Annotated in this window: 52 protein-coding genes; 18 read left to right on the top strand and 34 right to left on the bottom strand. The window is 43.8% G+C overall.

Annotated features, from left to right (window positions below):
* Positions 1-118: 118 nt before the first annotated feature.
* The 7 genes from E1160_RS12925 to E1160_RS12895 all read left to right on the top strand — a co-directional run bounded on the left by E1160_RS12925 (position 119) and on the right by E1160_RS12895 (position 9132).
* Positions 119-1303 carry an ABC transporter substrate-binding protein gene (locus E1160_RS12925; protein WP_155155816.1) on the top strand — a complete coding sequence of 395 codons (1185 nt, stop codon included), beginning with the start codon at positions 119-121 and terminating at the stop codon, positions 1301-1303.
* Between the two features lie 79 nt (positions 1304-1382).
* Positions 1383-2318, top strand: a complete 936-nt coding sequence (gene gcvA / locus E1160_RS12920) for a transcriptional regulator GcvA (RefSeq protein ID WP_155155814.1) — start codon at positions 1383-1385, stop codon at positions 2316-2318.
* Between the two features lie 89 nt (positions 2319-2407).
* Positions 2408-3760, top strand: a complete 1353-nt coding sequence (locus E1160_RS12915; RefSeq protein ID WP_155155813.1) for an aspartate aminotransferase family protein — start codon at positions 2408-2410, stop codon at positions 3758-3760.
* Complete coding sequence (locus tag E1160_RS12910) at positions 3757-4575, top strand: BKACE family enzyme (protein ID WP_155155811.1); 819 nt, start codon at positions 3757-3759, stop codon at positions 4573-4575. Before E1160_RS12915 ends, E1160_RS12910 begins: the two co-directional genes overlap by 4 nt.
* A gap of 200 nt (positions 4576-4775) precedes the next feature.
* Positions 4776-5741: a TAXI family TRAP transporter solute-binding subunit gene (locus E1160_RS12905; RefSeq protein WP_155155809.1), complete on the top strand. Its 966-nt coding sequence runs from the start codon at positions 4776-4778 to the stop codon at positions 5739-5741.
* A 124-nt stretch (positions 5742-5865) separates the two neighbouring features.
* Positions 5866-8691 (top strand): TRAP transporter permease, encoded by a 2826-nt coding sequence (locus E1160_RS12900; protein WP_155155807.1) that lies wholly within the window; start codon positions 5866-5868, stop codon positions 8689-8691.
* Between the two features lie 12 nt (positions 8692-8703).
* Entirely contained in the window at positions 8704-9132 is a 429-nt protein-coding gene (locus tag E1160_RS12895) for a universal stress protein (protein WP_155155805.1), read from the top strand.
* Between the two features lie 51 nt (positions 9133-9183).
* Here E1160_RS12895 and E1160_RS12890 read toward each other — a convergent pair whose 3' ends face one another.
* Entirely contained in the window at positions 9184-9486 is a 303-nt protein-coding gene (locus tag E1160_RS12890; protein WP_155155803.1) for an AzlD family protein, read from the bottom strand.
* On the bottom strand, positions 9486-10205 hold the full coding sequence (locus E1160_RS12885) for an AzlC family ABC transporter permease (RefSeq protein ID WP_155155801.1): 720 nt from the start codon (positions 10203-10205) through the stop codon (positions 9486-9488). The genes E1160_RS12890 and E1160_RS12885 overlap by 1 nt, the downstream gene beginning before the upstream one ends.
* Positions 10206-10318: 113 nt before the next feature.
* Here E1160_RS12885 and E1160_RS12880 point away from each other — a divergent pair, with 113 nt between their 5' ends.
* Entirely contained in the window at positions 10319-10867 is a 549-nt protein-coding gene (locus E1160_RS12880; protein WP_155155800.1) for a helix-turn-helix domain-containing protein, read from the top strand.
* 3 nt (positions 10868-10870) lie between these two features.
* Here E1160_RS12880 and E1160_RS12875 read toward each other — a convergent pair whose 3' ends face one another.
* Together E1160_RS12875 and E1160_RS12870 are read right to left on the bottom strand one after the other, a co-directional pair.
* Positions 10871-12100 (bottom strand): Hsp70 family protein, encoded by a 1230-nt coding sequence (locus E1160_RS12875; RefSeq protein ID WP_155155798.1) that lies wholly within the window; start codon positions 12098-12100, stop codon positions 10871-10873.
* 105 nt (positions 12101-12205) lie between these two features.
* Positions 12206-13045, bottom strand: coding sequence for a lysophospholipid acyltransferase family protein (locus E1160_RS12870; protein WP_155155796.1), 840 nt, complete (start codon positions 13043-13045; stop codon positions 12206-12208).
* 143 nt (positions 13046-13188) lie between these two features.
* On the opposite strand from E1160_RS12870, the gene E1160_RS12865 reads away from it, so the two are divergent.
* Positions 13189-13737: a DUF924 family protein gene (locus tag E1160_RS12865; RefSeq protein ID WP_155155794.1), complete on the top strand. Its 549-nt coding sequence runs from the start codon at positions 13189-13191 to the stop codon at positions 13735-13737.
* Between the two features lie 11 nt (positions 13738-13748).
* On the opposite strand, the gene iadA is transcribed toward E1160_RS12865, so the two are convergent.
* The gene (gene iadA, locus E1160_RS12860) at positions 13749-14909 is read right to left on the bottom strand and encodes a beta-aspartyl-peptidase (RefSeq protein ID WP_155155822.1); all 1161 of its coding nucleotides are present in this window, start codon (positions 14907-14909) and stop codon (positions 13749-13751) included.
* Between the two features lie 163 nt (positions 14910-15072).
* On the opposite strand from iadA, the gene E1160_RS12855 reads away from it, so the two are divergent.
* The 9 genes from E1160_RS12855 (at position 15073) to E1160_RS12815 (ending at position 24866) form a co-directional block, all read left to right on the top strand.
* Positions 15073-15780 carry an ABC transporter permease gene (locus E1160_RS12855; protein ID WP_155155792.1) on the top strand — a complete coding sequence of 236 codons (708 nt, stop codon included), beginning with the start codon at positions 15073-15075 and terminating at the stop codon, positions 15778-15780.
* On the top strand, positions 15777-16568 hold the full coding sequence (locus tag E1160_RS12850; RefSeq protein ID WP_155155790.1) for an ATP-binding cassette domain-containing protein: 792 nt from the start codon (positions 15777-15779) through the stop codon (positions 16566-16568). The genes E1160_RS12855 and E1160_RS12850 overlap by 4 nt, the downstream gene beginning before the upstream one ends.
* A complete protein-coding gene (locus E1160_RS12845; protein WP_155155788.1) occupies positions 16565-17413 on the top strand; it encodes a substrate-binding domain-containing protein in 849 nt (282 codons plus the stop codon). Before E1160_RS12850 ends, E1160_RS12845 begins: the two co-directional genes overlap by 4 nt.
* A 145-nt stretch (positions 17414-17558) precedes the next feature.
* Positions 17559-19442, top strand: a complete 1884-nt coding sequence (locus E1160_RS12840; RefSeq protein ID WP_155155786.1) for a monovalent cation:proton antiporter-2 (CPA2) family protein — start codon at positions 17559-17561, stop codon at positions 19440-19442.
* Positions 19443-19657: 215 nt separating this feature from the next.
* The gene (locus E1160_RS12835) at positions 19658-20851 is read left to right on the top strand and encodes an ABC transporter substrate-binding protein (protein ID WP_155155784.1); all 1194 of its coding nucleotides are present in this window, start codon (positions 19658-19660) and stop codon (positions 20849-20851) included.
* A 163-nt stretch (positions 20852-21014) separates the two neighbouring features.
* The gene (locus E1160_RS12830) at positions 21015-21827 is read left to right on the top strand and encodes an ABC transporter ATP-binding protein (RefSeq protein WP_155155782.1); all 813 of its coding nucleotides are present in this window, start codon (positions 21015-21017) and stop codon (positions 21825-21827) included.
* The gene (locus E1160_RS12825) at positions 21824-22531 is read left to right on the top strand and encodes an ABC transporter ATP-binding protein (RefSeq protein ID WP_155155780.1); all 708 of its coding nucleotides are present in this window, start codon (positions 21824-21826) and stop codon (positions 22529-22531) included. The genes E1160_RS12830 and E1160_RS12825 overlap by 4 nt, the downstream gene beginning before the upstream one ends.
* A gap of 2 nt (positions 22532-22533) precedes the next feature.
* Positions 22534-23550, top strand: a complete 1017-nt coding sequence (locus tag E1160_RS12820; RefSeq protein ID WP_155155779.1) for a branched-chain amino acid ABC transporter permease — start codon at positions 22534-22536, stop codon at positions 23548-23550.
* A complete protein-coding gene (locus tag E1160_RS12815; RefSeq protein WP_155155777.1) occupies positions 23547-24866 on the top strand; it encodes a branched-chain amino acid ABC transporter permease in 1320 nt (439 codons plus the stop codon). The genes E1160_RS12820 and E1160_RS12815 overlap by 4 nt, the downstream gene beginning before the upstream one ends.
* A 55-nt stretch (positions 24867-24921) precedes the next feature.
* Here the strand turns inward: E1160_RS12815 and E1160_RS12810 are convergent, their stop codons facing one another.
* The 29 genes from E1160_RS12810 to rpsJ all read right to left on the bottom strand — a co-directional run bounded on the left by E1160_RS12810 (position 24922) and on the right by rpsJ (position 41131).
* Complete coding sequence (locus tag E1160_RS12810; protein WP_155155775.1) at positions 24922-25530, bottom strand: LysE family translocator; 609 nt, start codon at positions 25528-25530, stop codon at positions 24922-24924.
* A 49-nt stretch (positions 25531-25579) separates the two neighbouring features.
* Positions 25580-26389: an AraC family transcriptional regulator gene (locus tag E1160_RS12805; protein ID WP_155155774.1), complete on the bottom strand. Its 810-nt coding sequence runs from the start codon at positions 26387-26389 to the stop codon at positions 25580-25582.
* A 151-nt stretch (positions 26390-26540) separates the two neighbouring features.
* Positions 26541-26963, bottom strand: coding sequence for a 50S ribosomal protein L17 (gene rplQ, locus E1160_RS12800; RefSeq protein WP_155155772.1), 423 nt, complete (start codon positions 26961-26963; stop codon positions 26541-26543).
* Positions 26964-27114: 151 nt separating this feature from the next.
* On the bottom strand, positions 27115-28149 hold the full coding sequence (locus tag E1160_RS12795) for a DNA-directed RNA polymerase subunit alpha (RefSeq protein WP_155155820.1): 1035 nt from the start codon (positions 28147-28149) through the stop codon (positions 27115-27117).
* 298 nt (positions 28150-28447) lie between these two features.
* On the bottom strand, positions 28448-28834 hold the full coding sequence (rpsK, locus tag E1160_RS12790; protein WP_155155770.1) for a 30S ribosomal protein S11: 387 nt from the start codon (positions 28832-28834) through the stop codon (positions 28448-28450).
* A gap of 15 nt (positions 28835-28849) precedes the next feature.
* On the bottom strand, positions 28850-29218 hold the full coding sequence (rpsM, locus tag E1160_RS12785) for a 30S ribosomal protein S13 (RefSeq protein WP_328597155.1): 369 nt from the start codon (positions 29216-29218) through the stop codon (positions 28850-28852).
* Between the two features lie 251 nt (positions 29219-29469).
* Positions 29470-30117, bottom strand: a complete 648-nt coding sequence (locus tag E1160_RS12780; protein ID WP_155155769.1) for an adenylate kinase — start codon at positions 30115-30117, stop codon at positions 29470-29472.
* Between the two features lies 1 nt (position 30118).
* Complete coding sequence (gene secY / locus E1160_RS12775) at positions 30119-31465, bottom strand: preprotein translocase subunit SecY (protein ID WP_155155767.1); 1347 nt, start codon at positions 31463-31465, stop codon at positions 30119-30121.
* Between the two features lie 269 nt (positions 31466-31734).
* Positions 31735-32265, bottom strand: a complete 531-nt coding sequence (rplO, locus tag E1160_RS12770) for a 50S ribosomal protein L15 (protein WP_155155765.1) — start codon at positions 32263-32265, stop codon at positions 31735-31737.
* Positions 32266-32313: 48 nt separating this feature from the next.
* Positions 32314-32499, bottom strand: a complete 186-nt coding sequence (gene rpmD, locus E1160_RS12765; RefSeq protein WP_155155763.1) for a 50S ribosomal protein L30 — start codon at positions 32497-32499, stop codon at positions 32314-32316.
* Between the two features lie 23 nt (positions 32500-32522).
* On the bottom strand, positions 32523-33059 hold the full coding sequence (rpsE, locus tag E1160_RS12760) for a 30S ribosomal protein S5 (protein ID WP_155155761.1): 537 nt from the start codon (positions 33057-33059) through the stop codon (positions 32523-32525).
* Between the two features lie 12 nt (positions 33060-33071).
* Positions 33072-33434 carry a 50S ribosomal protein L18 gene (gene rplR, locus E1160_RS12755; protein ID WP_155155759.1) on the bottom strand — a complete coding sequence of 121 codons (363 nt, stop codon included), beginning with the start codon at positions 33432-33434 and terminating at the stop codon, positions 33072-33074.
* Between the two features lie 12 nt (positions 33435-33446).
* The gene (gene rplF, locus E1160_RS12750) at positions 33447-33989 is read right to left on the bottom strand and encodes a 50S ribosomal protein L6 (RefSeq protein WP_155155757.1); all 543 of its coding nucleotides are present in this window, start codon (positions 33987-33989) and stop codon (positions 33447-33449) included.
* A gap of 11 nt (positions 33990-34000) precedes the next feature.
* A complete protein-coding gene (gene rpsH / locus E1160_RS12745) occupies positions 34001-34399 on the bottom strand; it encodes a 30S ribosomal protein S8 (RefSeq protein WP_155155755.1) in 399 nt (132 codons plus the stop codon).
* A 12-nt stretch (positions 34400-34411) separates the two neighbouring features.
* Positions 34412-34717, bottom strand: coding sequence for a 30S ribosomal protein S14 (rpsN, locus tag E1160_RS12740; RefSeq protein ID WP_155155753.1), 306 nt, complete (start codon positions 34715-34717; stop codon positions 34412-34414).
* 15 nt (positions 34718-34732) lie between these two features.
* The gene (rplE, locus tag E1160_RS12735; RefSeq protein ID WP_155155751.1) at positions 34733-35293 is read right to left on the bottom strand and encodes a 50S ribosomal protein L5; all 561 of its coding nucleotides are present in this window, start codon (positions 35291-35293) and stop codon (positions 34733-34735) included.
* A 32-nt stretch (positions 35294-35325) separates the two neighbouring features.
* Positions 35326-35646, bottom strand: coding sequence for a 50S ribosomal protein L24 (gene rplX / locus E1160_RS12730; RefSeq protein WP_218048886.1), 321 nt, complete (start codon positions 35644-35646; stop codon positions 35326-35328).
* On the bottom strand, positions 35643-36011 hold the full coding sequence (rplN, locus tag E1160_RS12725) for a 50S ribosomal protein L14 (protein ID WP_155155747.1): 369 nt from the start codon (positions 36009-36011) through the stop codon (positions 35643-35645). Before rplN ends, rplX begins: the two co-directional genes overlap by 4 nt.
* Positions 36012-36044: 33 nt before the next feature.
* Positions 36045-36287, bottom strand: a complete 243-nt coding sequence (rpsQ, locus tag E1160_RS12720; RefSeq protein ID WP_155155745.1) for a 30S ribosomal protein S17 — start codon at positions 36285-36287, stop codon at positions 36045-36047.
* Between the two features lie 15 nt (positions 36288-36302).
* Positions 36303-36494 (bottom strand): 50S ribosomal protein L29, encoded by a 192-nt coding sequence (gene rpmC, locus E1160_RS12715; protein WP_155155744.1) that lies wholly within the window; start codon positions 36492-36494, stop codon positions 36303-36305.
* Between the two features lie 4 nt (positions 36495-36498).
* Complete coding sequence (gene rplP / locus E1160_RS12710) at positions 36499-36912, bottom strand: 50S ribosomal protein L16 (protein WP_155155742.1); 414 nt, start codon at positions 36910-36912, stop codon at positions 36499-36501.
* Between the two features lie 33 nt (positions 36913-36945).
* Positions 36946-37623 carry a 30S ribosomal protein S3 gene (rpsC, locus tag E1160_RS12705; protein ID WP_155155740.1) on the bottom strand — a complete coding sequence of 226 codons (678 nt, stop codon included), beginning with the start codon at positions 37621-37623 and terminating at the stop codon, positions 36946-36948.
* Positions 37623-38003: a 50S ribosomal protein L22 gene (gene rplV / locus E1160_RS12700; RefSeq protein ID WP_155155738.1), complete on the bottom strand. Its 381-nt coding sequence runs from the start codon at positions 38001-38003 to the stop codon at positions 37623-37625. The genes rpsC and rplV overlap by 1 nt, the downstream gene beginning before the upstream one ends.
* Before the next feature lie 2 nt (positions 38004-38005).
* The gene (rpsS, locus tag E1160_RS12695; RefSeq protein WP_155155736.1) at positions 38006-38284 is read right to left on the bottom strand and encodes a 30S ribosomal protein S19; all 279 of its coding nucleotides are present in this window, start codon (positions 38282-38284) and stop codon (positions 38006-38008) included.
* An 11-nt stretch (positions 38285-38295) separates the two neighbouring features.
* Positions 38296-39126 carry a 50S ribosomal protein L2 gene (rplB, locus tag E1160_RS12690; protein WP_155155734.1) on the bottom strand — a complete coding sequence of 277 codons (831 nt, stop codon included), beginning with the start codon at positions 39124-39126 and terminating at the stop codon, positions 38296-38298.
* A gap of 3 nt (positions 39127-39129) precedes the next feature.
* A complete protein-coding gene (locus tag E1160_RS12685) occupies positions 39130-39453 on the bottom strand; it encodes a 50S ribosomal protein L23 (protein ID WP_155155733.1) in 324 nt (107 codons plus the stop codon).
* Entirely contained in the window at positions 39450-40070 is a 621-nt protein-coding gene (rplD, locus tag E1160_RS12680) for a 50S ribosomal protein L4 (protein WP_155155731.1), read from the bottom strand. Before rplD ends, E1160_RS12685 begins: the two co-directional genes overlap by 4 nt.
* Before the next feature lie 14 nt (positions 40071-40084).
* A complete protein-coding gene (rplC, locus tag E1160_RS12675) occupies positions 40085-40810 on the bottom strand; it encodes a 50S ribosomal protein L3 (RefSeq protein ID WP_155155729.1) in 726 nt (241 codons plus the stop codon).
* 12 nt (positions 40811-40822) lie between these two features.
* Complete coding sequence (rpsJ, locus tag E1160_RS12670; RefSeq protein WP_155155727.1) at positions 40823-41131, bottom strand: 30S ribosomal protein S10; 309 nt, start codon at positions 41129-41131, stop codon at positions 40823-40825.
* Positions 41132-41304 lie beyond the last annotated feature (173 nt).

Raw genomic sequence — 41304 nt, 5'->3', positions numbered from 1 at the left:
CCCCCCCCAACATAGCACTTAGTGGGGAAAACTTAAATACAATCAAATGTATTTGTATTAAATTACAACTATACAATCCTAATCGAAACGCGCATAATCCGAAACACGGATTATATGAATGATGTTAATAATTAAAAATCAATTAGATAATTGGCATAAAAGAACATGGACAAAATTAGACACTCAAAAAGTCTCTATCTTTGTTTTTACTTTATCCCTCATATCTATTCTGTCCTATTCCCCTCTTCTAGCCGCCGAACGTAAAGATATTCTTTTTGTGAATCCTGGCTACGAAGATAAAGGGTTTTGGAAATCTGTGTCTCAAACCATGGAAGCGGCATCTGATGCCTTGGGGTTTAACTTGGAAATAGTCTCCGCCAATAGAGGTTGGCCCGTTATGCTATCAAAAGGCATAGCCGCGATTGATCGCAGTAAGCCGGATTATCTAATTATTGTTAATGAACAGCAACAAGCATCTAAGCTGCTGCAGTATGCGATTGATCATAAAATTCCAACCTTGATGCTATTAAATAGTCTAACACAGGAACAAGAAGAACATTTCGGTAAACCCAGAGAAAAATCGCCTTATTGGTTAGGTAGCATTGTGCCCGATAACGAAACGGCAGGCTACCAAATGCTAACTTCACTGTTTGAACATCATAATCAAATCTCTCCACCAATAACGGGAGAACGAGAAAAAATTATCCCACTTCTCACTCTCGCAGGGGACATTAATACACCCGCCTCAATAGATCGATTAAATGGGTTAGATCGTGGGTTAAAAGAACATCCTTCTTTCAAAGAATTAAGACGCATAACCGTTAATTGGTCAGGAGAAGAAGCTTATCTCCGCACCCAACAACTTTTACTTACAAAGTCAGTAAATGCCATATGGGCCGCCAATGACGCAATTGCCATCGGCGCTATTAGAGCTTTGCGTGAAATAGGCATGGAGCCTGGGCAAGATGCTTGTGTCGTTGGATTAAATTGGTCCACAGAAGCCATCGATTTAGTGGAACGAGGAGAAATGACACTAACCCATGGGGGACATTTCTTGGCCGGTGCTTGGAGCATTGTAATGCTATACGATTATGACCAAGGACATGACTTTTCCAAGATATCTACACATATCAAATTTCCGATGACAGCAATAAACCGTGAAAATGTTAAAGCTTATAAAAAAGTATTTGGAAAACAGGATTGGACAAAGATCAACTTTAAATCCTTCACTCTGCATGACAATCCTGAAAGAACGGAATATCCATTTACGTTAGATTACTTATTGAACACAGTTCCTCATTAAAGAAATCGCCCCTGCATTGCAGTAAGAGTTAAACAATGCTTTATTATCGCCTTTGTTAACTTAACTAACATATAAACTGATGAAACGTCGTATACCACCGCTAAAATCTGTGAGAGTTTTTGAAGCTGCCGCTCGACTATTAAGCTTTTCCAAAGCAGCAGATGAACTTCATGTCACTCATGGAGCTATCAGTCAGCAAATCAAAATTCTAGAGGAATTTTACGACACCCCCCTCTTCATCCGTAGCCATGCCCGCGTATCTTTAACAACTGAAGGGCAAAAGTTACTTCCTGTCACCACAGAGATACTAAATACCCTCTCAAATGTGAGTGATGAAATCCTTAAGAATAAAACACAGAAAACATTAACTATAAATCTAACATCTGCTTTTGCATCCCATTGGCTTATGCCGAGACTAAACAGTTTCCTACAACAATATCCTGACATTACCATACGTCTTGCGCCTTCTGCACGTTTTCGAGGCTTTGATACTGCTGAATTTGATATCGCTATTCGATGGGGAAAAAGCGATGATACATCTTTGATAACTAAAAAGATTTTCGATGTAGATGCATTTGCAGCTTGCGCACCTTGCTTCATAGAGGAAAACCCTGACCTAAACTCTCCGGAAAAGCTTAAAAGTTTACATCTGATCCATGACGATATGGGAGACGCATGGGCTGCATGGTATGAAAAAGCGAAACTGCCCGCACCAGATTTTGAGAAGGGGAGTTTTTATGCAGATTCATCCTTAGCACTACAAGCCGCTGTGACGGGACAAGGTATCATTACTGCGGGTAGCATTCTTGCACATGCTGATCTAGAAGCTGGTCGCCTCATCATTCCCTATGACCTCTTTTTGCCTAAAAGAAATGCCTATTATCTCTCTTATCCAAAACCTATGGATGACAAACTTTCTGTTAAAGTCTTTAAGGAATGGATTCTAGCAGAAGCTGAAACCTATCTAAAAGCCAAACCTTCTTTACATAAATTCCTATACTGTATGTTAGATTAACTAACAGCTTACATTAGAAAAAGTCGATTGATCCTACAATCTATTCCTGCTTAAGGTTTTCCAGTTTATTTTCATCTAGAAAGCCTATCATGTCGTCAAAGAAAACGCGCATTTTACATCGCCAACCATCCTCCAATCTTGCATATGCAGATAAAGGAGATGGCCCTTATATTATAGATCAGGATGGGAAATCCTATATTGATGCTTCAGGTGGCGCAGCTGTATCATGCTTAGGTCACAGCAATTCTCGCGTAACACAAGCTATCAAAGATCAAATCGACAATATTGCATTTGCGCATACGTCCTTCTTCACCACGGAACCTGCCGAAGAATTAGCTGAATTCTTAACGGATCGTGCGCCAGAGGGATTAGACTATGTCTATTTTGTTTCTGGTGGCTCCGAAGCAACAGAATCTGCATTAAAGCTTGCACGGCAATACTTTCTGGAAAAAGGCGAAAAAGAGCGTAAGTATTTTATCGCCCGACGCCAGAGCTATCATGGTAACACGCTTGGCGCCCTTTCAGTCGGGGGCAATATGTGGCGCCGCCAACAGTTTGAGCCAATTTTGATCGACGCAGATCACGTTGCACCTTGCTATCCTTATAGAGATAAATTGCCATCTGAAACGGATGAACAATATGGCCAACGCGTCGCGAACGAACTTGAACAACACATCAAGGAAATCGGCGCAGAGAATGTGATTGGCTTTATGGCCGAACCGGTTGTCGGTGCGACATCAGGCGCCCTTGTACCAGTGCCAGGTTATTTCAAACGTATCAGAGAAATCTGTGATCAATATGGTATCTTGCTTATCTTAGATGAGGTGATGTGTGGGATGGGACGCACAGGAACTCTGTTTGCATGTGAACAAGAAGGTATTAGCCCAGATATCCTAACGACGGCTAAAGGCTTAGGCGCAGGTTATCAGGCGATCGGCGCCATGCTGCTTAGTAATGAGATTTACGAAACGATTGTAAATGGGTCAGGTTTCTTCCAGCATGGACATACTTATCTTGCACATCCGACAGCCTGTGCAGCCGCATTAGCCGTTCAAAAAGAAATCGAAGAAAACAATCTGCTGGAAAATGTGAATGCTATGGGCAAAAAGCTTGAAGAAGCTTTGCTAGAACGCTTTGGCAATCATCCAAATATTGGCGATATACGTGGGCGCGGTCTTTTCTGGGGTCTCGAATTGGTTGCGGATAGAACAACGAAAGAACCACTCGACCCTGCCTTGAAAATTCATGCTGGTATTAAAAAACATGCTATGGATCTTGGGTTAATTTGTTATCCGGGTAATGGAACTATTGATGGCCAGAACGGTAATCACATCTTGCTGGCACCACCATTTATCATCGAAGATAAACATGTCGTTGAGATCGCCGATAAATTACAGAAGGCTGTCGAATCGGCCTTAACAGATGCAGGTATTGCTGCATGACAAATACAAAAACGATTCTCTGTGTTGCCCCAAACGGCGCTAGAAAAACAAAATCAGATCATCAAAGCTTGCCCATCACACCGGATGAACTGGCAAAAGAGGCTGCGGCTTGCCAAGCTGCTGGTGCGGCAATGATTCACCTTCATGTCCGTGATGAAGACGATAAACATACAATTTTACCTGAATATTATCGCCCCGCGATTGAGGCTGTGCGAAATCGAGTTGGTAATAAAATGGTTATCCAAATCACGACTGAAGCTGTAGGTGTATTCACCGTAGACCAGCAGATTTCTGCGGTAAAAGAACTCAAACCCGAAGCTGTTTCATTGGCTTTAAAAGAGCTATGCCCAGAAGGTGGGGAAGAAAAAGCCGCCTCATTTTTTAAATGGGTGCTTGATGAAAAGATCGCAGCACAATATATCCTTTATTCCGCAGAGGAAGTTAAACGCTTCATTATGCTACATAATCAAGGAATCATTCCCGATCCCAAACCTTCTATTCTTTTAGTTCTTGGACGCTATAGTGCAAATTTAACATCTAATCCCGGTGACCTTTTTCCGATGCTTGATGCCTTGGGGGAATTCAATTGTGTTTGGGCTGTTTGTGCATTTGGTCCACAAGAACAAGACTGCATGGCTGCAGCCGTTGAAAGAGGCGGACATTGTCGAATTGGGTTTGAAAATAATATGCATCAGGCAAATGGTGAATTGGCTGCGAATAATGCCGCGCTGATTCAGGATTTTGCGAATAGAATTAACAAAAATGGTGGTTCTGTTGCCTCAGCAGCAGAAACCAGAGCCATTTTTAAAATGTAGAATTTAAGGAGCGAATAAACACTATTCAACTCTGATAAATATGTTAAGCTTACATTAGAAAGCTAACATCTAGTTTTCATCGGCTGTAAAAATAAATGCAACTTAAGCAAAACAACTTAGATGAAAATCAAATAGATACTCTGCCTCTGTGCGGGGGGTCAAAACTATATAAACAAACTTATACATATAAGGAGACAGGTATGTTCTTGAGAAAACTAGCTTTATCCGCAGTTGCTTCTGCGGCGCTTATGACAACAGCAGTTGCTGCTGATACACAACATGTTGTAATCGGTACAGGCGGTCAAACTGGTGTTTATTATCAAGTAGGTGGTGCAATTTGCCGTTTGGTAAACAAAGGCACAGCTGATCATGGCATTAACTGTACACATAAAACAGGTGGTTCTGTAACAAACATTAACGGTATCCGTTCTGGTGACGTTGACATGGGTGTTGCACAGTCTGACTGGCAGTATCACGGTTACAATGGTACAGCACCAGACAAATTCCCGGACGGCGCATTTAAAGAACTTCGCGCTGTATTCTCTGTTCACCCAGAGCCATTCACAGTTGTTGCACGTGCTGATGCTGACATCAAAACTTTCGAAGACCTAAAAGGTAAGAAAGTAAACGTTGGTAACCCAGGTTCTGGTCAACGTGGTACAATGGAAGTTGTTATGGAGAAAATGGGTTGGACAATGGGCGATTTCGCTGTTGCCTCCGAACTTAAATCTTCTGAGCAAGCTGCAGCACTTTGCGATGGTAAAGTTGATGCGATCATCTTCACAGCTGGTCACCCGAACGGTTCCATCAAAGAAGCAACAACTTCTTGCGATGCGGTTCTAGTACCGGTTGATAATGATGTTGCGAAAAAATTGGCATCTGACAATGACTATTATGCAATGACAGAAATTCCAGCTGGCATGTATAAAGGTACAGATACACCAACAGCTACATTCGGTGTTGGCGCAACATTCGTAAGCTCCACAAAAGCTTCTGAAGAGACAGTATACCAAATGGTTAAAGCTGTATTTGAAAACTTCAAACGCTTTAAGAAAATGCACCCTGCATTTGGACATCTAAAAGAAGAAAACATGATCGTGAACAACTTGTCTGCTCCATTGCATGACGGTGCGGTTCGCTATTACAAAGAACGCGGCTGGATGTAATCAGCTTGTTTTTAACGAGAGTAACCCTGCGCAAGTGGGGTTACTCTCGTTTCTTTATTGAAGCACTTATATAAATTCCCAAACTGACACCAGAAGCAGTATAAATATACAAAGGGGTATGGGGATGAGTACGGACAAATCCACATCAACACAATTATCGGATGAGGAACTACAGGATCTTGTAGCTTCCACAGATACGGGTGGACGCAATCCATCCAATGAAATGATCATCAAACTTCTTGCGGCAGTGGCGCTCAGTTGGTCCATCTTCCAAGTTTGGATCGCCTCACCAATTCCATTCGTCCTCGGATGGGGTGTATTTTCAAGTGATGAAGCACGAAAAGTTCATTTAGCTTTTGCTGTTTTCTTAGCTTTTCTTGCATATCCAGCATTTAAACATTCACCTCGTCGCCACATCCCGTTAGGGGATTGGGGCATGGCAATTATTGGTTCGCTTTGTGCCTTTTATCCGTTTATTGCGGATTCCATGCTGGTTGATTCCATTTTTGGCACGCGTCTTTCGGATCGCCCAAGTAATCCAAACCAGTTTGATATTGTCGTATCAGTCATTGGTATGTTGTTGCTGCTTGAAGCAACACGTCGCGCCCTTGGCCCGCCATTGATGGTCGTTGCAATTGTCTTCCTGTGTTACACATTCTTTGGTCCATTCGCACCAGAACTCATTGCATGGAAAGGTTCTACCTTTGGCGGCACCATGGATCATCAATGGTTATTTGGTGAAGGTGTGTTTGGTATTGCATTAGGTGTTTCCACAGACCTCGTTTTCCTATTCGTACTTTTTGGTGCCTTGCTTGATCGCGCCGGTGCCGGAAACTACTTCATTAAAGTGGCCTTCTCTTTGATGGGGCATTTCCGTGGTGGTCCCGCGAAAGCAGCGGTTGTGGCTTCCGGTATGACCGGATTGATTTCTGGATCGTCCATCGCCAATGTTGTGACAACAGGTACCTTTACAATCCCAATGATGAAACGTGTTGGCTTTAATGCGGAAAAAGCAGGTGCTGTTGAAGTAGCCTCTTCAGTGAATGGTCAGATCATGCCACCTGTTATGGGTGCTGCAGCTTTCTTAATGGTGGAATATGTAAACATCCCCTATTTTGAAGTTGTAAAACACGCCTTCTTACCAGCTGTGATTTCCTATATTGCCCTAGTTTACATTGTGCATCTAGAAGCTATGAAACTAGACATGCAAGGTTTGAAGAAACCAGGTGAAAGCAAAGCACTGAAATATGTAGGCAGTAGCTGGGTTATGTCCCTGCTCCTCGTTCTTGCATTAGGTAGTGGCCTTTATTATGCGTCAGAGGTGTATCAATTACTTGAAACATCAACCGCACGTCTAGCAGGCATACTCACAATTATTGCTGTTCAATATGTAGTTGTTAAAGCGGTTAAATCTTCTGGCGGCAGTGAACTCACTCAGAAGGTTGTCTCAACTGGTGCCATGGTACTTGGCAATACAATTATTGGCGCCTTTGGCCTCTTCTTCCTGATTGATATTGTTCAAGCGACCTTTGGTGAAACTTACACACCTTGGGTAATGGCTGCCTTAATTCTGGTGACTTATGTTGTATTAGCACGTATTAGTTCTTCCTATCCTGATTTGGTGATGGATGATCCAAATGCACCTGTTCAGTCTTTGCCTGAAACAGGCCCGACGGTTAAAGCAGGCTTACACTTCTTATTGCCCGTGGTTGTTTTGATCTGGTGTTTGATGATTGAACGTCTATCTCCGGGTCTTTCTGCTTTCTATGCAACCATCCTGATGATTTTCATCTTGCTGACCCAACGTCATCTATTTGCCTTCTTCCGCAAAGAAGACACATCCAGCAAGCTCAAAGAAGGCTTTATGGAATTGGTGGATGGTATGATCGCCGGTGCCCGTAATATGATTGGTATCGGTATCGCGACTGCAGCCGCAGGTATCATTGTTGGTGCCGTATCTCAAACCGGTGTTGGATTAAAGCTCGCTGCATTGGTTGAGTTCTTATCGATGGGTCACATCATCCTAATCTTGGTATGGACTGCGATCCTGAGCTTGATTTTGGGTATGGGTTTACCAACAACCGCGAACTATATCGTAGTATCTTCATTACTTGCACCAGTGATCGTAAGTTTAGGACAACAAAATGGACTGATTGTACCTTTGATTGCTGTTCATATGTTCGTCTTCTATTTCGGTATTATGGCGGATGTTACACCACCTGTAGGGCTTGCCTCATTTGCTGCGGCAGCTGTATCTGGTGGTGACCCGATTAGAACTGGCTTTGTTGCTTTCTTCTATTCTTTGCGTACTGCATTGTTACCATTCCTCTTCATCTTCAACACAGATCTATTGTTGATGGATGTGTCCTTCGGCGGAGGCATTTTGATCTTTATCATCGCCACGGCGGCCATGCTCATATTTACCGCAGGTACCCAAGGGTATTTCTTTGCCCGTTCTAAAATCTGGGAATCCGCGGCATTAATTTTGATCGCCTTTACATTATTCCGTCCGGGTTTCTGGATGGATTATGTAATCCCGCCATATCAAGAACGCCAAGGAACAGAACTTGTGCAGGCAATGGGTGAAGTGCCGGCTGGTACTGAGATGCGTATCTTGGTTGATGGTCAAAATGATGTGGGTGACCCAGTTTCACTTACCATGTTGATGAAAGTCGGTGACGGTGAAGATGGTCAAACCAGAATTGAAGATTATGGTCTGGAACTTCTTCTTCAAGATGATGGAAATATCATGGTTGATGGTGTGGGTTTTGATAGCCCAGCTGAAAAGGCAGGCTTTGATTTTGACCAAATTATCGTTTCTGTTGGTGTGCCTGCAGAACGTCCTGCCAAACAGCTATTCTATATTCCAGCGGTGGTGTTGCTATTCTTGATCATTATGGTCCAACGCCGTCGTCGTAACGCTGTTTCCAGCACTCAACAAACTGCATAAGGAGGACATAAAATGTTCAACCATATTCTTTTAGCGGTAGACATGGAACATGATGAGAGCTGGAAAAAAGCTTTACCGGCCGCTATTCAAAATGCCAAGGCTTTTGGGGCTGCCCTTCATGTTATGACCGTCGTTCCTGACTTTGGTAGAAGTTTGGTAAGTTCCTTTTTCCCATCTGGTCATGAAGACCAGATGATGGAAAAGGCAAATGAAGCTCTCCATGACTTTGTAAAGGCACATATTCCCGATGATGTCGCCGTTCAACATATTGTTGGCTATGGCAATGCATATGAAGAAATCTTACGTGTTGCCGATGAAGTCAAAATTGACCTGATTATCATGGGGGCACATCGCCCTAAAATGGAAGATTATCTGATTGGGCCAAATGCAGCACGTGTGGTACGTCATGCGAAATGTTCCGTACTTGTTGTGAGAGACTAAAGTCCCACATATTCAATAATAAAAAAAAGCCGATCAAATGATCGGCTTTTTTTATACAAACATTTCAAAATGCCTTAAGGCCCATATGGACAAAATGCCTGCGACCATCGTCAACGGTAAGTTTCTTGTCGTTAAGGCTATCGTTAAAGAGAGCCCGGCTGCGATATACTCCTGTGTGCCACCAGCAACCAACATTACAGCTAGTAAAGACGCAATCAAACATCCTGGCAAAGCATTAAAACTTGCGGCCCAAAAGCCCGTTTCAGGTAATCTAGACCCAAGATAAAAGCCACCTATTCGAATCGCGAAAGTTGCGAGCGCAAGGCCAATAATAACAATATCCTGCTCACTCATTACCCACCTACGCTTTCAAGATCATAGTCACGCGACTTACCTGATAAAACACCAGCGCTTAAAGCGCCGACCACGCCACCGATAACCAGAGCCCAAGATGTTTCAATCGGCGCCAAACTGGCCAATAAGACGGCAGTAGAAATAGAAATAATCCATGGGAATAGGTCTTCCTTACCACGCCATAGACTGCATAAAATTGCAATAAAGGCTGCGGTGAAGGCAAAATCTACACCTATACTTTTTGGTTCAGGAACAAGAGACGCAAAACTCACTCCGGCAACAGTCGATATAATCCAGATCAACATGATGAATGCGCCACCACTAATAAAATACCAATAGCCGACATCAACACCTTTTGCGCGTTTAGCATGTAATAAAGCCCAGTTTTCATCCGTTGTATAATGTGCCCCCAACAGAATTTGCCATAATGGCCGACCTTTTAAATCGTCTCTCAAAGCAGCTGTCATAAGTAACATACGTAAATTAAGAGCCACACCTGCCGTAATTGCAGCTATAGCCCCAGCATCCGCCACCAAACGTTCCGTTGCAACGATTTGAGATCCCCCCGCAAATACGAATAATCCCATCATAGCTGTTTGCAAACTACTCATCTGCGCTTGTGCAGCGAGTAAACCGAATGCAACACCATAAACAGCGACGCCCATCGCAAGTGGCGTGATATCCATAACTCCTGTATAATATTCGGATGTTTTTCTCATCTTAATATCCAAAAACAATTTATTAAACGAACAACGTACAATATAATGAACCACAACATTATTTGTTCGTCAAACAAAACGTTGTACATTTAGATGAACGATCAGGAAAAATTATGGAACCCAAAATTATTATTGCGAATGCGATCAAAAGAGAGCGTGAACGCGCAGGATTAAGCCTTTCAGCGCTTGCTAATAAAGCTGACCTTGCGAAATCTACTTTATCTCAAGTCGAATCCGGCAATTGTAATCCAAGTATCGAAACTCTTTGGGCTGTGGCGACTGCGTTATCAATTCCATTCAGTTTTCTTTTCGAACATTCCAACCCTAAACACGAACTCATTCGCGCAAATGAAGGAGATGAGGTTTCATCCAAGGTTGCGCATTTCTCGGCGGTTCTTTTAGATAAAGCACCGATTAACCGTATGCGAGACATCTATCGTATTCATGCACAAAAAGGTGAAATCCGGGATGCCACTGCTCATCCAACAGGCACAATTGAACATGCCTTGGTCGCGAGTGGCTGCATGCGTATTGGCCCTAGTCAAATGCAGGAAGAGCTAAATGCAGGTGATTATTATCGTTACCCAGGTGATATCGCACATAGTTATGAATGCCTCAGTGAAGAAGCCACATTAATCTTGATTATGGATAGTAATGCTTAGTTATTATAGTTGAGATGCACGTACGGCTAAACCGTCTGAAATGGCTGTAAAGATTGCTTCTTGGCGTGTTGTTGAATCTGGCAATGTATTCTCAATCGCTTTTTTCACAAAATTCATAGAACTACTACCACCTACAAGCACCACATTTTGCACCTGATCCGCAGTGATATCACCTAATCGAATACAATCAATAATAGCGGCTTCGATTTTATCCTGAAATGTGAGCATAGAGGCATTAAAATCGTCTTGAAGCACAGAAAACCCAAGATCTTTTTCAATAAAACCAAGTTCTACCTCAATGGCTGCATCTGAACCATTAAGGTCAATCTTGGTTCTTTCTGCAGCAAAGGCCAAGTCATGACCAAGCCGTTCTTCCAATATCGTCAATAGGCGCTTAAAATACTCTGGTTCATAGGCTTGCTTGACCATTTCTTTGACGAGTTTGATATTATCCAAACTATAACTAAATGGGATCATCGGCCAACTGGAGAGATCAGAATAGAACTTATTCGGCGCTAACACTTCACCTTGGCTCATCCCCAGTTTCAAAACATGTCCACGCCCAAAATTCGGCATAAAATAATTGAAATTCAATAATTGATCGAAATCGGTACCACCAATATCCACACCATGCGTAGATATCACATCAATCTGTTGCTGATCACGCTTCTTAAACAATGTGAAATCCGAAGTACCACCTCCAATATCGACAACCAAACCATATTCACCAGCTTGAATATGATCATTATAAGCCAGCGCCACCGCTTCAGGCTCAGTCAGAAATTCTATATTTTTAAATCCGGCACGTTCAAAACAGTGACGCAAATCGTCTCGGGCCTTTTGGCGTACCCCCATAAATGTAACAGGGCATCCAGCGACAACATTATCAAGTTCATGCCCTAAAGTTTCTTCGGCTTGACGTTTCAATCGCAATATAAAGAGAGAAATAATATCGTAGAAGTCGCGGCGTTGACCTAGTAAAAATTGCTTCTCGCTCATCAAAGGCGTGCCTAATACAGATTTGAGAGCGCGCATATAACGCCCCTCATATCCTTCTATTAATGCAGTATTAGCCTCATCACCGGAAAGTAATTCCTGTTCTTCTTCATCGAAAAATAGCGCAGTCGGAATAGTCACATTGCCATCCCCCAACTCCACGGCTTCAACTTGTCCATTTCGCCACAAAGCCACCGCAGAATTTGAGGTCCCGAAATCAATTCCAGCCCACATCATATCCGTCCATTTTTTTGAAGTATTTATAAATGAGCGCGCTTTTTAAGCTATTTAGGCCTGGAATGAAAGTTTAAAATTGGCGAAAGCCACCTGCATCGTCAGGTATTACAAATTGTTATTAGAAACTTCCAGCTCATATACTTTTTGCCGTAAGAAATCGAGCATAAGTTGACTATCGGAAAAATGAGAAAGTTCCCCTTCCTCGATGGGTTTCCCTATATGTGCTGTCACTTGTGACCCTATGCGTTTTGCTACCTCACGCAAGATAAGAGCTTCGCGTAAAACGGAACTAAACTTACTTACGAAATGAAACAATCGGCCATTCTGACCCTCGAAATAAATAGGAATCACGGTTGCCTTAGAAGACGCTATTAATTTGCCCGCAAATAGTTTCCAAGGCGCATCCGTTGCGCGCCCCATAACTTTATCAGCCGTCGATACTCTCCCCGCCGGAAAAATAATCAACAATCCCCCATTCTTAATATGATCAATTGCTTCACGTTTGGAAGCAACATTACTTCGAAGGGCCGAGGAATCGCCATCAAATTCAACAGGGATGAGATAAGGGACAAAAGCGTCCGCTCTGCCTAAAGCAGCATGCGCCATTATTTTCACATCAGAACGGACAAGAGATGCTAAATGCCCTATGGCAATTCCGTCAAGAACACCAAAAGGATGATTTGCGATCATAACCAATGGCCCATTTTTAGGAATGGCGTCTAACATTTGTTGATTATAATTAACATTCAATTCTAAATAATCGATCGCAGTGTGCCAGAAAACATCATTTTCATCACGTTTCGACATATAATCATTATATAGTCTCTGTAATTTAGGTTGCCCTGTTAATTTCTCAACCACTTTAATGACTGCACGCTTCTTCCACGGGTCATCGGGATTCACATAAGTAACGCGATTTGTAGGGACTGACTGTAATTTTTTCATAGCTTACATCAAATGTTTTCGCTTTAGATCAATTTTTTAATAGTCATCAACTGTATCATTTTACTGTGACAAGAATATTGCACTAGCCGGAACAGACTTATACTCTACCTCTCAATGATTTAACTTTGGCTTATGGAATTGTAATGAACCAAATAAAAATAGATGCAGTAATTAAGTTCTGGTTTGAAGAATCCACGCCACAAGATTGGTTCACAAAAAGTGATGCCTTTGATCAAAAAATCCACGATAATTTTGCCGATCTGCATACTGATTTGATGAATGGAGAGCATCAAGGTTGGCGTCAAACGGCAAAAGGTTGCTTGGCAGAAATCATTGTTCTTGATCAATTCTCTCGCAACATGTTTCGCAATGATCCCAAAGCATTTGCCTCTGATGAAAAAGCGAGAGAATGCTTAAACCACATGCTTCGAAGAGGTTTTGACAAAGAATTAACTGTAAATGAAAGGAAATTTGCTTATCTTCCGCTTGAACATAGCGAAGATGTAAAAGATCAAGAAAAAGCAATCGCCTGCTATACCGAACTTGGTGATGAACTAGCGCTAGATTACGCCCAACAACATAAAGTGATTATTGATCGATTTGGCCGTTTTCCTCACAGAAACAAAATCTTAGGGCGCGCTTCCACTGAAGAAGAAATTGAGTTTCTAGAACAACCCGGCTCCTCATTTTAAGAGAAGTTTTTTTATTCAAATATACCTTTGATGACCGCGCTACCATCTCTGATATGCCATCTACCGCGCGCCATCACATGTTGAATTTCGTTTTGATCATTTAAAATGACTAAATCGGCGTCTTTACCTGTTTCAAGTCGACCTTTATGGGATAGGCGCAAACTATCAGCAACATTTGATGTCATGGTTGGAAGAACTTCTTCAAGTGGTATATCTTGCTTTAAAACTTGATCTAACGTTTCGGGTAATGTCGATGATGTCCCGACACCAATATGCAATAACTCTCCTTGATCATCAAATTGTGGCAAACACCCACCCCCGTCAGAAGAGATCGTAATTTTATCCAAAGGTAATCCTTTTTGATGATATTGCAGAAATGCGTCTGCAGCCGATAAACCATGACCACAATCACCTTTAGGGAAAGCAGTTAAATCTATTGTCACACCACGTTCCGGCAAAGCAAGTGCGGCATCAAATAAACCTAGATTACGGTTCACATGAGTAGGATTATAGGTACGCGCAGGGATTTCAGCCACATCCAATGCCTTCTCCACCAATTCCAGATGACGCTGCCCCTCTCCTAAATGAAGATGAAGAACACCCGCCTTACCCGTCATAAGGCCAGCAACATGAACTTCGCTGGCAATTCTTAAAAACTCATCAAAAGTTGGTTGGCTTGAGCGATGATCACTAATTGCAAGTTCACCAACGCCAATAATTGGATCAACAAAAACAATATCACCACGAATTTTTTCTGTTAGTGTGATGGGTGGTACATGATAACCACCAGTATAACACCAAGCCGACACCCCCTCTTCGCGCAAACCGTAAGCTTGTTGAACCAATGTTTCTGTATTTCGGGTTAGATCATCCGTCCCCAACAAGCCAATCACACTGGTAACACCGGCAGATGTAAATTCCGATAGTTTCACCGCGGGCACGCGGCTGGCAGGACCAGTTTCACCACCACCGCCCGTAATATGTGCATGGCCATCGATAAATCCCGGGATCAACCTTGCCCCTTCCAGATCAGTATCCGTTCCAATCAGGTTTTTGTCTACATCGAGAAGCTCTTTTCCGATATATAAAATACGTTCATAGGCAGTTAATATATGGCAAATCCCCTCATCCTTTGGTGAGTAAAGATGGGCGTTCCTGATCAGATGTAACATTTCAATTAAACCAATTTTACCAAGTTTATACGCCAAAGACGCTTATAACGTAATAATTGACGGGCTAAGATTATCAAATTACTTGTTTTGTTTGTAGAAATCTTAACGTAAAAGATCAACAGGATTAATCTTAAGCAACCTTTACAAAGATTGAAGAAAGAAGATGAATGACATCTGGGAAGCATTATTAAAAGCGGTTTCGCTTGTGCTGACGCTAGATACCGATTTACTGGAAATCGTTGGTCTGTCTTTACAACTCAGTCTAACTGCGGTTGGAATTTCTCTACTCATTGGCTTACCGCTTGCTGCCTTACTTGCGCTGACAAAATTCCCAGGGCGTAAAATCCTTATAGTGGCTACCAACGTATTTATGGGTTTGCCTCCTGTAGTTGTAGGTCTTATCGTTTACGTTATTCTTTCGCGTTCTGGCCCCCTTGGCGTTCTTGGTCTTCTCTTCACACCAACGGCTATGGTCATCGCTCAGGTTATATTGGTTATCCCTATTGTCACCGCCATTTCCCGCCAAGTATTGGAAGATTATCATCAAGAATATGATGAACTCCTGACTTCTCTTGGCGTCAGTAAGATGCGCCGCATTTCGGCTCTACTTTGGGATGCACGTTTTGCTCTAACCACGGCAGGTCTGGCTGGTTTTGGGCGGGCGGCATCAGAAGTTGGCGCAGTGATGATCGTCGGTGGAAATATCGATCATCTAACGCGAGTTATGACAACGGCCATTGCCCTTGAATCTCGTAAAGGAGATTTGGTCATGGCGTTAGCATTAGGGATCGTTTTAATCACACTGGCGCTCGGTATAAATCTGGCTGCTTATTTGATAACGGAAACGGCAAAAAGGCGCTATGCGGCATGAGCTTCTCAACTAAATCAATCATGCCGTTAACGTTAGAAAATATTAGTTATTTGGCAGGACATAAAAAACTATTAAAAAATATCTCCTGTCAATTTGAAGCAGGTAATCGTTATGTTATTCTCGGCCCTAATGGGGCTGGTAAATCTTTGCTATTACGTATGTGTCATGGCCTTATTCAACCTTCAGAAGGGCAAGTAAGATGGCATGATACCTCTCGTAAAGATGCCGCAAAATATCAAGCGATGGTTAGCCAGCGCACAGTCATGTTACGTCGTTCTGCTTATGGGAATATCGATTTCGCTCTAAAGGCCAGAAACATCCACAAGTCAGCAAGACCCGATATTATAGATCGTGTCATCAAACGCACAGGCCTAGGGCGTGTCATTAATGAACCTGCCCGCGTATTATCTTTGGGCGAGCAACAACGTCTTGCGATCGCGCGTGCTTGGGCATTATCACCGCAAGTATTATTTCTAGATGAGCCAACAGCCAGCCTTGACCCACCTGCTACTCATGCCATCGAGGAACTTATACAAGAAATTTCTGCTGAAGGAACTACCGTAATCATGACTTCACATGATTTAGGTCAATCCAAAAGACTAGCAACTGATGCTATCTTCATGTTTAGGGGACATTTAAAGGAAATGGCTCCAGCGGAACAATTCTTTACTCAACCCACAAATGATTTGGCTCAAGCCTTCATTAATGGGGAACTTATTTGGTGGCAACGTCGCCCTGACAGTGATCAAGCACAAGCGACCTGCACCACTTTGGAAACAGAAAAATGAAACAAATTCATATCCTAAAGGTGACCTTAGTTGCTTGGGCATTAATTATGACAAGCACTTTGTCTTTAGCCGCAGCTGATAAAGATACAATCATTCTAGCTTCAACGACCTCTACCCAAAATTCAGGTTTGTTTGATCATATTCTGCCAAAATTCGAAGAAGCGTCTGGGACCAAGGTTAACGTTGTTGCAGTAGGTACTGGCGCAGCTTTGAAACTCGCACGAAATGGCGATGCTGATGTCCTGATGGTCCATCATAAGAAATCCGAGGAACAATTTGTTACCGATGGTTATGGCGTTGAACGCTTTGACCTAATGCATAATGATTTCGTCATCATTGGCCCTGAGTCAGATGAAGCAAATCTATCTCAGATGAAATCTGTAACAGATGCTCTAAAAGCAATAGTCCTATCCAATAAAATCTTTGTTTCCCGCGGGGATGACAGCGGCACCCACAAACGTGAAATTGAACTTTGGCAACTTGCAAACATAGCCGAAGATCAAAAAAACACGAAATGGTATAGAGAAGCAGGAGCCGGAATGGGTGCGACCTTAAACGTTGCTATTGGAATGAATGCATATACCTTAACAGACCGTGCCACATGGGTCAGTTTTAAGAATAAACAATCCCACAAAATCCTATTTGAAGGAGATCCAAATCTCTTTAATCAATATGGGATAATTCTCGTAAATCCTGAAAAGTTTCCTCATATCAAAGCCCAAGCAGGACAAAAGTTCATTGATTGGATGTTGTCTAAGCAAGGACAAAAAGCAATCGCCAGTTATAAACTGGAAGGTCAGCAGCTTTTCACTCCAGATGCAATTTCTGGCGATTTATCAAACTAATCACTGGTGACTTCACTTTTTACTATCATAAGAAAACGGGACTTCTTGCTATTTTGAAAGAAGTCCTGTTATTGTTTTGAGAAACCTATGTTAGATTAAGATCAGGATATAAAAACGATACTGCATATCGGGGTTGGGGCAGGTCATGGAACTTCTGCAAGACGCATTTATTTATCTTTTGGCGGCCGTTGTTGCCGTACCTATCGCTAATCGCTTGGGATTGGGATCCGTTTTAGGATACTTACTTGCCGGGATTGTTATCGGTCCCTTATTAGGTTTTATCGGTGCAGAAACCGAGGAAGTAAAGCATTTTGCCGAATTCGGGGTTGTTATGATGCTCTTCCTTGTAGGATTAGAACTTCAACCTATGATGCTTTGGCGTATGCGTACACGTCTTCTTGGTCTTGGCGGTATGCAGGTTGGCATCACATTGGGCCTAATTACTGCAATCGCGATGTTTTTTGGTCTTCCTTGGCAAACGGCCTTAGCTGTCGGCATGACCTTAGCTCTTTCTTCAACAGCTATCGTATTGCAAACACTGACAGAAAAAGGGCTAATGCAAACACCGGGCGGACAATCGTCTTTCTCCGTACTGCTGTTTCAAGATATTGCTGTCATCCCGATGTTAGCTGTTATTCCCTTACTCGCCGTAAATGAATTCGCCCCAGTGGTCGAAAATATGTCCAGCCATGGAGATGGACCTCTAGAGCATGTTTCAGGTTGGACACGTACGCTTCTTGTCCTTGGTGTCGTTGCCGCGATTATTGCGACAGGTCGTTACTTCATACGCCCAGTATTCAGATTTATTGCCGAAGCCAAACTCAGAGAAATTTTTACCGCAGCAGCTCTATTGCTCGTTATTGGTATTGCTTTATTAATGGACTTGGTCGGCTTATCCCCTGCTCTTGGAACATTCCTAGCCGGTGTCGTTCTTTCCAGTAGTGAATATCGTCATGAATTAGAAAGTGATATCGAACCATTTAAAGGTCTACTACTTGGTCTCTTCTTTATCTCGGTTGGTGCGGGAATAGATTTTGAACTTCTATTCAGGAACCCTATTCTTATTCTTGGGATGGCCGCTGCTCTTATTCTCTTAAAGATGTTAGTCCTACTATTCTTGGCCCGCAACTTCAAATTACCCTTTATTGATGCTTGGCTATTTGGCCTTGGGCTTGCTCAGGCAGGTGAGTTTGGCTTTGTTCTTTTCGGCTTTGCCAAAGCAAACGGTATCATCCCCAATGAAATTGTGAATACCCTTATGTTGGTGGTTGCTATTACAATGCTCTTCACGCCACTACTTTTCATTATTCATGAACGTGTTGTTGCACGTGTCGCTCTTAAACATAGTATTCATGATCGTGATGATGATGAAATCGAAGTTCAGAACAAAGTGATCCTCGCAGGTGTTGGACGTTTTGGACAAGTCATTGCACGCCTATTACTCACCAATGGTTATCAAGTTACTGTCTTGGACCATGACCCCCAGCTCATCGAACAGATGGGCAAAACAGGAATCAAAACATATTACGGCGATCCAACAAGACCAGACCTTTTGCACGCAGCTGGCGTAGAGAATGCTGAGCTATTCATAGCAGCGGTCGATAGCCCTGAAAGTCAAACCATCCTTGTAAAGAATGTGGTTAAAGCCAATCCAAATTGTAGAATCATCGCACGGGCTTATGGTCGTCATCATGTATATGAGCTGGAAAATGCAGGTGCACATATCATTATCCGTGAAATGTTCGAATCAGCATTAACCGCAGGACGTTATGCCTTGATTGAGCTTGGTCATCATGCCTTCCGCGCGGCTCAAAAAGCACGTGCATTTCGCCGACATGACCGACAAACCATTGATTTACTTAGAGAACATTGGTCGATTGAAGGCGATAATCAAAATTATATTGATGTTATGCGCATTCAGGGTGAAGAACTTTACGAAATCATGCAAGCAGATGCTTCAGAAGCAGACCACCATATGGCAGAAGAAATTGGAACTGAAACTGACGATACGGACCAACAAGGTATTTAACCTCCCTACAACGCAACGTATTGTAGTAACCGCTCATCTCTTAACTTATTGAATATTGTGCTTTGCAGCATAGAAAAATAAACTTTCTGATTGCCCATATGGGTAAGAAATTCTAATACTATGTTTCCGGCGGATTTTATAATTAAGAAACACGCTGAAAATTTTTTGAACAGACCCAACAGGGGTTTAATGAGTTATCTCAAGGGAGTTTTATTATGAAAAAACTACTTATGTCCGGTGTGACAGCATTGGCATTGGCAGCTGGTGCGGCTTCTGCACAAGCAGAAGACATCAAAGTTGGTGTAATCCTAGGTTTCACAGGTCCAATCGAATCTTTAACACCTGATATGGCTGGCGGTGCTGAAATGGCGTTGTCCGAAGCATCCGAAAGTGGAAAATTACTTGGTGGGTCCACAGTATCCTCCGTTCGTGCAGACAGTACATGTGTTGATGCAGCTGCAGCAACATCCGCGGCAGAGCGCTTAATTACATCTGACAAAGTAGCTGCAATTATGGGCGCAGATTGTTCAGGCGTAACAATGGCTGTGGCAAATAATGTTGCTGTTTCCAACGGCGTTGTCATGATTTCACCATCTGCAACCTCCCCTGCTTTGACATCAATTGACGACAAAGGCTATTTCTTCCGTACAGCACCTTCCGATGCACGCCAAGGTGAAGTATTGGCAGATATCGCGATTTCTCGCGGTCTAAAATCCGTTGCTGTTACATATACAAACAACGACTATGGTAAAGGTTTGGATGAGGCATTCCGTGCTGCTTTTGAAGCTGCTGGTGGTAAGGTAGAAATTTCTGCGGCACATGAAGATGGCAAAGCGGATTATTCTGCAGAAGTTGGTGCACTAGCAGCAGCAGGTGCAGAAGCATTGATGGTATTTGGTTATGTTGACCAAGGTGGTAAAGGTATCATCGAAGCATCTTTGGATGCAGGTGCGTTTGATACATTTATTGGTTCTGACGGTATGATCGGTGAATCTTTGATCGACGCATTGGGTAGCGACCTTGAAGGATTCGTAACATCCGAGCCATCAAGTAAAACAGATGGTATGGGTGTTTTCGTTGAATCTGCAAACGCGGCAGGTATCAAAGGTGATGGACCATTTGTTGCGCAATCCTATGACGCAGCAGCACTAATCGTGTTGGCGATGCAAGCTGCAGGTTCTGCTGATCGCGCTGCCATCCAAGCAAACATCTTGAATGTTGCAAACGCACCTGGTGAAAAAATCAATCCTGGTGAACTAGGCAAAGCGTTAGAAATCCTTGCAAACGGTGGTCAAGTTGACTATCAAGGCGCAACTGGCGTTGAATTGACAGACATTGGTGAAACACCTGGTGTCTACAAAGAGCAAGAAGTAAAAGATGGCGCTTATGAAACCATTAAGTTCCACTAAGGAATTTCTTCTACGCTAAACAATTTCGGTAAAGCCCGGCACTTTGTGTCGGGCCTTTCCATTTTTAGGGCTACACGTTGAAAGTTAATTTTGAACTTTTGCGTTGTTTTCTCTAAAATAAAATTACAAAACTTGGGTAACAATTAGAAAGATCGGCCTCAATATGATTAAGGTTGACAATATACATAAGTCTTTCGGCGGCTTTAAAGCACTTAATGGTGCGTCGCTGGAGATCGAAAAAGGATCGATTACAGGTCTTATCGGTCCGAATGGTGCGGGTAAAACCACATTATTCAATGTCATCGCGGGCGCGTTGGAACCGACTTCCGGTCATGTATATCTGGATGGTGAAGATGTGACAGGATTAAAACCACATGAGTTATTTAAAAAAGGTATGCTTCGTACCTTCCAGATTGCTCATGAATTTTCAACTATGACTGTACGGGAAAACCTTATGATGGTCCCTGACGGCCAATTAGGTGAAAATTTATGGCATGCATGGTTCAGTGGCTCTAAAGTCAAACAACAGGATGCTGAAATCCGTAAAAAAGCGGATGAAGTTATCGAATTTCTTGAAATTTCGCATGTCGCAAATGAGCTGGCAGGTAATCTATCAGGTGGTCAAAAGAAGCTATTGGAACTTGGTCGCACCATGATGGTCGATGCTAAGGTTGTGTTTCTAGATGAAGTTGGTGCTGGGGTAAACCGTACATTGTTAAATACAATTGGCGATGCGATTTTACGCCTGAACAAAGAACGTAACTATACATTCGTCATGATCGAACATGATATGGACTTTATTGGTCGCATGTGTGACCCGGTGATTGTTATGGCGGAAGGCGCGGTTCTTGCGGAAGGTACAGCACAAGAAGTTCAACAAAACGAACAAGTTATTGAAGCATATCTTGGAACAGGTTTGAAAAACAAACCAATTGAACAGATGGCTCATAAACAAGATGAGGAGGCAAAATCATGAGTTTCCTGATCGGTGAAAATATGATCGGCGGCTATGGTAGCGCTGATAATATTTTGAAAGGTTGCACCCTTTCAGTTGAACGTGGTCAGATTGCCGTGATTGTTGGTCCCAATGGGGCAGGTAAATCCACAGGCATGAAAGCTGTCTTTGGTATGCTGAACCTACGTGAAGGTAGCGTGAAACTGGATGGCAAAGACATCACCAATCTGAAACCACAAGAACGTGTGAATATCGGTATGGCGTTTGTCCCGCAAACACATAACGTTTTTGGTGGTATGTCCGTTGAAGAGAACCTCATCATCGGTGCTTATCGTCGTGAAGATGATTTCTCTGACACCATGGCGCAGGTTTATGACCTTTTCCCCATCCTAAAGGAAAAGCGTCATCAGCCAGCAGGTGAGTTATCTGGCGGTCAACGCCAACAAGTCGCAGTTGGTCGTGCGTTAATGACGCAACCATCTGTGTTGATGTTGGATGAACCGACAGCCGGTGTGTCCCCGATTGTAATGGATGAGCTGTTCGATCGAATTATTGAAATTCGTAATTCCGGTATCGCCATTTTGATGGTGGAACAGAATGCACGTCAAGCCTTAAACATCGCCGATGTAGGCTATGTTTTGGTGAATGGATCCAATCGTTTCACAGATACAGGGCAAGCCTTGCTTGAAAACCCTGAAGTTCGTAAATCTTTCTTGGGAGGTTGATCATGGAAGATATTCTTAACTCAATCATCCTATTGGCCAACTTTGTCATCGTCCCGGGTATGACCTATGGCTCTCAGTTAGCCCTTGGTGCACTTGGGGTCACTTTGATCTATGGTATTTTGCGTTTCTCCAACTTTGCACATGGTGAAACAATGGCATTTGGTACCATGATTACCATTATGGTGACTTGGTTCATGCAATCGGTTGGTATCAGTTTTGGCCCTCTGCCGACAGCATTGTTGGCTTTACCATTTGGTGCCGCAGCAGCGGTAGCTATCGTTCTTTTCTCTGACCGTGTGGTTTATAAATACTATCGTGAGAAGAAAAGTAACGCTGTCTTCTTCTTGATTGCATCCATCGGTATCATGTTTGTGATGAACGGTATTGTTCGTTTCATCATTGGTCCAAAGGAACAACGCTTTGCTGATGGTGAACGCTTCATCATTAAAGCACGTGAATTTAAACAAATGACTGGTTTGTCTGAAGGTTTAACTATCAAGATGACCCAAGGATTAACCGTTGTCATTACAATCATCGTGGTTTATGCCCTCTTCCGCTTCTTGCAGCATTCCAAGATGGGCCGTGCGATGCGCGCCTATTCCGATAACGAAGATTTGGCATTGTTATCCGGCATTAATCCAGAAAAGGTTGTGAAAATCACATGGGCAATTGCAGCTGTTTTGGCAACTATTGCCGGCGTACTTTACGGCCTTGATAAAAGCTTTAAACCGTTCACCTATTTCCAATTACTTCTTCCGATCTTTGCCGCCGCAATTGTTGGAGGTGTTGGTAATCCTATCGGTGCGATTTTAGGTGGCTTTGTAATTGCCTTCTCCGAAGTAACTGTGACTTATGCATATAAAAAATTCCTCAAATATCTGGCGCCAGAAGGTATGGAACCAGATAGTTTGATGCAATTGCTATCTACAGATTACAAATTCGCTGTATCTTTCATTATTCTGGTTGTGGTGCTTCTGGTACGACCGACCGGTATTCTTAAGGGGCGCGTGTTAGAATGACCCAAACTACAAAAAACTTCGTTTATTTTGCCATCATGGCTGGCTTATTGGTCGCCGTGGGGGTCATTCAAAGTTGGTCCGTATCATTATCCATTTTTAACCTCTGCTTGATCTCTGCTGTGATGGCATTAGGTGTAAATATGCAATGGGGATATGCTGGCCTATTTAACGTAGGTATGATGGGCTTTGCTGCTATTGGTGGCGTTGCTGCTATGTTGGTTTCCATGCCGCCTGTAACGGCAGCTTGGGCAAATGGTGGCGGTGATCTTATGATGTCCGGCCTCATGGTTGTTGTGACTGTTCTGGCAATCATCTTAATCCTTCGTAAAATGCCTAAAGGAAAGAAACGCAATTACACAATTGCGGCTGCTGTTATCGCTGGTTACTTCCTTATTCGTCACTTTTACGATCCTGCTGTTGGTGCCATTGAATCAACCGAAGCCGCCAAATATGGTTATTTAGGTGGTTTAGGCATGCCAATCCTGTTTTCCTGGATTATCGGTGGTTTGTTTGCAGCTGGTGCAGCTTGGTTGATTGGTAAAATCTCCCTAGGCCTTCGCGCAGACTATCTTGCGATTGCCACATTGGGTATTTCAGAAATTGTCATTGCCATTTTGAAAAATGAAGACTGGTTAACCCGTGGCGTAAAGAACGTGACTGGTCTACCGCGTCCAGTTCCCTATGAAGTAGACCTTCAGGCGAGTGAGTGGTTCATCAATTTATCCGCAACTTTTGGTGCGGATCCTATCGAAGCCTCATCTATCTTCGTGAAACTTTGCTACACAGTGCTCTTCATGGTGGTTCTAGGCGTTATCTTATATCTGTCTGAACGTGCATTAAACTCCCCTTGGGGTCGAATGATGCGTGCAATACGTGATCGTCGCGATGCGGCCTCTGCAATGGGTAAAGATGTTAAGGCGCGCCATTTACAAATCTTTGTTATTGGTTCTGCTGTCGTCGGCATTGCTGGTGCAATGTTAACAACACTGGATGGTCAGTTCACACCGGGTACCTATAACCCACTACGCTATACCTTCCTGATCTGGGTTATGGTGATCGTGGGCGGTTCTGGTAACAACTGGGGCGCTGTCCTAGGTGGTTTTGTGATCTGGTTCTTATGGGTCGAAGCTGAACCTATAGGCCTATTTGTGATGGAAGTTGTCACATCTGGTATGGATGATGGTAGTGCCTTGAAAGCACACTTAATCGAAAGTGCCGCCCATATGCGTATGATTATGATGGGGTCTATTCTGCTTCTAGTGATGCGGTTTAGTCCAAAGGGCCTCATGCCCGAAGTCGTCAGACATCACGACTGACACATAAAAACAAGAAAGGCTGGATTAACTTCCAGCCTTTTTTATTTTCACTATGCTAGACAAAAGGAAAGGTAAGTCCAAATCCTAGCAATATCACACCAGTCATCTTTTCAATCCGCCAAAGATGATTTTCCAAATATTGTACAAAGCTATTCCTGCCGATTAAAGCAACTATCAAAACATCCCAGATAAACACGATACCTGCCATCCAGACTCCATACAAAATGCGCATATCTAGACTGGTTTCCTTTGAGACCAATACCGTGAACAGAGAAAAATAAAAGATAATATTTTTCGGATTCAGAGCGGCAGACAAAAAACCTACAATAAATTGTTTTCTATAACTCTGAGCTTGTAGAAAATTACTAGATGTCTTTGACGAGAAGTCTTGCTTGTTATTTCTAACTAACAAAAACCCAATATAAACCAAATACAGAGATCCCATATAGGTCAACAAGCTAAAAATCCAACTTATCTCCTTGATACTTTCCAATCCTAATATTGCTAGAAACACATAGATCGTATTCGCGGTTGTAATCCCCAAACAGATCGAGATAGCGTATCTAGAAGGTAATTTTAAACCACCTCGAATAATTAGAAAAAAATCAGGGCCGGGACTAAGTAATGCTAGGAAGTGCGCAGACGCTAAAATCAAAAATTCCATTTCTAAACCTTTCTTATTTTTGAAAGATGTAGAAAATACCCATCAGAATTTATTGTATAAAATTGACCTGATATTCATTTGGGGTCAGCGTTGTCATCGCTTTAAAATGACGATGAAAATGGCTTTGATCATAAAAACCACACGCAATTGCGACTTCAGCTATAGAAGTTCCGTATTGCAATAACTCTCGCGCAAAATTTATTCGGCAATTCAATCGATATTCATGCGGTGTCAGATGATATGTTTTCTTAAACTTCCGGATAAGGGTAAACTTATTTATTTCAAATTCCTTCGCCAACGCTTCGATACTAAACTGATCTTCGAGATCACGTTCTAAACTCTCTCTGATTTGAGCTAACAGCGTATTATCAACCTTCAGCTCTTGCTTTAAATCGCAAGCCTCTTCAAAAATCTCTGCAATAAGTTCGATAATGCGTTGTTCCAAACTTTCTTCGTCCCTAACAGCGTTCATTAAGTCATGCATTAGTTTTATAAACGATGAATATTGTGTCTCATCAGAAAGATTAATCTGCTTAAAAGGTACAAAGTTATCTAAAGACCAAATAGCTTTTTGAAGCCCCTCACACCAAGTCTTATTCAAGTAAAGCATAAAAAAACTTCGACCGGAGGGGGACATAGCATTACAAGAATGTGGAGTTTCAGGATTAATAAGAGCTAGGCCACCAACTCTCAATACCTCAAGGTGATCAGCAACTTGATAAGACACATCCCCCTCTTCCAATGCACCAATGCTCAAAGCCTGATGCATATGTGTCTTAAATGTTTTTTTATTATTGATGGAATAACGTAACTCAAGAAAAGGAAGTTTTTTATTCTTTATAATTCGATCAGTATGCATTTTAGCCCAATCAACCTTGAAGGTAATAACTGCGACTTCAGACTATAGATATTATTCTGGTAGGTAGACACAAAAAAAATAGCCCGATGCTATCGCAACCGGGCTATTCTTTGAAACTGTTAGACGGTTAAGTCTAAGAACTAAAAAGTTCTTATGCCTCTTCGCCTTCATCTGCCATTTCAACAACAGGACCAGAATCTTGGCCTTTTGCATCTTCGTCGCGGTCTACCAACTCAATGATTGCCATTGGAGCAGCATCACCATGACGGAAGCCAGCTTTCAATACGCGAGTGTAACCACCCGGACGGTCAGCATAGCGTTCTGCCAGAACGTCAAACAATTTTGCCACCATCGCATCATCACGCAATTGAGCAAACGCCTGACGACGACGGTGCAAGCCACCTTTTTTGCCGATTGTGATGATTTTGTCCATAACACGTTTTAGCTCTTTAGCTTTTGGCAAAGTTGTTTTGATTTGCTCATGCTTGATCAACGCATTAGCCATGTTCATGAACAAAGCTTTGCGGTGGGAAGCTGTACGGTTAAGTTTACGACCTTTCATGCCGTGACGCATTGTCTTTTCCTTTCATACTCTTTCTTTAAAGATGCGCTTTCATACTGTGAGACACATCCCAAGTTAAATACCCCGGTCGTCTTCAAAGCAGTATTGCCTATATTGACTACTGCCGGGGCGGTGGTTGAAGGAACCCTTCAAGCAAAATTGCTTAGAATGGCTCTTCCAATTTCTTAGCCAAGTCTTCGATATTCTCAGGTGGCCATTCAGGAATGTCCATACCTAGGGACAAGCCCATACCGGTTAGAACTTCCTTAATTTCATTCAAAGATTTACGACCGAAGTTCGGTGTACGTAGCATTTCGGATTCTGTTTTAAGAACCAAATCGCCGATGTAAACGATGTTATCGTTTTTCAAGCAGTTTGCAGAACGTACAGACAATTCCAATTCGTCCACTTTGCGAAGCAAGTTGCGGTTGAATGGAAGTTCGGAAGCAGCATTGTCATCTTCTTTCACTTCTGGTTCTTCGAAGTTGATGAAGACTTGCAATTGATCTTGCATGATACGTGCAGCCAATGCCAACGCATCTTCAGGGCTAATGGATCCGTTTGTCTCGATTGTTAGGGACAATTTATCATAGTCTGTCACCTGACCAACACGTGTGTTGTCTACTTTGTACGACACTTTACGTACTGGTGAGAAAATGGAGTCAACTGGGATCAAGCCGATTGGTGCATCATCCGGACGGTTTTGAGCCGCTGGACGGTAACCTTTACCAAGATCAACTGTGAATTCGATATTTAAGCTTGCGCCTTTATCCAATGTACACAAAACGTGATCTGGGTTCATAACTTCGATGTCATGACCTGTTTCGATCATACCAGCTGTTACTTCACATGGGCCTTCTGCAGCCAAACGCATTTTCTTTGGACCTTCACCATGCATACGCAAAGCCAATGCTTTCACGTTCAACACAATGTCGGTTACGTCTTCACGAACACCTGGGATGGAGGAGAACTCATGCAATACGCCATCGATTTGGATCGCTGTAACAGCAGCACCTTGCAAAGAGGACAAAAGGATACGACGTAATGCGTTACCCAATGTCAGGCCGAAGCCGCGCTCTAGTGGATCAGCAACAACAGTTGCCAAACGTGTATCGTCACGAGAAGAAGATACATTCAGGTTTGCAGGCTTAATCAAAGCTTGCCAGTTTTTCTGCGTAACAGCAGCAATTTCAGTCATGAATTCATACCTCAGTTGGTCATAATCAAATTCAAGTCTTAATCCGTTCCAGACTGCAAAAGACGCTTGAAACATCAATCACACCCAAACAATAAAGGCCGGTTTGGTTCCCATCCATTCGGAACCTCATCCGGCTTGGGGTTTACCCCTGTTTGAAAGATCAGGCTCCCGCCCTTATTCATCGATCTTTCTGGTTCAGACCCACCGCCTAAATTGGATCATTTGATCTATTCAGGCGGCAGTATGTCTAAGAACAACTAGCAGTCGTTAAAACGTAAGTCTACGTAAAATATAAATATTATACGCGACGACGTTTTGGAGGACGACAACCGTTGTGTGGAACTGGTGTTACATCACGGATAGCTGTGATAACCAGACCAAGAGCTTGCAATGCACGCAATGCAGACTCACGGCCAGAACCAGGACCTTTAACGTTTACTTCAAGTGTCTTAACACCATGCTCTTGCGCTTTACGACCAGCGTCTTCAGCAGCAATCTGTGCAGCATATGGTGTAGACTTACGGCTACCTTTGAAACCCATCATACCAGCAGAAGACCAAGAGATAGCATTCCCTTGAACGTCTGTGATTGTGATCATGGTGTTGTTGAAGGTAGAATTTACATGCACGATACCGGAAGAAATATTCTTACGTTCGCGACGTTTACGTACAGGAGCTTTAGCCATTGTAATCTACCTTCCTTATTTCTTCTTGCCAGCAATCGCTTTCGCAGGGCCTTTACGGGTGCGAGCGTTTGTAGAAGTACGCTGACCGCGTACTGGAAGACCTTTACGATGACGTAGGCCGCGAAGGCAACCCAAGTCCATGTAACGTTTAATATTCATTGCTGTTTCACGGCGAAGGTCACCTTCAACTGTGTAATCAGCGTCAATCGCTTCACGAATACGAATAACTTCATCATCAGACAATTCGTTTACACGACGTTCAGCAGTGATACCAACTTTGTCACAGATTTCTTGTGAGAATTTTGGACCAATGCCGTGGATATATGTTAATGCGATCAACACCCGTTTTCCTGTTGGGAGGTTGACACCTGCAATACGAGCCACGATAGCTTCTCCTAATAAAAAATAAAACTAAGCCACAGTCCAAGTCTTGGATCTATGACATCAAACATTTTAAATAGCCCTATTGTAACAAAGACCCGGTTAGATAGGCCGACTTCCTTGTGTCAGACGAGAAGAGAGGTGAGGCTCGTGGTCTGACGGGCGCGCGGATTATAGGGAATTCCTCCCTATTGTCAACGCCCCCGCAATAGCTTTTTTGTTGAGACTATTTAAGATATCTGCGTAAGCTAAACTTACGCAGATAAAATCTTTTCGATCTGTGCTGTCACTTCATCGATATCAGCCATACCATCGACACCTTTCAACATCTCCTTATCTTTATAATAAGGCAAGATAGGTGCTGTCTGAGCGTGATAAGCTTCTAGGCGAGATTTCACTGTCTCTGCATTATCATCGGCACGACGACTGAATTCCTGACTACCACATTTATCACATGTGCCGTCAACTTCGGGTTTTTGGAATGTATCATGATATCCCTGACCACAGCTACCACATGTATAGCGGCCAACGATACGTTCTGTTAACGCCTCATCGTCTACACGCATTTCAATAACTGCATCAAGTTTCATATCTTTCACATCTAGCAATGTATCTAAAGCGATTGCTTGTGCTTCTGTACGTGGGAAACCGTCAAGAATGAAACCATTTTCCAAATCTGGCTCGTCAAGACGATCGGAAATAATTCCGATCATTGTCTCATCATCTACCAACTGACCTGCATCCATGATCTCTTTGGCTTTCTTACCTACATCAGTACCTGCTGCTACCGCTGCGCGGAGCATATCACCAGTAGATAATTGAACCATCTTACGATTTTCTTCCAGACGTTTGGCCTGTGTGCCTTTCCCTGCCCCCGGAGGGCCCAATAGAATTATTTTCATTTTATTTACGACGCCCCCGTAATTTGGACTTTTTCACTAGCCCTTCATATTGATGAGCTAAAAGATGACTTTGAATCTGACTAACAGTATCCATTGTCACCGTTACGACGATCAACAAACTTGTACCACCAAAGTAGAATGGCACAGCATATTGAGAAATAAGAATTTCAGGTAACACACATACCAACGTCAAATAAGCAGCACCGACAACGGTTAGTCGGGTCAATACCCAATCTAAATATTCGGATGTATTCTTACCTGGACGAATCCCCGGTACGAAACCGCCATGACGTTTCAAATTTTCAGCTGTATCTTCTGGGTTAAACACAACCGCAGTATAGAAGAAACAGAAGAAAACAATCAAAGAAATATAGAGAGCCAAGAATAATGGCTGACCACGTCCTAACATAGCAGAAGCCGTCTGAAGCCATTCCGGGCCTTGACCACCACTGAAGCCTGCAAGTGTTAAAGGCATCAACAAAAGAGAACTAGCAAAGATTGGTGGAATCACACCAGCGGTATTAATCTTCAAAGGTAGATGGGAAGACTCGCCACCAAATACTTTATTGCCCTTTTGACGTTTTGGATATTGGATCAAAATACGGCGTTGGGAACGCTCCATGAATACGATGAATGCGATCACAGCAACAGACATTACCAACAAGAACAAGATGAAGATTGTAGACAATGCGCCTGTACGGCCTAACTCTAAAGTTCCAACCAAGGCAGAAGGTAAGTTTGCAACGATACCCGCAAAGATAATCAAGGAAATACCATTACCAACACCACGTTGCGTAATCTGCTCACCCAACCACATTAGGAATAACGTACCGCCAACCAATGTAACCACTGTTACAACACGGAAGAACATGCCCGGATCCATTACTGCACTGGCGCCAGCAGAAGTGGACATGGATTCAAGGCCAACGGCAATACCATATCCTTGAACCGCAGCAAGAATAACGGTACCAATACGTGTATATTGATTGATTTTCTTACGACCAGCTTCACCGTCTTTTTTCATCTGAGCCATCTGTGGAGACACAGTGGTCATCAATTGCATGATAATAGAAGCAGAGATGTAAGGCATAATGTTCAGAGCGAAGATTGTCATACGCGACAATGCACCACCGGAAAACATATCAAACATACCCAAAATACCGCCAGCATTCTGGCTAAAGATATCTTCAAGTGCAACCGGATCAATACCTGGTAATGGGATATAAGTCCCCAAGCGATATACGATCAACGCACCAAGTGTGAACCAGATTCGGTTTTTAAGTTCGCTCGCTTTACCTAAGCTTCCGAAACTGAAATTCGAAGCAAGCTGTTCAGCAGCAGATGCCATGTTAATTTCCTGTCTTTAAACGGATTAAATCGTGGGTTGTCAGCATATGACATCCCAGACCCCAAAAAATTTTATAAATGAATACCCGATGAATCCCGTTGTCACAAGTAAAAATGGCTCATTTTCAAGCCTGTCCTTCAATTATGAGTGATTCATTTGAGAATTACCGAGTCGAAGTCTTATTATGAAAAAAGCCCCGAGCGCAAAGCATCGGGGCTAATTTCAAATTTTTTCTAAGGTAAAACCCGAAAGTCTTACCTTAACGCAAATTACTTCGCGGCGCGTTTCGCAGCAGCTTCAGCTTTACGTGCTGCCTTTTTGCCTTCCTTTTTAGGTTTGGCTACAGGCAATACGATTGAGCCACCAGCTTTTTCTACAGCTGCTGTTGCAGATGCAGAAGCGCGAGCAACGTTGAATTCAACTTTAGCAGTCAATTCACCTTTACCCAGCAAGCTAATGCCGTCGCGAGACTTTTTCACGATACCAGCAGCTACGATTGCAGCTGCATCAACCGGTTTAGATGCATCGATGCGTTTCGCATCGATTGCTTCTTGAACACGGCCAATATTTACGGCAACAAAGTTCTTTGTGAAGATCGCGTTTGTGAAGCCACGTTTTGGAAGACGGCGATACAATGGCATCTGCCCACCTTCAAAACCTTTAATGCTTACACCAGAACGGGACTTCTGACCTTTAACACCGCGACCACCGGTTTTACCTTTACCGGAGCCGATACCGCGACCAACGCGTGTGCGCTCTTTATGCGCGCCAGCGTTATCAGACAGTTGGTTCAGTTTCATTGGTCTAATCCTTACAGTTTACTAACACAGTCGGATGAGAGAGGTTGATTACTCAACCTCTTCCACGCGTACCATGTGACGTACTTTACGAATCATACCGCGGATAGAAGGAGTATCTTCTAATTCACGAGTACGGTTCATTTTGTTCAGACCGAGACCTACGAGAGTAGCACGTTGGCTTGCCTCACGACGAATTGGACTTGCAGTCTGTGTCACTTTAATTGTTTTAGCCATTTTAGCTCTCCTTGATCAGCTTGTTAGACGTCGTCGCGACGACCAACCAGATCACTCACCTTACGACCGCGGCGCGCCGCAACCATACGAGGAGAGGAACTGTTTTTCAGACCAGCGAAAGCAGCACGGATCATGTTGTAAGGATTGGAAGAACCAATAGACTTAGCAACGATATCTTGCATACCCAGTGCTTCAAATACCGCACGAGTTGGACCACCCGCGATGATACCTGTACCAGCCGGAGCTGCACGCATGCTTACTTTACCAGCACCGAAGCGACCGTATACGTCATGATGTAATGTACGACCTTCACGAAGTGGTACACGGATCATGTTTTTACGAGCAGCTTCAGTCGCTTTGCGGATTGCTTCAGGTACTTCTTTAGCTTTACCGGAACCGAAGCCAACACGACCACGGCCATCACCGACAACTACTAAAGCAGCAAAACCGAAACGGCGACCACCTTTAACCACCTTCGCAACGCGATTAATCGCTACTAGCTTTTCAACTAGATCGGATTCTTCACGTTGAGGGCGATCGTTCTTTTGTTCACGAGCCATCGTTCAGTCCCCTTAGAAGTTCAGGCCGGCTTCGCGCGCGGCATCGCCTAACGCTTTCACACGACCATGATATTGGAATCCGCCACGATCAAAAACAACGGTGTCAACACCAGCTGCTTTTGCGCGTTCAGCGATCAATTTACCTACAACCGCCGCAGCATCTGCGTTGCCTGTAGCTTTTACGGAACCGCTAACATCTTTATCCAAGGTGCTTGCGGCAGCAAGTGTTGTACCAGCTTTATCGTCGATCAACTGAGCATAAACGTGATTGGCAGAACGGTGTACGGACAAACGTACTTTGCCACCAGCTTTTTTCTTCAGTTGAAAACGTGTGCGCTGAGCACGACGCTTGAAGAGTTCTCTTGAAGTCATCATCGTTTTCAGCCCTTACTTCTTCTTGCCTTCTTTGCGCAGAATAACTTCGTCGACATATTTAATACCTTTACCTTTATAAGGCTCAGGTTTACGCCATTTACGAATTTCTGCAGCAACTTGGCCAACACGTTGTTTAGACGCACCGGAAATCGCCAAGATAATTTTACCACGCTCACCTTCAACATCAATTTTGATGTCAGATGGAATGTCAAAATTAACTTCGTGGGAGAAACCCAACGCCATCTTCAAAGTAGAACCTTGAACAGACGCACGATAACCAACACCGTTTACATCCAATTTCTTAACGAAACCTTCGGATGAACCGATGACAGCATTGTTAATAAGAGCCCGAGTCGTACCCCATGCTTGGCGAGAACGCTTTTGCATGTTGTTCGGAGTAACTTTAACTTCGTTCTCAACGATCTCAACAGTTACGTTATCTAAAACGTCTACTGTCAACTCGCCGTTTTTACCCTTTGCAGTGAAGACACCGTCTACTAAAGAGACATCTACACCAGCGGGCACGGCAACAGGATATTTACCTACACGTGACATAGTCTATCTCCTTAGAATACACGGCATAGGATCTCACCGCCAACATTCTGCTCACGTGCTTCGTTATCAGACAAAACACCTTTTGGAGTAGAAATAACGGAGATACCCAAACCGTTGTAGAAGCGACCAAGGTCTTTAATCTTGGAATATACACGGCGACCAGGCTTGGACACACGAGACAATTCTTTGATTACAGGTTCACCATCGTGGTATTTCAACTCAACGGTAAACTCTTTAATACCTTTTTTAACTTCTGCTTCACTGTAGCCGCGAATATAACCTTCACGCTTCAAAACTTCGAGTACAGATGCACGCAAAGTAGAAGCTGGAACTGCTACAGCTGATTTTTGTGCACGTTGACCGTTGCGAATACGGGTCAACATATCACCTAGAGGATCACTCATAGACATGACAATTCCTCCTTACCAGCTTGACTTCGTTACGCCAGGCAATTGACCAGCAGATGCTAGTTCACGCAAAGCGATACGAGAGATTTTGAACTTACGGTAGTAACCATGCGGACGACCAGTGATTTCACAACGGTTGTGAATACGGATCGGTGTAGAGTTCTTTGGAAGTTTGTCCAAAGCAAATACAGCTTTGATACGATCTTCCGCCGGAAGTTCTTTGTTCTTGATGATTGCTTTCAACGCAGCACGTTTGTTTGCGTATTTGGAAGCAAGTTTTTCGCGTTTTTTATTACGCGCAATATTACTTTTTCTAGCCATTAGTCTAGCCCTTCCTTACTTCACAAACGGTACGTCGAACTGAGTGAGAAGCTCTTTAGCTTCGTCATTCGAATTCGCAGTTGTACAGATTACGATATCCATGCCACGAACTTCATCGATTTTATCATAATCGATTTCCGGGAACACGATCTGTTCCTTCAAGCCCATTGCATAGTTACCACGACCGTCAAAGCTCTTGCCAGACACGCCGCGGAAATCGCGAATACGTGGCATAGCAATATTTACCAAACGGTCTAAAAATTCATACATACGTTCCTTGCGGAGGGTTACTTTGCACCCAATCGCCATTCCATCGCGCAGTTTAAATGTCGCGATGGATTTTTTCGCTTTAGTGGAAATTGGTTTCTGACCAGAAATCAGAGTCATTTCCTCAATAGCACCGGCGAGTTTTTTACGGTCGTTAACCGCGCCGCCGACACCCATATTAATCACGATTTTGTCGAGCCGCGGCACTTCCATCGGGTTTTTATAACCGAATTTCTCAATCATTGCCTGACGAATTTTCTCGTCATACGCAGATTTGAGCCGCGGGACGTACTTCTCTGTCGTGGACATAGTAGCCGTATCCCTTGGTTGTTAATACAAAATTAAGAGTCGATCACTTCGCCAGATTTCTTAGCGAAGCGAACTTTTTTGCCGTCCTCAAGAGTTTTAAAGCCAACACGAGTAGCTTTTCCGTCTTTCGGATCGATAAGAGCGACATTACTTACAGCAATCGCTGCCTCTTTGTCAACAATGCCGCCAGCATTTGTTTGAGAAGGACGAGTGTGGCGTTTTACCATGTTCACACCAGCAACAACAACGCGGTTGTCAGATGGAAGAACTTGCAAAACTTCGCCTTGCTTGCCCTTGTCGCGACCAGCTGTGATTACAACTGTATCGCCTTTTTTAATCTTAGCAGCCATCAGATAACCTCCGGTGCCAAAGAAATGATTTTCATGAAGTTCTTAGCGCGTAGTTCACGAACCACAGGGCCAAAGATACGTGTACCGATTGGCTCACCATTTTTGTTAATCAAAACTGCAGCATTGCTGTCGAATTTGATTGTGGAGCCATCCGGACGACGGATTTCTTTAGCTGTACGAACGATTACAGCACGGTGAACATCACCCTTTTTAACACGACCGCGTGGAATAGCTTCCTTAACGGAAACTACAATAATATCACCCACGGACGCAGTACGACGCTTTGAGCCACCCAAAACTTTGATGCATTGCACACGGCGAGCACCAGAGTTGTCAGCAACGTCGAGGTTAGATTGCATTTGGATCATGATTAAATATCCTTATCTTAATCCGTTACAAACTTACGCTTCAGCGGAGTCGCCGATAACTTCCCAGGTTTTACGCTTGGAAATTGGACGGCACTCTTGAATGCGCACTACGTCGCCTTTTTTGGAGGCGTTGTTTTCGTCGTGAGCCATAAATTTAGAAGACTTACGAACGATTTTCTTAAACACCGGGTGCTTTACGCGGCGCTCAACCAACACAACGACAGATTTGTCGCAGGCGTCGGAGACCACAGTACCCTGAAGAATACGCTTAGGCATATTTTAATCTCCCTCTTAAGACGCCTTGCGTTCACCAAGTAATGTCTTGATACGTGCGATATCACGACGAACTTGACGAACACGAGCCGTGTTTTCCATCTGACCACCGGCCACCTGGAAACGTAGGTTGAATTGTTCTTTACGTAGATCGATGAGTTGAGACTTCAATTCATCGTCTGATTTTTGACGAAGTTCTGTAGCTTTCATCTCATTAACCTCCGATACGGGTTACGATTTTGCACTTGATAGGAAGCTTCGCAGCAGCCAATTCAAAAGCACGGCGGGCTGTTTCACCCTCAACACCGTCCATTTCGAACATGATGCGGCCTGGCTTAACTCTACAAGCCCAATAGTCTGTGGAACCTTTACCTTTACCCATACGCACCTCAGCCGGTTTGGATGATACTGGTACATCTGGGAAGATGCGAATCCACACGTTACCTTGACGCTTAATGTGACGTGTCATTGCACGACGGGCAGCTTCGATCTGGCGAGCCGTAATACGACCAGGCTCCAGAGCTTTCAAGCCAAAACCGCCGAAATTCAACGAAGATCCGCCTTTCGCATTACCGTGGATACGGCCTTTATGCGCTTTACGGAATTTTGTTCTCTTCGGGCTTAACATTTTAGTTGCCTCTCGTTATCTGGACCGGGGGCCTTAGCGGCCCGCCTTCTCCTGGTTGTAACGCTTGTCTTGGGCCATAGGATCATGTTCCAAAACTTCACCTTTGAAGATCCAAACTTTGATACCAAGGATACCATAAGTTGTTAGAGCTTCTGCGTGAGCGTAATCGATCTCAGCGCGAAGTGTGTGCAACGGCACACGGCCTTCACGGTACCACTCTGTACGTGCGATCTCAGCGCCACCCAAACGGCCAGCACAGTTGATACGAACACCGCCCGCACCCATCCGCATTGCGGATTGTACGCCACGTTTCATTGCACGACGGAATGCTACACGGCGCTCCAATTGTTGTGCTACGTTTTCAGCAACAAGACGTGCGTCTAGTTCTGGTTTACGAATTTCAACAATGTTTAGAGCAACCTCTGTACCTGTTTTAGCTTGCAACTCTTTGCGTAGCTTTTCGATATCGGCACCTTTTTTACCAATAATCACGCCCGGACGAGCTGTGTAAATGGTAACGCGAGCTTTGCCCGCAGGGCGTTCGATAACGATTTTGGAGATACCAGCTTGTTTCAGGCGGCCTTCCAGATAGTTACGAAGTTCCAAATCTTTATGCAAAAGATCTGCATAATTGCGATCTGCATACCAACGAGAGTCCCATGTACGGTTAATACCGACGCGTAGACCGATAGGATTAACTTTTTGACCCATTATTCAGTCTCCTCACGTTCGCGCAGAACAATTGTCAAGTTAGAGAACGGCTTCTGAATCTTACCAACACGACCACGAGCACGAGCGCGGAAACGCTTCATAACCATAGCCTTACCTACGTAAGCTTCTTTCACATACAACGCATCAACATCTAGTTGGTGGTTGTTCTCAGCGTTGGCAATCGCGGATTGCAATGCTTTCTTCACGTCACCAGCGATGCGACGTTTAGAGAAAGTCAAATCAGCAAGCGCTTTTTCAACATTTTTGCCGCGAATAGATGCAGCAACTAAGTTTAGCTTCTGAGGGCTAACACGAATGTTGCGAACAACTGCTTGCGCTTCGTTGTCAGCTAACACTCTTTCACGAGCAGCTTTACCCATGATTATTTCCTCTTCGCTTTCTTATCCGCAGCGTGACCGTAATATGTACGGGTCGGCGCGAATTCGCCAAATTTATGACCAATCATATGCTCAGTTACGAGAACTGGCACAAATTTGCGTCCGTTGTGAACTCCGAAAGTTAGGCCAACAAACTGTGGCAAAATCGTAGAACGACGGGACCATGTTTTAATGATCTCTTTACGTCCAGATTCGCGAGTTGTTTCAGCCTTCTTCAGAAGGTAATGATCAACAAACGGACCCTTCCAAACAGAACGAGCCATGATCGTACCCCTTACTTCTTAGCGTGACGACGACGGATGATATATTTATCAGTCGCCTTGTTGGAGCGTGTGCGTTTACCTTTGGTCGGTTTACCCCATGGTGTCACAGGATGACGACCACCGGATGTACGACCCTCACCACCACCATGTGGGTGATCAACAGGGTTCATTGCAACACCGCGTACTTCAGAACGTTTGCCTAACCAGCGAACGCGACCAGCTTTACCCAGCTTGATATTTTGTTGATCTGGGTTAGATACTGCACCTACGGTAGCAATACATTCGCCACGTACAACACGTAGTTCACCAGACATCAATTTCAACTGAGCATAACCTTGGTCACGACCAACCAATTGTGCATATGTTCCTGCGGAACGCGCGATCTGACCGCCCTTACCTGGTTTCATTTCCACGTTGTGGATAATGGTACCGATTGGCATATTGGACAATGGCATCGCGTTACCTGGCTTAACGTCAACTTTGTTACCAGCGATTACAGAATCACCAGCTTTCAAGCGTTGTGGAGCCAAGATATAAGCTAGTTCACCATCTTCATATTTCAACAAAGCGATGAAAGCTGTACGGTTTGGATCGTATTCAATACGTTCAACTGTAGCAGCAACGTCGAATTTGTTGCGTTTGAAGTCGATGATGCGATATTTGCGCTTGTGACCACCACCAATACGACGCGCAGTAATGCGGCCCGTATTGTTACGTCCACCTTTTTTGGTAAGACCTTCAGTCAAAGCTTTAACCGGACCGCCTTTGTATAGGTCAGACTTGTCTACCAATACAAGGTTACGGGTACCCGGAGTGTTAGGCTTAAATTGCTTCAACGCCATGACTTACACTCCTGCTGTCGCGTCGATAGTTTGACCTGCTTCCAGGGTAACTACCGCTTTTTTGAAGCCGTTACGTTGACCGATATGGCCGCGGAAACGTTTAACTTTACCTTGTTGATTCAAGGTATTTACAGACTTCACTTTAACATCAAACAAGCTCTCAACAGCTGCTTTGATCTCAGGTTTAGTTGCATCTGTTGCAACTTTGAAAGTTACCTGGTTGTTCTCAGAACCCATTGTAGCTTTCTCTGTGATCACAGGTGCCAAGATAACTTGATACTTGCGCTCTTCGGAAAGAGGCTTCTTGTTCAAGAATTTCCAACTCATGACAAACGTGCCTCCAAACCTTCTACAGCCGATTTAGTTAACACCAAAGTGTCACGGCGTAGGATGTCATATACATTTGCGCCTGCCAAAGACAGGACATCAATATGTGGAACGTTGCGCGCAGCAAGTGCGAAGTTGCCATCGACGTCTGCACCAGTTACGAAAAGAGCATTTTCAACACCGATTTTAGCTAGAGCAGCTTTCATTTCGGATGTTTTAGGACTTTTCGCTACAGCGTCGTCAAGAACGATCAATTTGCCATCAGCTACTTTGGAAGACAAAGCAGTTTTCAATGCCAATTGACGAACTTTCTTGGGCAACTTGTGACTATGATCGCGTACCACTGGACCGAATGCACGACCACCACCACGGAACTGAGAAACTTTCGCAGTACTGTGACGAGCACGACCTGTGCCCTTCTGGTTGAACATTTTCGCTCCTGTGGCGTTCACATCGCTCCGGTTTTTGACCGCATGTGTACCGGCACGACGTTTAGCCAACTGATAGTTAACCATACGCGCTAGGATGTCCTTACGAACTTCCACACCAAATACACCTTCAGCGAGTTCAATATCGCCAGCGGCCTTGTTTTCAAGCGTAATAACCTTCGCTTTCATTGTTACAGGCCCTCTTATTCGTTACCGTCAGAAGCTTCAGCAGCTGGGGCAGCTTCCGCAGCAGCAGCAGCACGCAGGCCAGCTGGCATTGGAGCACCTTCAGGCGCAGACTTCTTAACAGCATCTTTAACCAGTACCCAACCGTTCTTGTGACCCGGTACCGCACCTTTAACCAACACCAAGCCACGCTCAGCATCCGTAGATACGATTTCCAAGTTTTGAACAGTCACGCGACGAGCACCCATGTGACCCGCCATTTTTTTACCTTTAAACACACGACCTGGGTCCTGGCATTGACCTGTGGAGCCATGTGAACGGTGAGATACGGATACGCCGTGAGACGCACGCAAACCACCAAAGTTGTGACGCTTCATCGCACCGGCAAAACCTTTACCAACGGATGTGCCCGCCACGTCAACGAATTGACCAGCTACGAAATGATCCGCAACAATCTCATCACCAACATTAAGCAAGTTCTCTGCTGCAACACGAAACTCAACCAATTTCTTTTTTGGTTCAACCTGAGCTTTCGCGAAATGACCGCGCATAGCTTGAGTTGTATGTTTCACTTTACGAGTTCCAGCACCTAATTGAACAGCATCATAGCCGTGCAATTCGCTAGAGCGAGTCGCTACGACTTGACAGTTGTCCAATTTCAAAACTGTAACAGGAAGGTTCACACCCTCATCTGTCCAAACGCGGGTCATGCCCACTTTCTGTGCAAGTACACCACTACGCATAATGAGTACTCCTTACAGTTTGATTTCTACGTCAACACCAGCAGCAAGGTCGAGCTTCATAAGCGCGTCAACTGTTTGCGGTGTTGGATCAACGATGTCTAACACACGTTTGTGTGTACGCATCTCAAATTGCTCACGGCTCTTTTTGTTCACGTGTGGACCACGAAGAACTGTGAACTTCTCAATTTTGGTAGGAAGCGGGATTGGTCCGCGTACTTCCGCACCTGTACGTTTTGCAGTATTTACGATTTCCTGTGTGGAAGAATCCAACACACGGTGATCGAAAGCCTTCAAACGAATTCGAATATTCTGGTTATCCATAACCAAAAACCTCCAGTTCCTAGAAACGCCTAATCGCCGGATGCGATCGCTATTTCCGGTTAACTAATAAAAACGTATTCGAAAAACACGTCAGCCCGGCGGAGCTTATAAAGCTTCACCGGGCATAACGCAACTACTTTTTTTACTCAGTTACTGCAGCAACTACGCCGGCA

The organism is Curvivirga aplysinae (assembly GCF_009711445.1).
Classification (GTDB): Bacteria; Pseudomonadota; Alphaproteobacteria; order UBA8366; family Aestuariispiraceae; genus Curvivirga; species Curvivirga aplysinae.
The sequence above is the reverse complement of the archived record's forward strand: the minus strand, read 5'-3'. Positions and strand labels throughout refer to the sequence as shown.

Bases quoted from the DNA above. Each gene is read 5' to 3' on its own strand.
- E1160_RS12875 (WP_155155798.1), bottom strand. From the start codon at position 12,100: ATGATGTGGGCTGGAATTGATTTCGGGACCTCAAATTCTGCGGTGGCT.
- E1160_RS12815 (WP_155155777.1), top strand. From the start codon at position 23,547: ATGACCCAAACTACAAAAAACTTCGTTTATTTTGCCATCATGGCTGGC.
- E1160_RS12780 (WP_155155769.1), bottom strand. From the start codon at position 30,117: ATGAAAATAATTCTATTGGGCCCTCCGGGGGCAGGGAAAGGCACACAG.
- E1160_RS12830 (WP_155155782.1), top strand. From the start codon at position 21,015: ATGATTAAGGTTGACAATATACATAAGTCTTTCGGCGGCTTTAAAGCA.
- E1160_RS12825 (WP_155155780.1), top strand. From the start codon at position 21,824: ATGAGTTTCCTGATCGGTGAAAATATGATCGGCGGCTATGGTAGCGCT.
- E1160_RS12905 (WP_155155809.1), top strand. From the start codon at position 4,776: ATGTTCTTGAGAAAACTAGCTTTATCCGCAGTTGCTTCTGCGGCGCTT.
- rplO (WP_155155765.1), bottom strand. From the start codon at position 32,265: ATGAAACTGAACCAACTGTCTGATAACGCTGGCGCGCATAAAGAGCGC.
- rpsN (WP_155155753.1), bottom strand. From the start codon at position 34,717: ATGGCTAGAAAAAGTAATATTGCGCGTAATAAAAAACGCGAAAAACTT.
- E1160_RS12855 (WP_155155792.1), top strand. From the start codon at position 15,073: ATGAATGACATCTGGGAAGCATTATTAAAAGCGGTTTCGCTTGTGCTG.
- E1160_RS12870 (WP_155155796.1), bottom strand. From the start codon at position 13,045: ATGAAAAAATTACAGTCAGTCCCTACAAATCGCGTTACTTATGTGAAT.
- rplP (WP_155155742.1), bottom strand. From the start codon at position 36,912: ATGTTAAGCCCGAAGAGAACAAAATTCCGTAAAGCGCATAAAGGCCGT.
- E1160_RS12685 (WP_155155733.1), bottom strand. From the start codon at position 39,453: ATGAGTTGGAAATTCTTGAACAAGAAGCCTCTTTCCGAAGAGCGCAAG.
- iadA (WP_155155822.1), bottom strand. From the start codon at position 14,909: ATGTTACATCTGATCAGGAACGCCCATCTTTACTCACCAAAGGATGAG.
- rpsQ (WP_155155745.1), bottom strand. From the start codon at position 36,287: ATGCCTAAGCGTATTCTTCAGGGTACTGTGGTCTCCGACGCCTGCGAC.
- E1160_RS12850 (WP_155155790.1), top strand. From the start codon at position 15,777: ATGAGCTTCTCAACTAAATCAATCATGCCGTTAACGTTAGAAAATATT.
- rplV (WP_155155738.1), bottom strand. From the start codon at position 38,003: ATGGGTAAAGCTGCTCGTGAAAGAGTGTTAGCTGACAACGAAGCGCAA.
- rplB (WP_155155734.1), bottom strand. From the start codon at position 39,126: ATGGCGTTGAAGCAATTTAAGCCTAACACTCCGGGTACCCGTAACCTT.
- E1160_RS12845 (WP_155155788.1), top strand. From the start codon at position 16,565: ATGAAACAAATTCATATCCTAAAGGTGACCTTAGTTGCTTGGGCATTA.
- rpsE (WP_155155761.1), bottom strand. From the start codon at position 33,059: ATGGCTCGTGAACAAAAGAACGATCGCCCTCAACGTGAAGAATCCGAT.
- rplE (WP_155155751.1), bottom strand. From the start codon at position 35,293: ATGTCCACGACAGAGAAGTACGTCCCGCGGCTCAAATCTGCGTATGAC.
- rpsJ (WP_155155727.1), bottom strand. From the start codon at position 41,131: ATGGATAACCAGAATATTCGAATTCGTTTGAAGGCTTTCGATCACCGT.
- E1160_RS12885 (WP_155155801.1), bottom strand. From the start codon at position 10,205: ATGAGAAAAACATCCGAATATTATACAGGAGTTATGGATATCACGCCA.
- E1160_RS12890 (WP_155155803.1), bottom strand. From the start codon at position 9,486: ATGAGTGAGCAGGATATTGTTATTATTGGCCTTGCGCTCGCAACTTTC.
- E1160_RS12910 (WP_155155811.1), top strand. From the start codon at position 3,757: ATGACAAATACAAAAACGATTCTCTGTGTTGCCCCAAACGGCGCTAGA.
- rplR (WP_155155759.1), bottom strand. From the start codon at position 33,434: ATGATGACTTCAAGAGAACTCTTCAAGCGTCGTGCTCAGCGCACACGT.
- secY (WP_155155767.1), bottom strand. From the start codon at position 31,465: ATGGCATCTGCTGCTGAACAGCTTGCTTCGAATTTCAGTTTCGGAAGC.
- rpmD (WP_155155763.1), bottom strand. From the start codon at position 32,499: ATGGCTAAAACAATTAAAGTGACACAGACTGCAAGTCCAATTCGTCGT.
- E1160_RS12840 (WP_155155786.1), top strand. From the start codon at position 17,559: ATGGAACTTCTGCAAGACGCATTTATTTATCTTTTGGCGGCCGTTGTT.
- E1160_RS12805 (WP_155155774.1), bottom strand. From the start codon at position 26,389: ATGCATACTGATCGAATTATAAAGAATAAAAAACTTCCTTTTCTTGAG.
- rpsC (WP_155155740.1), bottom strand. From the start codon at position 37,623: ATGGGTCAAAAAGTTAATCCTATCGGTCTACGCGTCGGTATTAACCGT.
- E1160_RS12835 (WP_155155784.1), top strand. From the start codon at position 19,658: ATGAAAAAACTACTTATGTCCGGTGTGACAGCATTGGCATTGGCAGCT.
- E1160_RS12865 (WP_155155794.1), top strand. From the start codon at position 13,189: ATGAACCAAATAAAAATAGATGCAGTAATTAAGTTCTGGTTTGAAGAA.
- rplC (WP_155155729.1), bottom strand. From the start codon at position 40,810: ATGCGTAGTGGTGTACTTGCACAGAAAGTGGGCATGACCCGCGTTTGG.
- E1160_RS12795 (WP_155155820.1), bottom strand. From the start codon at position 28,149: ATGACTGAAATTGCTGCTGTTACGCAGAAAAACTGGCAAGCTTTGATT.
- gcvA (WP_155155814.1), top strand. From the start codon at position 1,383: ATGAAACGTCGTATACCACCGCTAAAATCTGTGAGAGTTTTTGAAGCT.
- rpmC (WP_155155744.1), bottom strand. From the start codon at position 36,494: ATGAAAGCTACAGAACTTCGTCAAAAATCAGACGATGAATTGAAGTCT.
- E1160_RS12915 (WP_155155813.1), top strand. From the start codon at position 2,408: ATGTCGTCAAAGAAAACGCGCATTTTACATCGCCAACCATCCTCCAAT.
- E1160_RS12880 (WP_155155800.1), top strand. From the start codon at position 10,319: ATGGAACCCAAAATTATTATTGCGAATGCGATCAAAAGAGAGCGTGAA.
- E1160_RS12900 (WP_155155807.1), top strand. From the start codon at position 5,866: ATGAGTACGGACAAATCCACATCAACACAATTATCGGATGAGGAACTA.
- rplF (WP_155155757.1), bottom strand. From the start codon at position 33,989: ATGTCACGTGTAGGTAAATATCCTGTTGCCGTGCCCGCTGGTGTAGAT.
- rpsH (WP_155155755.1), bottom strand. From the start codon at position 34,399: ATGTCTATGAGTGATCCTCTAGGTGATATGTTGACCCGTATTCGCAAC.
- rplQ (WP_155155772.1), bottom strand. From the start codon at position 26,963: ATGCGTCACGGCATGAAAGGTCGTAAACTTAACCGTACAGCTTCCCAC.
- E1160_RS12925 (WP_155155816.1), top strand. From the start codon at position 119: ATGATGTTAATAATTAAAAATCAATTAGATAATTGGCATAAAAGAACA.
- rplD (WP_155155731.1), bottom strand. From the start codon at position 40,070: ATGAAAGCGAAGGTTATTACGCTTGAAAACAAGGCCGCTGGCGATATT.
- rpsK (WP_155155770.1), bottom strand. From the start codon at position 28,834: ATGGCTAAAGCTCCTGTACGTAAACGTCGCGAACGTAAGAATATTTCT.
- E1160_RS12820 (WP_155155779.1), top strand. From the start codon at position 22,534: ATGGAAGATATTCTTAACTCAATCATCCTATTGGCCAACTTTGTCATC.
- E1160_RS12895 (WP_155155805.1), top strand. From the start codon at position 8,704: ATGTTCAACCATATTCTTTTAGCGGTAGACATGGAACATGATGAGAGC.
- rplN (WP_155155747.1), bottom strand. From the start codon at position 36,011: ATGATCCAAATGCAATCTAACCTCGACGTTGCTGACAACTCTGGTGCT.
- rpsS (WP_155155736.1), bottom strand. From the start codon at position 38,284: ATGGCTCGTTCTGTTTGGAAGGGTCCGTTTGTTGATCATTACCTTCTG.
- E1160_RS12810 (WP_155155775.1), bottom strand. From the start codon at position 25,530: ATGGAATTTTTGATTTTAGCGTCTGCGCACTTCCTAGCATTACTTAGT.